General features: G+C 67.7%; 50 protein-coding genes (2 of these 50 only partly in view). 30 read left to right on the top strand and 20 right to left on the bottom strand.

Translation table 11 applies throughout. The annotated features are described in order from the left end of the window. The 5 genes from F618_RS0105440 to F618_RS0105420 form a co-directional block, all read left to right on the top strand. A protein-coding gene (locus F618_RS0105440) for a zinc-binding alcohol dehydrogenase (RefSeq protein ID WP_019567983.1) crosses the window boundary here: on the top strand, positions 1–655 show its 3' portion. It extends 356 nt beyond the left edge of the window; 655 of the gene's 1011 nt are visible here — the last part of the coding sequence; its start codon lies off the left edge, out of view; the stop codon is at positions 653–655. Positions 656–694: 39 nt separating this feature from the next. Beyond that, entirely contained in the window at positions 695–1093 is a 399-nt protein-coding gene (locus F618_RS0105435; RefSeq protein WP_019567982.1) for a 6-carboxytetrahydropterin synthase, read from the top strand. 5 nt (positions 1094–1098) lie between these two features. Beyond that, positions 1099–2151 carry a glycosyltransferase family 4 protein gene (locus tag F618_RS0105430; protein WP_019567981.1) on the top strand — a complete coding sequence of 351 codons (1053 nt, stop codon included), beginning with the start codon at positions 1099–1101 and terminating at the stop codon, positions 2149–2151. Then, positions 2148–2951, top strand: a complete 804-nt coding sequence (locus F618_RS0105425) for a hypothetical protein (RefSeq protein WP_019567980.1) — start codon at positions 2148–2150, stop codon at positions 2949–2951. Before F618_RS0105430 ends, F618_RS0105425 begins: the two co-directional genes overlap by 4 nt. A gap of 220 nt (positions 2952–3171) precedes the next feature. Continuing rightward, a complete protein-coding gene (locus F618_RS0105420) occupies positions 3172–3831 on the top strand; it encodes a hypothetical protein (protein ID WP_018951039.1) in 660 nt (219 codons plus the stop codon). 106 nt (positions 3832–3937) lie between these two features. Here F618_RS0105420 and F618_RS0105415 read toward each other — a convergent pair whose 3' ends face one another. After that, on the bottom strand, positions 3938–5338 hold the full coding sequence (locus F618_RS0105415) for a sigma-54-dependent Fis family transcriptional regulator (RefSeq protein ID WP_019567979.1): 1401 nt from the start codon (positions 5336–5338) through the stop codon (positions 3938–3940). A 420-nt stretch (positions 5339–5758) separates the two neighbouring features. On the opposite strand from F618_RS0105415, the gene F618_RS0105410 reads away from it, so the two are divergent. From F618_RS0105410 to F618_RS0105365, 10 genes are all read left to right on the top strand, one after another. Continuing rightward, a complete protein-coding gene (locus F618_RS0105410; protein WP_026331160.1) occupies positions 5759–6967 on the top strand; it encodes an efflux RND transporter periplasmic adaptor subunit in 1209 nt (402 codons plus the stop codon). Positions 6968–7097: 130 nt separating this feature from the next. Continuing rightward, the gene (locus F618_RS0105405; protein WP_019567977.1) at positions 7098–11417 is read left to right on the top strand and encodes an efflux RND transporter permease subunit; all 4320 of its coding nucleotides are present in this window, start codon (positions 7098–7100) and stop codon (positions 11415–11417) included. A gap of 31 nt (positions 11418–11448) precedes the next feature. Beyond that, positions 11449–12159 (top strand): sulfur globule family protein, encoded by a 711-nt coding sequence (locus F618_RS0105400; RefSeq protein ID WP_018176020.1) that lies wholly within the window; start codon positions 11449–11451, stop codon positions 12157–12159. A 596-nt stretch (positions 12160–12755) separates the two neighbouring features. Next, positions 12756–13187, top strand: a complete 432-nt coding sequence (locus tag F618_RS0105395) for a sulfur globule family protein (protein ID WP_019567976.1) — start codon at positions 12756–12758, stop codon at positions 13185–13187. A gap of 111 nt (positions 13188–13298) precedes the next feature. Beyond that, on the top strand, positions 13299–13943 hold the full coding sequence (locus F618_RS0105390) for an AAA family ATPase (protein ID WP_018144420.1): 645 nt from the start codon (positions 13299–13301) through the stop codon (positions 13941–13943). 51 nt (positions 13944–13994) lie between these two features. Then, the gene (locus F618_RS0105385; RefSeq protein WP_019567975.1) at positions 13995–14582 is read left to right on the top strand and encodes a DUF302 domain-containing protein; all 588 of its coding nucleotides are present in this window, start codon (positions 13995–13997) and stop codon (positions 14580–14582) included. A gap of 44 nt (positions 14583–14626) precedes the next feature. Further along, positions 14627–15148: a hypothetical protein gene (locus tag F618_RS0105380; protein ID WP_018144418.1), complete on the top strand. Its 522-nt coding sequence runs from the start codon at positions 14627–14629 to the stop codon at positions 15146–15148. Between the two features lie 27 nt (positions 15149–15175). Then, on the top strand, positions 15176–16741 hold the full coding sequence (locus tag F618_RS0105375) for a dynamin family protein (protein ID WP_018937887.1): 1566 nt from the start codon (positions 15176–15178) through the stop codon (positions 16739–16741). Between the two features lie 100 nt (positions 16742–16841). Beyond that, a complete protein-coding gene (locus F618_RS16145) occupies positions 16842–16988 on the top strand; it encodes a hypothetical protein (RefSeq protein WP_018144416.1) in 147 nt (48 codons plus the stop codon). Positions 16989–17094: 106 nt separating this feature from the next. After that, entirely contained in the window at positions 17095–17565 is a 471-nt protein-coding gene (locus F618_RS0105365; protein ID WP_018144415.1) for a DsrE/DsrF/DrsH-like family protein, read from the top strand. A gap of 108 nt (positions 17566–17673) precedes the next feature. Here the strand turns inward: F618_RS0105365 and F618_RS0105360 are convergent, their stop codons facing one another. From F618_RS0105360 to hisI, 5 genes are all read right to left on the bottom strand, one after another. Further along, positions 17674–19476, bottom strand: a complete 1803-nt coding sequence (locus F618_RS0105360; RefSeq protein ID WP_019567974.1) for a long-chain fatty acid--CoA ligase — start codon at positions 19474–19476, stop codon at positions 17674–17676. A 98-nt stretch (positions 19477–19574) separates the two neighbouring features. Continuing rightward, the gene (locus F618_RS0105355; protein ID WP_019567973.1) at positions 19575–20648 is read right to left on the bottom strand and encodes a nickel/cobalt transporter; all 1074 of its coding nucleotides are present in this window, start codon (positions 20646–20648) and stop codon (positions 19575–19577) included. 69 nt (positions 20649–20717) lie between these two features. Next, a complete protein-coding gene (locus tag F618_RS0105350) occupies positions 20718–21365 on the bottom strand; it encodes a DUF1007 family protein (protein WP_018176013.1) in 648 nt (215 codons plus the stop codon). A 5-nt stretch (positions 21366–21370) separates the two neighbouring features. Beyond that, a complete protein-coding gene (gene cysS / locus F618_RS0105345; protein ID WP_019567972.1) occupies positions 21371–22780 on the bottom strand; it encodes a cysteine--tRNA ligase in 1410 nt (469 codons plus the stop codon). Further along, on the bottom strand, positions 22777–23217 hold the full coding sequence (gene hisI, locus F618_RS0105340; RefSeq protein ID WP_019567971.1) for a phosphoribosyl-AMP cyclohydrolase: 441 nt from the start codon (positions 23215–23217) through the stop codon (positions 22777–22779). The genes cysS and hisI overlap by 4 nt, the downstream gene beginning before the upstream one ends. 241 nt (positions 23218–23458) lie before the next feature. Here hisI and F618_RS0105335 point away from each other — a divergent pair, with 241 nt between their 5' ends. From F618_RS0105335 to F618_RS0105315, 5 genes are all read left to right on the top strand, one after another. Further along, positions 23459–25546 (top strand): PAS domain S-box protein, encoded by a 2088-nt coding sequence (locus F618_RS0105335; protein WP_018176010.1) that lies wholly within the window; start codon positions 23459–23461, stop codon positions 25544–25546. Then, the gene (locus tag F618_RS0105330; protein WP_018176009.1) at positions 25543–25977 is read left to right on the top strand and encodes a response regulator; all 435 of its coding nucleotides are present in this window, start codon (positions 25543–25545) and stop codon (positions 25975–25977) included. The genes F618_RS0105335 and F618_RS0105330 overlap by 4 nt, the downstream gene beginning before the upstream one ends. Positions 25978–26007: 30 nt before the next feature. Beyond that, a complete protein-coding gene (locus tag F618_RS0105325; protein WP_019567970.1) occupies positions 26008–29913 on the top strand; it encodes an EAL domain-containing protein in 3906 nt (1301 codons plus the stop codon). 97 nt (positions 29914–30010) lie between these two features. Continuing rightward, the gene (locus F618_RS0105320) at positions 30011–30991 is read left to right on the top strand and encodes a M14 family metallopeptidase (protein WP_018144406.1); all 981 of its coding nucleotides are present in this window, start codon (positions 30011–30013) and stop codon (positions 30989–30991) included. 18 nt (positions 30992–31009) lie between these two features. Beyond that, positions 31010–31798 carry a sulfite exporter TauE/SafE family protein gene (locus tag F618_RS0105315; RefSeq protein WP_019567969.1) on the top strand — a complete coding sequence of 263 codons (789 nt, stop codon included), beginning with the start codon at positions 31010–31012 and terminating at the stop codon, positions 31796–31798. A 126-nt stretch (positions 31799–31924) separates the two neighbouring features. Here the strand turns inward: F618_RS0105315 and F618_RS15930 are convergent, their stop codons facing one another. The 4 genes from F618_RS15930 to motA all read right to left on the bottom strand — a co-directional run bounded on the left by F618_RS15930 (position 31925) and on the right by motA (position 35062). After that, entirely contained in the window at positions 31925–32071 is a 147-nt protein-coding gene (locus F618_RS15930) for a hypothetical protein (protein ID WP_155997984.1), read from the bottom strand. 157 nt (positions 32072–32228) lie between these two features. Continuing rightward, entirely contained in the window at positions 32229–33257 is a 1029-nt protein-coding gene (locus tag F618_RS0105305) for a GTP-binding protein (RefSeq protein ID WP_026331159.1), read from the bottom strand. A 1-nt stretch (position 33258) separates the two neighbouring features. Continuing rightward, complete coding sequence (gene motB, locus F618_RS0105300; protein WP_019567966.1) at positions 33259–34191, bottom strand: flagellar motor protein MotB; 933 nt, start codon at positions 34189–34191, stop codon at positions 33259–33261. A gap of 19 nt (positions 34192–34210) precedes the next feature. After that, on the bottom strand, positions 34211–35062 hold the full coding sequence (motA, locus tag F618_RS0105295) for a flagellar motor stator protein MotA (RefSeq protein ID WP_026280609.1): 852 nt from the start codon (positions 35060–35062) through the stop codon (positions 34211–34213). Positions 35063–35172: 110 nt separating this feature from the next. Between motA and F618_RS0105290 the strand changes: the two genes are divergently transcribed. Together F618_RS0105290 and F618_RS0105285 are read left to right on the top strand one after the other, a co-directional pair. Further along, a complete protein-coding gene (locus tag F618_RS0105290; protein ID WP_019567965.1) occupies positions 35173–36552 on the top strand; it encodes an HDOD domain-containing protein in 1380 nt (459 codons plus the stop codon). Between the two features lie 181 nt (positions 36553–36733). After that, positions 36734–38299, top strand: coding sequence for a PAS domain-containing methyl-accepting chemotaxis protein (locus F618_RS0105285; RefSeq protein ID WP_019567964.1), 1566 nt, complete (start codon positions 36734–36736; stop codon positions 38297–38299). 268 nt (positions 38300–38567) lie between these two features. Here F618_RS0105285 and ispG read toward each other — a convergent pair whose 3' ends face one another. From ispG to F618_RS0105265, 3 genes are all read right to left on the bottom strand, one after another. Further along, complete coding sequence (gene ispG, locus F618_RS0105280; RefSeq protein ID WP_026331158.1) at positions 38568–39794, bottom strand: flavodoxin-dependent (E)-4-hydroxy-3-methylbut-2-enyl-diphosphate synthase; 1227 nt, start codon at positions 39792–39794, stop codon at positions 38568–38570. Between the two features lie 364 nt (positions 39795–40158). Beyond that, positions 40159–41295 carry a hypothetical protein gene (locus F618_RS0105270; RefSeq protein WP_019567962.1) on the bottom strand — a complete coding sequence of 379 codons (1137 nt, stop codon included), beginning with the start codon at positions 41293–41295 and terminating at the stop codon, positions 40159–40161. Between the two features lie 54 nt (positions 41296–41349). After that, positions 41350–42204, bottom strand: coding sequence for a hypothetical protein (locus F618_RS0105265; RefSeq protein WP_026331157.1), 855 nt, complete (start codon positions 42202–42204; stop codon positions 41350–41352). A 172-nt stretch (positions 42205–42376) separates the two neighbouring features. Between F618_RS0105265 and F618_RS0105260 the strand changes: the two genes are divergently transcribed. Then, the gene (locus F618_RS0105260) at positions 42377–43012 is read left to right on the top strand and encodes a TIGR02281 family clan AA aspartic protease (protein ID WP_019567960.1); all 636 of its coding nucleotides are present in this window, start codon (positions 42377–42379) and stop codon (positions 43010–43012) included. Positions 43013–43055: 43 nt separating this feature from the next. Next, positions 43056–44387 (top strand): MFS transporter, encoded by a 1332-nt coding sequence (locus F618_RS0105255; protein WP_019567959.1) that lies wholly within the window; start codon positions 43056–43058, stop codon positions 44385–44387. A 284-nt stretch (positions 44388–44671) separates the two neighbouring features. On the opposite strand, the gene F618_RS0105250 is transcribed toward F618_RS0105255, so the two are convergent. The 4 genes from F618_RS0105250 to F618_RS0105235 form a co-directional block, all read right to left on the bottom strand. Beyond that, on the bottom strand, positions 44672–44977 hold the full coding sequence (locus F618_RS0105250) for a type II toxin-antitoxin system RelE/ParE family toxin (protein ID WP_019567958.1): 306 nt from the start codon (positions 44975–44977) through the stop codon (positions 44672–44674). Positions 44978–44986: 9 nt separating this feature from the next. After that, positions 44987–45172, bottom strand: a complete 186-nt coding sequence (locus F618_RS0105245) for an addiction module protein (protein WP_026331155.1) — start codon at positions 45170–45172, stop codon at positions 44987–44989. 363 nt (positions 45173–45535) lie between these two features. Further along, positions 45536–48724: an efflux RND transporter permease subunit gene (locus F618_RS0105240; protein ID WP_018937868.1), complete on the bottom strand. Its 3189-nt coding sequence runs from the start codon at positions 48722–48724 to the stop codon at positions 45536–45538. Beyond that, entirely contained in the window at positions 48721–49977 is a 1257-nt protein-coding gene (locus tag F618_RS0105235; protein WP_019567956.1) for an efflux RND transporter periplasmic adaptor subunit, read from the bottom strand. The genes F618_RS0105240 and F618_RS0105235 overlap by 4 nt, the downstream gene beginning before the upstream one ends. 185 nt (positions 49978–50162) lie before the next feature. Here F618_RS0105235 and F618_RS0105230 point away from each other — a divergent pair, with 185 nt between their 5' ends. After that, on the top strand, positions 50163–50717 hold the full coding sequence (locus tag F618_RS0105230; protein ID WP_019567955.1) for a copper chaperone PCu(A)C: 555 nt from the start codon (positions 50163–50165) through the stop codon (positions 50715–50717). A 41-nt stretch (positions 50718–50758) separates the two neighbouring features. On the opposite strand, the gene F618_RS0105225 is transcribed toward F618_RS0105230, so the two are convergent. Next, the gene (locus F618_RS0105225; protein WP_019567954.1) at positions 50759–51616 is read right to left on the bottom strand and encodes a peptidylprolyl isomerase; all 858 of its coding nucleotides are present in this window, start codon (positions 51614–51616) and stop codon (positions 50759–50761) included. Then, entirely contained in the window at positions 51616–51912 is a 297-nt protein-coding gene (locus tag F618_RS0105220) for a YciI family protein (protein WP_019567953.1), read from the bottom strand. Before F618_RS0105220 ends, F618_RS0105225 begins: the two co-directional genes overlap by 1 nt. Positions 51913–52324: 412 nt before the next feature. Between F618_RS0105220 and F618_RS0105215 the strand changes: the two genes are divergently transcribed. Genes F618_RS0105215 through scpB form a run of 5 tightly spaced genes read left to right on the top strand, consistent with a single transcriptional unit; the run spans position 52325 to position 57242 of the window. Beyond that, positions 52325–52939: an L-threonylcarbamoyladenylate synthase gene (locus tag F618_RS0105215; protein WP_018649823.1), complete on the top strand. Its 615-nt coding sequence runs from the start codon at positions 52325–52327 to the stop codon at positions 52937–52939. Positions 52940–52989: 50 nt separating this feature from the next. Beyond that, the gene (locus F618_RS0105210) at positions 52990–54357 is read left to right on the top strand and encodes a DUF945 family protein (protein WP_019567952.1); all 1368 of its coding nucleotides are present in this window, start codon (positions 52990–52992) and stop codon (positions 54355–54357) included. A gap of 57 nt (positions 54358–54414) precedes the next feature. After that, positions 54415–55635, top strand: coding sequence for a tryptophan--tRNA ligase (locus tag F618_RS0105205; protein ID WP_018951017.1), 1221 nt, complete (start codon positions 54415–54417; stop codon positions 55633–55635). Positions 55636–55650: 15 nt separating this feature from the next. Then, positions 55651–56520 (top strand): ScpA family protein, encoded by an 870-nt coding sequence (locus F618_RS0105200; protein WP_018951016.1) that lies wholly within the window; start codon positions 55651–55653, stop codon positions 56518–56520. Beyond that, on the top strand, positions 56517–57242 hold the full coding sequence (gene scpB / locus F618_RS0105195) for an SMC-Scp complex subunit ScpB (RefSeq protein ID WP_019567951.1): 726 nt from the start codon (positions 56517–56519) through the stop codon (positions 57240–57242). Before F618_RS0105200 ends, scpB begins: the two co-directional genes overlap by 4 nt. Positions 57243–57244: 2 nt before the next feature. Here the strand turns inward: scpB and F618_RS0105190 are convergent, their stop codons facing one another. Further along, a protein-coding gene (locus tag F618_RS0105190) for an FKBP-type peptidyl-prolyl cis-trans isomerase (protein ID WP_019562886.1) crosses the window boundary here: on the bottom strand, positions 57245–57671 show its 3' portion. 314 nt of this gene lie beyond the right edge of the window; only the last 427 of its 741 coding nucleotides appear in the window; its start codon lies off the right edge, out of view; it ends in the stop codon at positions 57245–57247.

The following is a 57671-nucleotide window of genomic DNA, read 5'->3' as shown; positions in this document are numbered from 1 at the left end:
GGTGGTCCCGATCCCGGATACGGTGCCCGCGGAGCGCGCGGTGCTGGCGGCCAACATGGAGACGGCGATCAACGCAGTCTGGGATGCGCACCCCGGTCCGGGGGATCGCATCGCCGTGATCGGGGCGGGGGTGGTCGGGCTGCTGGTGGCCTGGCTGCTGCGCGCGATCCCCGGCACCGAGGTGACGTTGATCGACCCCAACCCCCAGCGCGAGGCTGTGGCGGCCCGGCTGGGGTTGAGCCTTTGCACCCCGGACGCGGCGCAAGCGAATCCGGACTTCCAGGGCCTGGACGGGGTCGTGCATGCCAGCGGCAACCCGGCCGGGCTGGAGCAGGCGCTGGCGCTCGCCGGGGTCGAGGCCCGGGTGGTGGAGATGAGCTGGTACGGCGATCAGCCGGTGCCGGCGCCGCTGGGCGAGGCCTTTCACTCGCGGCGGCTGACGTTGCGCAGCTCGCAGGTCGGACGCATCCCGCCGGAGCGCGCGGCGCGCTGGGACTATCGCCGCCGCCTGGCGCTGGCGCTGTCGCTGCTGACCGATCCGGCGCTGGATGCCCTGATCAGTGGCGAGGATGCGTTCGCGGACCTGCCGACGGCAATGCAGCGTGTCTCCGGGCCCGAGGCCGAACGCACGCTCTGCCACCGGATTCGTTACTGACCCCTTTTCCGTTCAATTCGACCTGCGGGGAACTGCCCGATGTACAGCCTGAACGTCCGTGATCATTTCATGATCGCCCACAGCTTTTCCGGCGAGACCTTTGGCCCGGCCCAGAAGCTCCACGGCGCGACCTACGTGGTCGACGTCACCTTCCGCCGCAAGGCACTGGATGCCGACGGGCTGGTGGTGGATATCGGCCGCGCCAGCGAGGTGGTCAAGGCCCTCCTGGCCGATCTGAACTACCAGAACCTGGACGAGCGCGAGGAGTTTCGCGGCCAGAACACCACCACCGAGTTCCTCGCCCATGCGTTGCATCAGCGCGTGGCGCGCGCCATCCATGCCGGTGAGCTGGGCGAATCGGCCCGCGAGCTGGACGCGGTGTGCGTGACGCTGAACGAGTCGCACGTGGCCTGGGCCAGCTACGAGGCGGCACCCTGAGCCGAATGCGTGAGCTCGGCCTGGTGGTGCCGGGGTCGCTGGAGCAGCGCACCGGCGGGTATCGCTACGCTGCGCGCATGGTCGCGGGCTTGAGGGCGCGCGGCTGGACGGTGACGGTGCGCGAGCTGGAGGGGGCATTCCCCGGGCCGAACCCGGCGGCCGAGTCGGCCCTGGACGCCGCGCTTGCGGGCTTTCCCGATAGGCGGGCCGTGCTGCTGGATGGCCTGGCGGCGGGTGCCTTTCCCAGGGTGCTGGCCCGCCACGCCGAGCGCCTGCGTCTGATCTATCTGCTGCATCACCCGCTGGGTCTGGAGACCGGGCTGGAACCGGCGCGGGCCGATGACCTGCTGGCGCGTGAACGCGCCGCCGTGGGTCAGGTAGAGGGCGTGCTGGCCACCAGTGCCTTCACCGCCGGGCAGGTGGCCACCTGGGGGGTGTCTTCCGGGCGGCTCCAGGCGATACCGCCGGGGATCGAACCGCGGCCGCAGGCGTTGGGGCCCGGTCCCGGCGAGCGGCCGCTGCTGCTCTGTGTGGGCTCGGTCGTGCCGCGCAAGGGCCAGCTGGAACTGGTGCAGGCCCTGGCGTGCATACGGACCACGGACTGGCGGGCGGTCTTGGTGGGTTCGCGGGTGCGGGACGCGGCCTATGTGCAGCGGGTGGAGGCGGCAATCACCGAGGCCGGGCTTGGAGACCGGATCGAGTGGGCCGGCGAATGCGATGATGCGGCGCTGGAGGGCTGGTACGGGCGGGCCTCGCTGTTTGTCCTTCCCAGCGCTTACGAGGGCTTCGGCATGGCCTATACCGAGGCAATGGCGCGCGGCCTGCCGGTGATCGGTACCACCGGTGGGGCGATCCCTGCGACCGTGCCGGAGGGGGCCGGCCGGCTGGTGCCGCCGGGAGATATCGGGGCGCTTGCCGAGGCCATCGACGCCTTGTTGGTCGATGCTGGAGCGCGCCACCGGATGGGACGGGTGGCGCGCGAGGCGATGGCGGAACGTTCGGACTGGGATGGTGCGGTGGCCGCACTGGAACAGACGCTGGAGGCGTGGCTGCAATGACGGAATCCTTCGACGCCGACTGGCTGGCCCTGCGCGAGGCAGCCGATCATGCCGCCCGGCCGGAGGCCCTGGTCGAATCCCTGCGTGCGCATCTGGCTGGGCGTCGTGTCGCCGCCCCCCTTGAGGTGACGGATCTGGGCAGCGGCACCGGCTCCAACCTGCGCTACCTCGCGCCGCGATTGCCGTCCCCGCAACACTGGCGGCTGGTGGATCACGATACCGGGCTGCTGGGCCGCGCCGGCGCTCCCGGCGCCGGGATCGAGCTCGAGCGGTGGGTGAGCGACCTGGCCGACGATCCGGCTGCGGCCCTCGCGAGCGGATCATCGCTGGTGACCGGTTCGGCGCTGCTGGATCTGGTTTCGGAGGACTGGCTGGACCGGTTGCTTGTGGCCTGCGCCGAACAGGGTGCCGCGGTGTTGTTCGCACTGAGTTATGACGGGCGGATTCGCTGGTCGCAGCCGCATGCCCTGGATGCCGCGTTGGAGGACGCGGTCAATCGGCACCAGCGCTCGGACAAGGGGTTCGGCGCGGCCCTGGGGCCGACCGCCGCGCCGGCCTGTGCGGCGCGGCTCGAGGGGCTGGGGTACGGGGTGCAAACCTGCGCCAGTGACTGGCGGATTGACGCGCATCGGGCGGGGCTGGGTGCGGCCCTGATCGACGGCTGGGTGGCCGCGGCCAGCGCGATCGACCCGGGCCGGGCGGCGGAGCTGCGTGCTTGGGGCAAGGCGCGCGCCGTGGCGCTCGCCCGCGGCGAGGTCGAGCTGACCGTCGGGCATCAGGATGTGCTCGGTTTGCGCTGACCCACGCCGCCCGGGTGTTTTAATCAGCATCCCCTTACAAGGGAGAATTGGCGCCGATGTGCTGTCCATTATCCTGTTCGCTCTGGAAGGCGTTTCGGTGCAGGATAGAAATAGGTAATGGAATGAACGCTTGACGGAGACCCCGGAGCAGCGCTGATGAATGCATTCATCCGTGTTGCCCGAGTCGCTCCGCCAATGGAAAAACCGGAAAAGGTGAGGCATGGAACAGGCAGACAACAAGCAGAGAAGTTTCGTTAATCGCTACTGGATCCTGATCGTGATCGTGCTGTGGCTGATCGCCTGGTCGGCGCGCGATGTACTGGCCCCCAGCGCCGATGCGGTGCCGGAGGACACGGATGTCGAGGCCGTTGCGGTCGCCGAGGATGCCCCGGCCCCAGCGGACGAAACAGCGCCGCGTGAGGGGCGTTTGTCGGAGGGCGACATGGACCCGATGACGGGCGAGGCCTACGAGCGTGAGGACGAGGGCAGCGCACAGCGCCCGATCCCGGACCCGCAGGAACAGGCGCAGCTCCGGGCGACCGGCGAGCCGATGAGCGAAGAAGAGGTCGCGCGGCAGGTGCAGGAGGCGTTGGAGGCCGGGCGTGTCGCCTACTGGCGGGGCGGACCCGAGGAGGCGGTCGAGGTGCTGCGCACGGCACTGGAAGACATTCCGGCCACCTCGGCGCAGCGTGCCGACCTCTACGGCGAGCTGGGCAACGCCCTGTATGCCGCTGACGATGCCGCGGGTGCGATGCGGGCCTGGGACAGCGCCCTGGGGCTGTTGCCGACGAGCGAGCGGCGTTCGATGATCGAGCGCCTGGCGCCGGTGTATGACCGCCACCACCGCGATGGCGCCCGCCACCTGCGACAGTACCGCTAGGTCTTTTCGCGCTGCCGGAAGGCGCGGGCAGGGCAACCGAAAAGGCCCCGGGGTGTACACCTCCGGGGCCTTTTCTTGTGGGGGCGGTCGTCTGCCAGCCGCAGGTTCAGACTAGCTGGTAGCGGTGCAGCTTGCGCCACAGGGTGCTGCGATCCATGCCCAGGGCGCGGGCGGTCTGTGAGCGGTTTCCGGCATGGGCGACCAGTGCCTCGCGCAGGCGCCGGGCCTCCGGATGCTCGCTGGGCTGGCCGTCGCGGGTCGGGTGGCCCGCCCGGTCGTTCGGTTGGTCGTCGGGAACGTGGGCCGGGTCATGGCGGTTGGTGCGCGGCGCATGGATCGTGTCCGCCGCATCGGCATCCATCCGGATCGGCTGGGGCAGGGGAAAGTCGTCCACCTGACCGTTGCGGGCGTGCAGGGTCAGACACTCGAAGACGTTCTCCAGCTCGCGGAAGTTGCCCGGCCAGGGGTGCTCCTGCAGCCGTTCCTTCAGATGCGGCGCGATGCGGATGCCGTGGTGCACCTCGTAGGCCTGCAGGGTGGCTTCCAGATCCCGGGGACGCTCGCGCAGCGGCGGGATTTCCACCGTGGCGACCGCGAGGCGGTAGAACAGGTCAGTGCGGAACGCGCCGGCCTCGACGCGGCTGCGCAGGTTCTGATTGGACGCGGAAAGGATGCGCACATCCACTTGCCGGGTGGTGTTCTCGCCGACGCGTTCAAAGGCGCCATCCTGGACCGCGCGCAGCAGCTTGGCCTGCAGGCGCGGGCTCATCTCGCCGATCTCGTCGAGGAACAAGGTGCCGCCGTCGGCCGCCTCGAAGCGCCCGACCCGGTCGTTGACCGCCCCGGAGAAGGCCCCGCGGGCGTGGCCGAACAGTTCGGATTCCAGCAGCTCCTCGGGGATCGCCGCGCAGTTGATCTCGACGAACGGGGCACGGATGCGGCGGCTGGACTGGTGGATGGCCCGGGCCAGGCGCGTCTTGCCGGTGCCGGATTCGCCCATGAGCATCACGCGCACGTCGCTGGCGGCCACGCGCCGTGCGAACTGCAGCGTGGGCCGGCAGCTGGCGTCGTGGGAATGGAAGTGGCTGTCCTCGAGCCCGTCCTGTCCGTCCTCGCTGACGGTTTCCACCGCGGTTGTTCGCCGGCGCTGCGGTTGCAGGGTGATCAGACGCAGCGCGCGCTGGTCATCGTTCAGGCGCAGTGGCTGGCTGATCACCTCCAGCGGGAGGGTCTCGTCGTCCAGTTCCGCCATTAGCGAGAAGTGCAGGGCGTGCGGCGTGCTGTTGGCGTCGGCATCGTGCTCGCCGGCGGCAATGGCGGCCTCTTGCAGGTGTTGTTCGAGATTCAGTGGTCCGAGGTTCGCCAGGGTGAGGCGGGCATCGGAGGGGATTTGCAGCGTCTGGTGAAAGGCCGGGTTGGCGAACAGGACACGGCCCCGGGTATCGCTGATGAGGTGTGGGTCCCGACTGTGTCGGATGCAGATCTCGGCCAGTTCGGTTGTGGTCATCCCGCCTCCTTTTCTTGTTGGAGGGGTCGGCGGAAGCGGTGCGGTGTTGCAACATCCGAGGGCACCTGCAACACCCCCGGTATGGCCCGTTTCGCCAATCCCTGTCTCGGTTATAGCGCGAAACGGGGGTGTTGCAACAGTCATTGTTTGAATATCAGTAAATCCTAATTAAATGATTGTTTTATAAGAAAGTCGCTATATTGGCATGTACGTTGCTTGTAGTTCGGCATGAGTTCTTCTACAACTATGGGCAATGGATATCCGCCTCGGTCGTCAGTCGGCAGAACGCCCCCGCCAAGCGGGCTTCGTTGCCGCGCGCCCCAGTGCGGCCATCCCCCGATCCGAGGCCCGGTGCCCGTGTGGGCAGCACGGCTCGACACCTTCTCCCATCGCGGCGTTCGACGCGAGGTACTGACGATCATGTTTGCGCGAGTTTCCCGACGCCTCCTGGCCCGCACCCTCCTGGGTACCGCACTGGCCCTGCCGCTGTTCGGCATCTCGGCGGCCCACGCCGCTGGTCCGATCCTCACGGTGGAGCCGGATCAGGCGGCCACCCAGACCGTTAGTGGCACCGTGGTCCCCTATCGTGAAGTCACCCTGACCGCGCAATCCGCGGGGCGCGTGGTGGATGTGGCGGGCGCCGAGGGCGACCGCTTCGAACAGGGGGCGGTGCTGGCGGCGATCAGCGACGACCGGCTGCGCGCCCAGCGCCAGGCGGCCGAGGCCGAGATGCGCACCGCCGAGGCCGCGATCCGCGAGGCCCAGATGCAGTACGGCCGCGAGATGGTCTCGCCGCAGTCGCGCAGCATTGGCCAGATGCCGGGCATGGGCGTGCCGTCGATGTTCGACCAGATGTTCACCCAGCCGATGGGCCAGGTCATGGGCATGGGCGATCCCGCGCTGGATCGCCGTACGGATCTCTATTCCCGCTACATCGGCGTGGATCAGGCGCAGGCGCGCTGGGAGCAGGCCCGGGCCCGGGTCACCGAACTGGACGCGGCCATCCGCGACACCCGGTCCGAGGCGCCCTTCGATGGCCTGGTGATGCACAAGCACGTCGAAGAGGGCGATACCGTCCAGCCCGGCCAGCCGCTGGTGAGCTTCGGCCATGTCGAATTCCTGCGCGTCGAAGCGCAGGTGCCGGTGCGGCTGGTGAGCGGCCTGCAGGAAGACGACTACGTGCAGGTGCGGCTGGATACCGGTGACGAAGTGGAGGCCCGGGTCGCCCGGATCTTCCCCCTGGCTGACCCGCAGCGCCACACCGTCACGGTCAAGTTCGACCTGCCGCAGGGCGTGCGCGGTGGGCCGGGCATGCATGCGGCGGTGCATTTGCCGCAGGGCGAGCTTTCCAGTAACCGGGTCGTGATCCCGCGTTCGGCGTTGATCCCGGGCGGTGCCTTGCCGCGCGTGGCCGTGCTGGATGGCGAGGGCCACGTCCGCGTGCGCATGGTGCGCCTGGGTGGCGGACGCGGCGACCAGGTGGTGGTGACCTCCGGGCTGGAGCCGGGCATGCAGATCCTGGCCCGACCGGGCGCGGGTGTGCGTTCCGGCCAGCCCGTGGGGCGCGGTTCCCCGGATTCGGGCGTCGGACGCCGCGACGGTGTCACGGACCCCTGGAGCCGTATGTAGGGCTCCATACCCGGCTGCAGGCCGGGACTATCAGCGCCGGTTGCTGCCCCCTGGCAGGTGCACCGGTGGCGACGCGCCGGCCGAACCGGTGCTCGGGACGCCAGACTGACAACAGGACTGTTCAAGCTCGATGGCCGAAGACGACAAACAATCCGAGACCGGTTTCCGGCAGAAACACGGTGACCCCGGCATTGCCGGGCGCATGGCGGCGGCCTTTATTCATTCGCCGCTGTCGTCGCTGCTGCTGATCGCCAGTATCGCGATCGGCATTCTCGGCCTGATGGTGACGCCGCGCCAGGAGGACCCGCAGATCTCCGTGCCGATGGTGGACATCATGGTGTCCTACCCCGGCGTGCCGTCCGAGCAGGTGGCGAGCCTCGCGGCACGGCCGCTGGAGCGGCTCATGAGCGAGTTGTCCGGGGTGGACAACGTCTACTCCGTGTCGCATCGCGGCGAGGCGATGGTGACCGTGCAGTTCGACGTTGGCGAGGAGATGGAGTCGTCCATCGTCAAGGTGCACGACAAGCTGATCGCCAATCGGGACCTGATGCCGCCCGGCGTCAGCGAACCCATGGTCAAGGCCAAGGGTGCGGACGACGTGCCGGTGGTCAACCTGACCTTCTGGTCCCATGAGGTGGACGATGCCCTGTTGCGCCAGATTGCGCTGGATGCGCAGCAGCAGCTGAACGAGGTCCCCGACACCAACCAGAGCTTCGTGGTCAGTGGGCGCGAGGAGCGCCTGCGCATCGAGGTGTTGCCGGAACGCCTCGCGGGCTATGACGTCAGCCTGGACGAGATCGCCCAGGCCGTGCAGTCGGCGAATGTCGAGGGCGCGGCTGGACGCATCGAGAGCGGGGGGCTGAGTACCGCGGTGTACACCGGGCGTTTCTTCACCGGTGCGGCCGATCTCGAGCAACTCCTGGTTGCGGTCAGTGACGGCCAGCCGGTCTATCTGCGCGATGTGGCCGAGGTAACGTACGGCCCGGGCGAGCTGGAGCGGTTCGTGCGCCACTACTCCGGTCCGGCAGCACCCCAACCGGATGCGGCACCGGAAGGCGCCGCGGCGGTCACGCTGGCCATTGCCAAGAAGCCCGGCAGCAACGGGGTGACCGTTGCCAACGACGTGCTCGAGCGCCTGGAGCGCCTGAAGGGCAGCGTGATCCCGGACAACGTCGAGGTGGCGGTTTCACGCAACTACGGCAAGTCTGCCAACGAGAAGGTCAACGAGCTGCTCTTCAAGCTGTTCATCGCCACCTTCGCAGTGACCATCCTGGTGGGCCTGTTCCTGGGGGTTCGTGCCGCGGTCGTGGTGCTGATCGTGATCCCGGTGGTGATCCTGTTCACTGTGTTCAGCGCGTGGCTGCTGGGCTACACCATCGATCGCGTCAGCCTGTTTGCGCTGATCTTCTCCATCGGCATCCTGGTCGATGACGCCATCGTGGTGGTGGAAAACATCTACCGACGCTGGCTGATGAAGCGCGGCATCGATACCGAGACCACGGTGGATGCGGTGCGCGAGGTCGGCAACCCGACCATCCTGGCCACCTTCACGGTCATCGCGGCCCTGCTGCCGATGGGTTTCGTCTCCGGGATGATGGGCCCGTACATGCAGCCGATCCCGGTGCTGGGGTCCGTGGCCATGCTGTTCTCGTTGGTGGCGGCGTTTGTATTCACCCCGTGGCTCACCCAGCGCCTGCGTCCGAGCATGGCGTATCTGGAAAAGGCCACCGACAAGGAACATCGCCAGGCGGAAAAGCTGGGGCGGTTCTACCGCACGGTAATCCCGGGGCTGGCCGACAACCGGGTGCGCGGCTACGCCTTTTTGATCGCCGTCATCGTGATCTTCTTCCTGATGGTCAGCCTGTTCATGACCACGGACGTCCGCGTGAAGATGCTGCCCCTGGATAACAAGCCCGAGTTCCAGGTGATGGTGAACTTCCCCGAGGGCACGGCCCTGACCGAGACCGCGACGCTGAGCCACGACATGGCCAGCGCCCTGCGCGAGATGGACGAGGTGGTGGCTCTGCAGTCCTACGTCGGGACCGCGTCGCCGTTCAATTTCAACGGCCTGGTGCGGCACTACTACCTGCGCAACGAACCCTGGCAGGGGGACATCCAGGTGCAGCTGGTGGACAAGGGCGACCGCAGCCGGACCTCGCACGATATTGCCACCGAGGCGCGCGAACGCCTGACCCCGCTGGCCGAGGCGGCCGGCGCGCGCATCCAGGTGGTCGAGATGCCGCCGGGTCCGCCGGTGCTGCAGTCGATTGTCGCCGAGATCTACGGCCCTGATGCTGCCACCCGCCGCGCTGTAGCCCGCGATCTCGAGGGCATGTTCGCCGGTGCCGAGCACGTGGCCGATGTGGACAGCTTCCTGCAGGCGCCACACAACGTCTGGCACTTCGATGTGGATCGCGACAAGGCGCTGCGCCGCGGTGTGACCGTGGACACCATCAATCGAACCCTGGAGACCGCGATCGGCGGGCGGATCCTGGGCGATGTAAAGGCGCAGTCGCTGGTCGAGCCGCATTTGATCGAGATGCGTCTGCCGATGGCAACGCGCAATGACATCCGGCAGCTGGAGATGCTGCCGATCTCCACCCGGCAGGGCGGGTCGATCCCGCTGGCCGAGCTGGGCGAATTCGTCCAGCGCCCGCAGGACGAGCCGATCTACCACAAGAACCTGCGTCCGGTGGAGTACGTGACCGGCGAGGTGGTCGGGCGTCTGGCCGCGCCGGTGTACGGCATGCTGGAGGTCCAGGAACAGCTGGAGGACTACCGTCTTCCGGATGGCAGTCAGGTGCAGCCGCACTGGCTGGGGCCGCCGCCCAATGATGGCTCGACCGCCTTCGAATGGGCCGGCGAGTGGACGGTGACGTACGTGACCTTCCGCGACATGGGGATCGCCTTCGCGATCGCGCTGATCCTGATCTACATGCTGGTGGTCTGGGAGTTCGGCAACTTCGTGTTGCCGGGCATCATCATGGCCCCGATCCCGCTGACCCTGATCGGCATTATTCCCGGCCACTGGCTGATGAACGCCGAATTCACCGCGACCTCAATGATCGGCTTTATCGCGCTCGCGGGGATTATTGTCCGCAACTCGATCCTGCTGGTGGACTTCGGTCGCCAGGCGGTGGACGAGGGCCACGACGTGCGCGACGCGATGATCCTGGCCTGCCAGGCGCGTACCCGTCCGATCATCATCACCGCGCTGGCTCTGCTGGCCGGCTCCAGCGTGATCCTGTTCGATCCGATCTTCCAGGGCATGGCGATCTCGCTGATGTTCGGCACGGTGGTGGCCACCCTGCTGACCCTGGTGGTGATCCCGCTGGGCTGTATCTCCGGCCGCCGTGCCTTCTGCCCGACCAGCCTGGACGAGGACGGTGCGGCCACGGCGGGCTGTGGCAATGGCAATGGCAATGGCAATGGCCATGCTGTGCATGCCGGTGTGACGGCCAGCCCGACCCAGGGTGCGTCTCCGGGGGCATCCGGCGAGGGGAATGACCTGTTCGGCCCGCGCGAGGGCGGGCCGGTCACCCAGGTCGTGCAATACGCGGGGCTTTATCTCAAGTGCCTGGTCGTGGCTTTCATCGAGGGCCTGCGCGACCTGGCGCTCGCCCTGGGGCGCCTGATTCGGTCTTTCATTGAACGCCGCCGCAATGGCGATGGCGGCCCCCCGCCGCCCAGCGGCGGATCGGGCGGTCCCTCCGCCGGGCCTGGCGGGCCGACGGGCGGTGCCCCGGGGAGCGGTGGCGCGTCGGGCCCGGGTTCCGGCGGGGCTGCGGCGACTCCGCAGTCCCGTTCGGAAAACCCGTCGGCGGACTCGAAGCCGTCAGGCCCTGTTGCGCAGGCACCTGAGGCGACCGGCACCCCAGAGCGAGCGGCTTCCACCCCCGCCACCGGGAATGCCGGAGCCCAGGACGCCGGTGCCGTGCCGTCCAGCCGCGCTCAGGCTGAGAAGCCCGACGCTGGGACTGCGAAACAGGCGGCCACCTCCAGGACCACGTCCCGCGCCGGGGTAGGCGAGACGACCGCATCGACTACCCCGGTCGGGTCGCGTGCCGGGAAAGCCGGCTCCACGCGGGGTGCTGGCGATACCGCGGGGACCAAGGCTACGAAGAAGTCGCCAGCGGGCACCTCGGTAAGCGCGAAGGGCAAGTCCACCGCAGCCGCGAGAAAGACCCCCGGCGACACGTCCGTGTCCGGTGACGCCACGCAAGGACGCGCAAGCAGCACCAGCAAGGGCACCGGAACCCGGAAAACGGGCAGCGCGAGCGCGAACAAGCGCGCGTCGACGGCATCCAACAAGAAGGCCGGCGGGACAAGCAAGACCGGCACCACGAGCAGCAAGACCGGCCGCAAGGACAGCGGCAGCACCCCCAAGGGGAGCGGCAAGTCGGGTACACCCGGCAAGGGCCGCACCCGACGTGGGATTCGACTCAAGTGAACATGCAAGCAAGACCTCGAGGAGGTTCGCAATGAAGAAGCGTTTCAATTCCCGAATGATTGGTACCACGCTGGCCAGTGCCGCCGTGGCATCCGTGCTGGCCCTGGGCGTCGCCCAGGCCCAGGAACAGGGCCAGGGTCAGGGCTACGGCCAGGGTCCGGCGATGGGCCAGCAGGGCCCGGTGCCCGGCCCCTACGGGCATGCCCCGTACGGCTCCGGCATGGGCGCACACCCCGGTGGCGGGATGATGCAGCAGCGTGAAGGCTCCGGTGACTTCAGCTTCGGCATGTCCGGGCGCAGTCAGGGTCATGGCTACGGGCGCGGCCACGGTGATGGGTACGGCCAGGGCTATGGTCGCGGCCATCAGGGCTATGGTCCGGGATACGGCCCGGGGTATGGCCCCGGTTACGGCCCCGGTCCGCAGCAGGGTGGCTTCGGCCATCCGGGCATGATGCAGCCGGGCTATGGCATGCAGCAGCGTCAGGGCTACGGCCAGATGCAGCAGTTCGATCCGGACAACCTGCCGGAAGACATGCCAGAAGAGATGCGTGAGCGCATCCAGGCCCAGCACGCCGAGCGCCAGGAGCGCATGGAAGAGATGGAAGCCATGCGCGAAGCGCGTCAAAAGGCGATGGAAGCCGGACGTGCGGCGTACGAGGAAGAGATGGAGCGCCAGCGTGAGCGCCGCATGGAGATGATGCAGGAGCGTCGTGAATCCATGCAGGAAGAAGGCGAGTACTGATCTTCGGATCGGGGATCGCATGCCGACGGGCGCTGGTGCCCGTCGGAGTGGAAGCCAGACGGAGGCAGTTCGCCATGCAGGGCAGGCAGTCCGGTCAACCGAAACGCAGGCGGGTCAGAAACGCCCCGATACTCGGGGTATTGCTGGCCACGGGGTTTCTGTTGCCGGCCGCCGACCTGGCGGCGAGTGATCGCCACAACCCCTGGGCCTCTGGTACGCCGGAGGTGCAGCGGTCGGCCCCGGAACGCCCGCGCGGGCGTTTTCCGGACCGCGATTACGACCCGTCACGGCGGGGCGAATCGCGGGATGCGCCAGGCCCGCCGCAGCACGCTCCGGCGTACCGCGGCTACGGGCCGCAACACCCGTACGGCACACCGGGTGCTCCGTCGTTCCACACCCCTGGCGGGATGCCGGGGGGCTATCCATACGGGTATCCGGGGCAGTCCGGTTACCCGGGCATGGGCGGGCCGTCTTCGGTCTTCCCCTGGGGGATGGGCGGTTTCCCGTTCCCCTGACCAGTAAGGCGTGCATTCGGGAAGCCCTCCCCGCGTACACGCATTCAAATTGAGGGCATGACTCCTTCAGGAGGTAGCACCATGAACAAGTTGGTCAAAGCAGCAGTTCTCGCCGTTTCCCTGGGTGGCCTGGCCGCCCCGATGATGGCCTCCGCCCAGTGGGGCAGCCCCGGCTACGGGTATGGCCCCGGCGCCTATGGCCCGGGCTACGGCTATGGCCCGAGCATGCCGTTCTTCGGTGGCCCCGGTTACGGCTCCGGTCGTAATTACGGCATGGGCGACATGATGGGTGACATGATGGGTGACGGTAACTTTGACTTCTCCGCCAGCGGTCGTGGCCGCGGCCACGGCTACGGTCATGGCTATGGGGATGGCTACGGCCGGGGTTATGGTCAGGGTTACGGCCATCCGGGTTATGGCTACGGCCCGGGCTACGGCTACGGTCCGGGCTACGGCCCGCGGGGCTATGGCCCGCAGGGTCAGATGCCGCAGCAGCAGGGCCAGGGCAACTAAGCCCGTCGCTGTTCGGGCCTGCCCGGTGTCGGGCAGGCCCCTTTTTTTCGGAGCCGTGCGGATTGGTGGGTTGCGCGTAGCCGCCAATCCGCAATGCTCGAAGGAGACGCCATGCAGACCGTCGTCGCCAATCTGAAAGGTGGTACCGGCAAGAGTACCGTGGCCTTTAACCTGGCCCTGTGGTTGCTGGAGGGGCGTCGTCGCGCCCTGACCGTGGATCTGGATCCGCAGCGAACCCTCAGCGATGTGCTGGAGGTGCGCCACGAGGAAGGCTACGAACCCGCGCTGGACGGGGTCAGTGATCTCGATGCGGTCCGCTCCCGCGCGGGCGATTACGACGAGGTGCTGATCGATGTCGGTGCGTCGGACATGGCCTCCCTGATGACAGCGGTGGAGGGTGCCGACCGTGTGCTGATCCCGGTGCCGCCCAGCCAGGCGGACGTCTGGTCGACTTATCGCTTCGTTCAGCGCATTCAGGAGCAACGGGGGTCGCGTGATCGTCCCGAGATTCTGGCATTCATCAATCGTGCCGATACGCACCAGGCCGTGCGCGAGACCGACGAGACGCACGAGGCGCTGCAGCAGATCGAGGGGGTCCGCTTGCTGAAGCCGCGGCTGAAGCAGCGCATGGCCTTTCGCCGTTCCTTCAGCGAAGGGCTCTCGGTGCGCGAACTGGAGCCCCGCGGCAAGGCCGCCGCCGAGCTGGATGCCCTGGCTGTAGCCCTGTTCGGGCGCAACCGCCGCAAGAAACAATAATGTGTCGCGTCCGGTGATCACCGGACGGCGGGCACCGAGCAGGAGAGCTTCATGCGCTTCATACGCAATGCGTTGGTCGTGATCGGATTGCTGGCACTGATTGGGGTGGGGTATGCCATTTTTGCTTTCGAGCCCTACCTCGGTCAGGTCCGCTCGCTGGATTCCCAGGCGCCCAAGGTCTATTCGCAGATGGCCCGCACGGTGCTGGAGACCGGCGACGCCGCGGAGGCCATGGTCTACAAGCGCAAGGTGGACGCGGGCCTGGCGGTCGACGAGGTCGAGGATATTCTGCGCCTGGTGGCCAACGAGCTGAATATCCGCAACGTCGGCGAATTGCCGATGGGGGAGGAGGTACGAAGCGTTACCGGGGAGGACTTTCCGTTCCTGAAGATCTATATGTTCTGTGATGTGGCGATTGCCGCGCAGATGGTTCGCCACAGCCCGGCGATGGCTGCGTATCTGCCGTGCCGGATCGTGCTGCAGGAAGATGCCGAGGGCAATCTGTGGCTGATGACGCTGGATCTGGAGCCGATGATCCACGGAGGGCGGCCGCTGCCCGGGGATCTGCGCGAGCAGGCCATTTTTGTGAAGGAATCACTGGAGGAAATCATCGACCGCGCCGCCGTCGGCGCCTTCTGACGGGGGTAGCGAACCCGATTCCATGCATCGACCAAGGGCGTTCAATGAGTGACGAGAGTAACAGTGATTTCAACAGGGTCCGCGACGAGGCGGACAAGGCGGATGCCCGCTCCCGGCGTGTGGAGCTGATTGTGTACGCCGCCTTGCTGGCCTTCGTGGTCTTGGCCATCTACGGGTTCTGGCTGATCACCAGCCTGACGCGGGATGTCAGCCAGCTGACCCAGGAGATCGCCCAGATGACCCAGGTGGTCGATCGCGACATGTCCACCATCGCCGGGCACATGGCCTCGATGGACCACCAGATGACGGACATCAACAACACCATGCGGGTAATGAACGAGGAAGTGGCGGTGATCGCGGGCAATACGCGCTCGATGGATGCCAATATCGGCTCGATGACGCGCGATACCAGCGTGATGGCGGGCGCGATCACGGGCATGCAACAGGACATGTGGAGTCTGAATCGCAATGTGGGGGCGCCCATGGGTATGATGAACATGTTCAACCCATTCACCGATCAGAGCGGTCCGGTCCGGGGTTCGCCGGGGCCGTATTACCCGCGCTGATCACGCGTTTCGACTGACGGAGTCCGCATGTTCAATCGTCCTGGCCCTCGGGTACGCAAGCAGCTCAAGCTGCTCAGCGACCGCCTTGCCGAAGAGAATCCGGTCCTGAAGGGGGTGGTCGACCCCTTCCGTGATCTGGACCGGGTCGGCTATGCGGCCGGTCTGCTGGATCCCACCGAAGACTCCTACGCCTTCACCATCTCCTGGTGGCCGATGATCGCCATGCTGGGGACGTTCTCGGCCGGCAAGTCCACCTTCATCAACGAATACGTGGGCACCACCGTGCAGCGCAGCGGTTCGCAGGCGGTAGACGACAAGTTCACCGTGATCAGCTACGGCGGAAGCGAGCACGTGCAGGAGCTGCCGGGGCTCGCGCTGGACGGCGATCCGCGTTTCCCGTTCTATCGCGTATCCGACGAGATCGAGCGCATCACCGACGGTGGCGGGCGTACGGTGGATCATTTCCTCGCGATGAAGACCGCGCGCGCGGAGCATCTGCGCGGGCGCATCATCATCGACTCTCCCGGGTTCGATGCCGACGAGCAGCGCGCGACAATCCTGCAGCTGACCGACCACATCATCGATCTGTCCGACCTGGTACTGGTGTTCTTCGATGCCCGCCACCCGGAACCGGGCGCGATGCGCGACACCCTGGAGCACCTGGTCAATCGCGTCGCCGAACGCAATGATTTCACCAAACTGGTGTTTATCCTTAACCAGATCGACACCACCTGGCGCGAGGACAACCTGGAAGAGGTTGTTTCCGCCTGGCAGCGCGCCGTGGTGCGTCAGGGCAATGCCACCGGGCGCTTCTATTGCCTGTACAACGAGAGTGCGGCGGTCGAGATCGGCGATCCTCAGGTGCGCGAGCGCTACGAGGAAAAATCCCGGCGCGACCGTCAGGAGATCCACGCCAAGATCCAGGAGATCAGTTCCTCGCGTTCCTACCGGATCCTTGGCTCGCTGCAGGCGATCGCCGAATCCATCGAGATGGACGTCATGCCGGCGCTGCAACGTGCGCTCGCACGCTGGCGCCGCCGTGTCATGCAGTTCGACGCCGGGATGTTCGCGGTGGTCGCGGTGATCCTGGGCCTGATTGGCTACCAGTGGACTGGTGGTGTGGCCCCGTGGACCGATGGCAGCGTCTGGCAGTCCATGGGCGAGCGCCCGTTGCTGACGGTCTTTGGCATCGTGGTGCTGGCCATCGTGCTCGGCGGGATTCACTTCTTCAATCGCCGCTGGCTGGCGCGCCGCATCGCGCGGACGCTGCCGACCGAGACCCCCGCCGGTAACTGGCGCGCGGCCTTCGAGAAGAACACGCGTCCCTGGCGCCCGATGATGGGACGAGCACCGCTGGGTCTGGGACGGCGGATGATCGGCCGCCTGCATCAGCTGCGCGACCGCGCCGAGGCCTACATCCAGCGCCTGAACAACCAGTTTGTGGATGCCAGCCCGGTCTCGCGCCAGGGCGGGCGGGCCTCGGCCAGCGATGTCTACAACCCGAAGGAGCCGGAAGCCCCGGTCCCTGACCCGACGCCGGGCACGGATGCGCCCCGCGATTACGCCGAGCCGGAGGCGCCGGAGAGGCGCTAGGGGCAGGGGCGCATGACCCCTTCTCCTGCGCCGGCTCGCAGCAAGCAGCACGACCAGCGGGTGCGATTACCGGCCGCTAATGTTGTGCAGGAGGAGAACGATGACCATACTGGCGTGGCTTATGTTCGCGCTGGCCATGATCCTGGTGCCCATCTCGGTATGGGCCAGCATGGCAGCGCTGGGGGTTTGTGCCGGGTGTGCACTGATCCGCGACTGGCGCAGGGGGCGTCAGGCGTCGGAGCAGTAGGCTCTCCCGCCCCGACACCCACGGGCTTTTAACCAACTGGGGACGGATCGTGCGCAGGGGGCTGTGGCGGATCCGATTCCTGTTACCACTGGAGGAGAAAGTAGAAATGAGTGATCAAAAGAAGATGGCCATCATTGCCACGAAGGGTAGCCTGGACTGGGGTTATCCGCCCTTCATCCTCGCCTCCACGGCGGCCGCTCTGGGCTACGACTGCGAGGTGTTCTTTACCTTCTACGGCCTGCAGCTGCTGCGCAAGAAGCTGGACCTGCAGGTGACCTCGCTGGGCAATCCGGGCATGCCGATGCCGATGCCGATGCCGGTGCTTCTGCAGGCCCTGCCGGGCATGCAGAAGATGATGACCGTGATGATGAAGAAAAAGATGGCGGCGAAGGGCGTCTCCGATCTGGGCGACCTGCGCGAGCTGTGCCTGGAGGCCGAGGTACGCATGATTGCCTGCCAGATGACGGTGGACCTGTTCGACATGGACACCAGCGAATTCATCGACGGCGTGGAATACGCCGGGGCCGCCGCGTTCTTCGAGTTCGCCGGCGAGTCCGATATCTGCCTGTTCATCTGAGCCGGCAGCGCGCCTGGCGCGCCCCTCAAGGCCCCGCGGCATTGCGCTGCGGGGCCTTTTTCGTTTTTGGGTGCCTTCGTGCGCTTCGTGGCGACCGACAGAAAAAGATCAGTCGTGGCCGGCGTACATGGCCTCGATGGCTTTGGCGTAGTGCTTGGTAATGACCGGGCGCTTGAGCTTCATGGTCGGGGTCAGCATGCCGTTGTCCACTGACCAGGGTTCGTGCACCACGTGGACGTGGCGGATCCTGGCGTAGCCGGGAAAGTCGCGTAGCTGGTACTGCATGCGCTGGAGCAGGGCGCGCTCGGTAGCACGCGACAGGCGTCCGGCGGCACTGGGGTCGAGGTCGTGGTCCTCGGCGAAGGTCGCCCAGGCCTCGGGTTCGGGGACCACCAGGGCGCTCAGGAAGGAGTGGCCGTCGCCGACCACCATGACCTGATCGAACAGGGCATCCAGGGCGATGGCCATCTCCATGTCCGCCGGTGGGACCTTCTCGCCATTGGTCAGTACGAGGATATCCTTCAGGCGTCCGGTGATGAAGATGCGGCCATCGTCGTCGATTCGTGCCTGATCCCCGCTGTGCAGCCAGTGATCCTGGTCGATCGTGGAGGCGGTGGCCTCTTCGTTCTTCCAGTAGCCAAGCATGACGCTGCTGGAACGGGTAAGCAGCTCGTCCATTTCGCCGATCTTTACTTCGACCCCCGGAAGGGGCTTGCCGATGGAGGCGGGCAGGTTGTCGTCCGGGGTGTTGACGCTGACCACCGGGCTGGATTCGGTCATGCCGTAGCCATGCAGTACCGGGAGGCCGAGGCCGATGAAGAAGCGGGCAATCGGTGGCGGCAGCGGCGCGCCGCCGCACACGGCGAAGCGCAGCTTGCCGCCCAGGCGATTCAGCACCTTGCGTGCCACGATTCGCTCCAGCAGGGGCCACAGCAACAAGCCCGGGGACCAGGATGCACGGCCCTGCCGGTATTCGAAGCGGCGCCAGCCAATGGCCACCGTGGCCTTGAACAGGCCACGGCCGATCGCGGATTTCTCCTTCAGGCCGGCCTGGATACGGCCATGCACACGTTCGTAGATGCGCGGGACCGAGATCAGCACGGTGGGCTGCACGGACATCAGATCCTCGCCCAGGCCCTGGATAGAGCGCGCGAAGGCGACCTCGGCGCCAATCAGCATGGGCATGTAATAGCCGCCGGTGCGTTCCAGCATGTGGGACAAGGGCAGGAACGAGAGGAAGCGGTCGGTATCCGACAGCGGTCCGGCGGTGGAAGAGGCCTGGGCGTTGTCGAGAATATTGCGATGCGACAGCATCACGCCTTTGGGTCGCCCCGTGGTGCCGGAGGTGAACACGATGGTCGCCAGGCCCTGGGGGTCCAGGTCCGGGCGATGCACGTGGTCGGGGTCGCCGCGCTCCAGCCAGCGGTCGAGGTCCATCACCCGCGAGTCATCGGGCTCGCCCTCGGTTTGGCCCAGGCAGACAATGCGCTTGAGCGAGGGCATGTTTTCGAAGTGTTCGGACAGGCGCCGGTTGTGCATGCTCTCGCCCAGCAAGAGCAGGCGGGCCTGAGTCTGGCCAATGATGTAGGCGACGTTGTCGGGGCGGTCGTCGGTGTACAGCGGCACGGTAATCAGCCCCAGTTCGCTGGCGGCCTGGTCGAGGGCGACCCACTCGCGCGAGTTGCCGAGCATCAGCGCAACGCGTTCCCCGGGCTTGAAACCTTCGCGCGCCAGCGCGGCTTGCCAGCGATCCACCATCGCGGCCATTTCGCCCCAGGTGGTCTGCTTCCAGGTCTGGTCGTCGGCGCTGAAGTGGCGATAGGCCGGGGCATCCCGACTCATGGAGACCCGGGTGCGGAACAGCGCCGGCAGGGTGGGGGCCTGTTCCGGGGTGATGGTGGTCGACGACATGAGGGCCTCGCGCGCTAGGGTCCGATGACCCGGACGTTAGAGGAGGCGTCCATCCGGGGCAAGCGGGGCCCCGTGGACAACCTGTCGAGGGATCAAACCTAGCGAATCCCCAGCGGGTGGGCAACGGGCTGGTAGGCGATGGCGCCGAGGACCAGGCTGAGACCGATCAGGGCGATCACGCCGCCCCCGGCGAGGCCCAGGGACGGCCCAATGTAGGTGAGCCGGCCCATGCGCGTCGGGCCCAGCCAGCGACGGGTCCAGTCACGCGCGGAGACGGCGAGGGTCGCCAGCACCGAGACCGTCGCCGCCGTGCCCAGTGACATCGCCAGCACGGCGGCCACGCCAGCCCAGGCCAGGCCCAGGGCGGTGGAGACCGCCATGATCAGCACCGCGCCGGAACAGGGGCGAATGCCGACGGCCAGCACCGTGCCCCACCAGGTACCACGCTGGTTGGGATCCACGTGGTGCGGGGTGCCGCAGCCGCAGTGCGCGTCGTGTTCGTGCGCATGATTGTGATCGTGATCGTGGGCTTGAGCGCGGTGGGCGCGATGCAGCCGCCACGCATGGCGCAGGGCACGAACCATCAGCCACAGCCCGAGCACCGCGACCAGGGCGAAGCTGGCGATCTCCAGGGTGCGTACCTGACCCAGGGTGTCGCGGGCCAGCCAGCCGAACAGGCCGATCAACACACCGACCAGGGCGATGGCGGTGACGCCCTGCGCCAGCGCGGAGGCGGTGGATAGCAGGATGCCGCGCCGCAGGTTCTGCGGCTGGGTCAGCAGGTAGGCGCTGATCACCGCCTTGCCGTGGCCGGGGCCGGCGGCGTGGAAGATCCCGTAGAGCAGGCTGACCAGGATGAGCGCCCCGGCGGTTTGTGTGGTCGGACCGTCGCGCAGGGCGTGCAGGCCCTCGGTCAGGCTGCGGTGCAACTGCCGCTGGGTCTGCAGCATCCAGCCGGTCAGGCGTTCCAGGTGGCTCGGGGGCTCAACCAGTGGGGTTGGCGCCTGATTGCCGCTGGCGGGCGCGTCGCGTTCGGCGGGCGCCCCGGTGGGGGCGCCCAGCGGGTGGCCGGTCTCGGCCTGCACGAGTCCGGAGCCGCCAAACAGCAGGGCCAGCAACAGAAGTAGCAGGTTGAGGGAAGGGCGTCGGAACAGGTCTTGGTCGGTGCGCATGGCGTTACTGTATAACACTCAGTCTGCGGTGTGGTGTGCGTGGCGTCCGATCGCGCGGCAGCACCAGGCTCAGTCGCATTCCAGCGTGGCGGTTTCCGCGAAGTGACGGCCCAGGTCGTTGACCGGGCTGCGGTCCGAACGTTCCAGGGTGGCGGCGTAGCGGATCAGCTGCGGGTCCGGTCGGGGCTCGGTGACGGCGACCTCGCAACCGGGTCGATTCTCCACGAAGACGATGTCGTCCGGATCGTGCCGGATCTCGATCCAGTATTCCGGGTCGAAGACGCGGTAGGTGAAGGCGTCACCGGCGGTGATGTCGTGTTCGTCCAGCGGCAGCTCGAAACGCAGGTGCAGGCGCCGGTCCTCCAGGGTCAGGCGCGCGTTGCGGGCCTGCGGCACGTCCAGGCGCTCGTCGCCCAGGTTCAGTTCGGTGAAGTAGTCATAGGCAGCCAGGTTTCCGAGCATGCGTTCGGCGGCGTGTTCCAGCGCCGCATCGATGCCGGTGGCACCGTCGAGGTCCCGGGTCAGGTCTTCCAGCAGCATGTGGCTGTAGGTCGGGTCGATGCGCCAGGATTGCTCCATGCTCGCCAGGTTGCCGGCATCGTCGAAGACCAGCCCCATGCGCAGGTCGATCCACGCATGCGGGTGGGCGAGCGCGCCGGCCGGCAGGAGCAGACCCAGAACCAGCGTCAATCGCATGAGCCAGGGGCGCAGATGCATCGGCTTCAGGTGGCGCGCTGCCAGCGCGTGCCATCCGGCGTGTCTTCCAGCTCGATGCCGCGCGCGACGAGTTCGTCGCGGATGGCATCCGCCTTGGCGAAGTCGCGGTCCTGGCGCGCGGCCTTGCGTGCGGCGATGCGCTCCTCCACCCAGGCGGCCAGGTCATTGTCCCCGGCGTCGCCCTGAAACCACGTGGCTGGGTCCTGTTGCAGCAGACCCAGCAGGGCGGCGCCCGCCAGCAGTTCACCCTTGCGGCGGGCCCGTTCGGCATCGTCGGATGCTGTTGCCAGGGCGTCGCTCATGCGGTGCAGCGCGGTGATCGCGGCGGGGGTGTTCAGGTCATCCAGCAACGCCGCGAACACTGCCGTGTCGGAGGCAGCAATGTCGTCGGCCTCGATGTCGGCCACATCGCGCAGTACGCGGTACAGGCCATTCAGGCTGTTGCGCGACTGGGTCAGGGTCTCTTCGGAGAAGTTCAGCGGGGCACGGTAGTGGCGCGACAGCAGTGCCAGGCGCAGGACCTCGCCGGGGTAGTGCTGCAGCAGGTCGTGCAGCAGCCGGAAGTTGCCCAGCGACTTGGACATCTTCTCGCCGTCGATGGTCAGGTGCCCGTTGTGTACCCAGTAACGGGCGTAGTGGGTACCGTGCTCGTGGCAGCCTTCGGCCGCGCAGCCCTGGGCGATCTCGTTTTCGTGGTGCGGGAAGACCAGGTCGTGGCCGCCGCCGTGGATGTCGATCATCGGGCCCAGGTGGCTGCGGATCATTGCCGTGCATTCCAGGTGCCAGCCGGGGCGGCCCGTGCCCCAGGGGCTCTCCCAGCCGGGCTCGCCCGCCGCGGCCGGCTTCCACAGCACGAAGTCGCCGGGGTGGCGCTTGTAGTCGGCGACCTCGACCCGGGCGCCGGCCTGCATGTCCGCCAGCGAGCGCCCGGACAGGGCGCCGTAGTCCGGGTAGGAGGTCACGTCGAACAGCACGTGGTCGTCGGCCACGTAGGCATGGCCGCGTTCGATCAGGCGTTCGATCAGCTCGATCATCGGCTGGATGTGTTCGGTCGCGCGCGGCTCGAGGGTCGGCTTGAGCGTGCCGAGTTCGGCGATGTCCTCGTGGAAGGCCCGGGTGAAGCGTTCGGTCAGCGCGGCGATGGGCTCGCCGTTGTCGGCGGCGGCCTTGTTGATCTTGTCGTCGACGTCGGTGATGTTGCGGGCGTAGACCACGTGATCCGGGCCGTAGAGCTCGCGCAACACGCGGAACAGCACGTCGAACACGACCACCGGCCGGCCGTTGCCGATGTGCACGCGGTTGTACACGGTGGGGCCGCAGACGTAGAGCGTCACCCGCTCCGGGTCCTGGGGCACGAACGGCTCGTCGCGCCCGCCCAGGGTGTTGTGCAGTCTGAGGGTCCGGGCCGCGCTCATTGCCCGGTGTCCTTGCCGTACAGCGTCTCGGGGGCGATCTCGGGATCGCTGGTCACCACGACGGTGTCCTGTCCGACCTGGAGGTAGAAGCAGCTGCGCCGCCCCGTGTGGCAGGCGGGGCCGGTCTGGTCGACCTTCAGCAGCAGGGTGTCGCCGTCGCAGTCCAGGTGCAGCGAATGCAGCTGCTGCACCTGCCCGGACTGCTCGCCCTTGCGCCACAACGCCTGGCGCGAGCGCGAGTAGTAGCAGACGCGTCCCGTCGCCAGGGTCTCGTCCAGGGCCTCGCGGTTCATCCACGCCAGCATCAGGACCTCGCCGGTGTCGTGCTGCTGGGCAATAGCGGGGATCAGCCCGCCGGCATTGAGCTTCAGGCGATCCAGGACCACTGGGGTCGGGTGGCGCTCGCCACGGGGCTCGCCTTCGAGTTGCTTGAACATCGCTGCGTCCGCTTGCGGGAGCGGCGAAGAATACCATTTTCGAACCGCGCTCCGAAGCCCGCAATCCGGCCCCGCCAGACCTGGGTTGCGCTTGGGCCACGGGTGGTCGATGCTCGAGACAGGACAGCTGGCGGGCAGGGAATGCCGGCCGCGTCTCCATGGCGGTCGGAGGAATGGCATGGCGGGAGGCAACAAGGGTAGCTGGAGACCCAGCGCGGGGCGCACCGCGTTACTCGTCGCCGTGCTGTATCTGGTTGTCGGGCTGCTCTGGATCGCCCTGTCCGACCGGGCCCTGCTGCTGATGGTCGACGATCTGGAGCTGCTGGGGCAGTTGCAGACCCTCAAGGGCTGGGGCTACGTGGTGGTCACGGCCATCCTCCTGTTCCTGCTGGTGTATTTTCCCCTCAAGGCCCGTGACCGCGCATCGCGCGAGGCGCGCCGGCTTACCGGGATTGTTGAACGTTCCCCGGTGGTTGCCATCGAGTGGGCTACCACCCCCGGCTGGCCGGTCACCTTTGTCTCCCCGAATATCGAGCGCTGGGGCATCGCCCGCGATGCCCTGCTGCGCGGCGAGGTGCACTATGCCGACCTGATCCACCCCGATGATATCGACCGCATCGTGACCGAGGTCGCCGCGCACATCGAGCGCGGCCCGGACCGTTACACCCAGTTGTATCGCCTGCGGGACGGACCGGGCGGCTGGGTCTGGCTGGAAGACCGGACCTGGCTGACCCGTGACGAGTCCGGACAGGTGATCCGTATCAATGGCCTGCTGGTGGACGTGACCGAACGCCGGCGCGCCGAGCAGGACCTGCGTGATTCCGAGACCCGCTTCCGTGCGATCTTCGACAACGTGCAGGAGGCGATCCTGCTGCAAGACCTGGATACCGAGGCCCTGATCGGAATCAACGCTGCGGCCGAGAAGATGTACGGCTACAGCCGAGCCGAGTTGCTGGCCTGCAACGTGGCCGATCTTAGCGCGGACGAGACCGGATTCGACGTTCAGCGCCAGAAGGCCCTGATGGAGCGCGCCCGGCGTGGCGAACAGCTGGTGTTCGAATGGCGCGCCCGGCACCGTGACGGCCACGGGTTCTGGGTGGAGGCCAACCTGCAGGTCACCGAGATCGCCGGAGAGAAGCTGCTGCTGGTGACGCTGCGCAATATCGAGGCGCGCAAGCAGGCGGAGGCCGCCCTGGCACGCCAGGTGGATCGCCTGAGCCAGGCCGAGCGCCACGCCGGCCTGGGCAGCTGGGAGTACCTGCTGGATAACCGCGAGTTGTGGTGGTCCGATCGGTTGTATGCGCTGCTGGGCTGTGATTCCCACTACGGCAAGCCGACGCTGGAGTCGTTTGCCCGCAATTTCTTCGACCTCGAGTCCGCGGACGGGGCGAGCTTCTCCGCGGCGATGGAGACCCTGATCGCCGGCGGCCGGCCCGGGCCCCAGCGGTTGCTCCTGAAGGCCCGGCCCGAGGCGCGCGAGGAGGCCTGGTTCAGTCTCACCATGGAGGCGCCGATCGAGCGCGCCGACGGCCTGCATTACGTACAGGGCACGGTGCTGGAGGTGACCGAGCTCAAGCGCAACGAACTGGAACTGCGCAATCTGAATGCCACGCTCGAACAGCGGGTGGCGGAACGCACGGCGGCCCTGCAGGCGCTCAACCAGGAACTGGAATCGTTTTCCTATGCCGTCTCCCACGACCTGAAGGCACCACTGCGCGGAATCGAGGGCTACAGCCAGTTGCTGGAGGCGGACTACGGCGAGCAGCTGGAGGGTGAGGGTCGCGTCTTCCTCAGCAATATCCGCAATGGCGTGGCGCAGATGAACGAACTGATTTCGGATCTTCTGGCCTACTCGCGCATGGAGCGTCGGCCGCTGGAGGAGCGCACCGTCCGCGTGCGCGCGCTGGTGGAGGAGGTGCTGGAGTCGGTGGATCCGGGACTGCGTGAGCGCGCCGAGGTGAGTATCGAGATCGACCCCGATCTCTGCTTTGTCAGCGACCCGGATGGCGTCGCCCTGATCCTGCGCAACCTGCTGGAGAACGCGTTCAAGTTCAGTGCCGAGCGCGAGGCCCCGCAGGTAACGGTGCAGGCCGAATCCCGCAGCGCTACACTCGGGATCACGGTGCGGGATAACGGGATCGGTTTTGACATGGCGTTTCGGGATCGTATCTTCGATATCTTCCAGCGCCTGAACCGTGCCGAGGCCTATCCGGGGACCGGCGTCGGCCTGGCCCTGGTGCGCCGTGCAGTCCACCGGCTGCGCGGCGAGATCCGCGCCGACGGCACGCCGGGCGAGGGGGCCGCCTTCCACGTGGAGTTCCCGCGATGAGCCACGCCGGACGTCAGCCCTCCATCCTGGTGGTGGAGGACAACCCGGTGGATATCGATCTGATGCAGCGCGCCTTCAAGCGGAGAAACCTCTCCAACCCGCTGGAGACCGCGCGCGATGGGGTGGAGGCGCTGGAGTTTCTCGATCGCTGGGAGCGCGGCGAACTCGCGCCGCCGGCGGTGATCCTGCTGGATATCAAGCTGCCCAAGGTGGACGGACTGGAGGTGCTTCGGCGTATCCGTGCGCACGAACGCTTCCGGCGCATTCCGGTGGTGATGCTGACCTCCTCCAGCGAGGACCGTGACATCGCCACTGCCTATGACTGCGGCGCCAACTCCTACATTGTCAAACCGGTGGATTTCGCCCAGTTCGTGCAGGTCGCCGAGCAGGTCGAGCTCTACTGGTGCCTGCTTAACCACCCGCCGGTCTGAAGCCGCGGCCCCCTTGCAACCCGAGACCCCATGCGAATCCTGCTCGTAGAAGATCACTCGGCAGATGCCGATCTGCAGCGCCGCGTCCTGGAACGCCAGGTGCCGGGCGCGGCCGTGTCCGCGGCGGGTTCCCTGGCCGAGGCGCGCGCGGCGCTGACCGGGGCGGATGGCTTCGACTGTGTGGTGGTGGATCTGCGCCTGCCGGATGGCAGCGGTCTCGACTTGATCAGCGAGCTGCACGCCGCGGGACGCGGCGAGGCCGTGCTGGTGCTCACAGGGCACGGCGAACAGGAAACCGTGGTGGCGGCATTTCGCGCGGGTGCCGATGACTATCTGACCAAGGCCGATGGCTACCTGGAGCGCCTTCCGGGGCGGGTGGTGGATGCGTGTGCCCGGCGCGAGCTGCGCGTGAGCGAGGCGCGCGAGCCGCTGCGGGTGCTGTATGTCGAACACAGCGAATTCGATGTGGGTCTGACCTGCCGTGCTCTGGCGCGCGCGGCCCCGCATGTACAGGTGGAGGCGGTGCACACGGCGGAAGATGCCCTGGCGGTCCTGCCGGAAAGTGCCACCGGGGATCTGGATTTCGACCTGTTGCTGGTGGACTACCGGTTGCCCGGAATCGACGGGCTGGAGTTGGCGCGCATCGTGCGCGAGGACCGCAGGCTGGATCTGCCGACCATCCTGGTGACCGGCCAGGGCACCGAGGACCTCGCTGCGCGCTCGTTGCGTATGGGCGTGGAGGACTACGCGGTCAAGCAAGACGGGTATCTGAATACCCTGCCGCTGCTGCTGGACCAGGTGTTTGCGCGCGCGCGGCTGCGCCGGGAACGTACGGCGCTGGCAACCTCCGAGCGGCGCTACCGCGAGGTGATCGAGCGCGCCGGCGATATCGTCTTCGAGACCGATGCTGCCGGTTGCTGGCGTTTCCTTAATCCGGCCTGGACGGCCATCACCGGCCATTCGGTGGAATTGTCGATCGGCGAGGAGATGCTGTCGTTCATGCCGCTGGAGGATCGCGGTGTGGCGGCGCGACTGCTGACGCGCGCCGCGGAGGCCGACGACGGCCGGCTGGGGGCCGAGATTCGTCTGCGCGCGGCCGATGGCTCGCTGTGCTGGCTGGAGCTGCGCGGCCAGGTCAATCTGGATGCCGCGGGCCAGGCCACGGGCCTGTCCGGGAGTCTGGTGGACGTGACCCGGCGGGTGCTGGACCAGCGCGTTCAGGAGGTGCGCGGGAACGTACTGGCACGCCTGGCCACGGGGGAGCGCGATCCGCGCCTGCTGGAGGATGTGGTCAAGGGCCTGGAGTCGCTGGCCCCCGACCTGCACGGTTGCATCATGCTGCTGGATGCCGACAGTCAGGAACTCCACGGCGTGGCGGCTCCACGGCTTCCGGACCCGCTGCGCAGTGCGACCCGCCGAATCCGCGCTGCTCAGGGGATGGCCTCCTGCGGCGAGGCCGCGTGGAGTGGCGAACCGATGATCATCGAGGACTGCGGGACGCACCCGAACTGGGCTGGGTTCTTCGATCTCGTACGTGGGGCGGGCTTTGGCGCCTGCTGGTCGTTCCCCTTCCGGGATGCCGACGGTGGCGTGCTGGGCACCCTGGGTATTTATCTCGGCGCGTCACGCGGACCCTACCCCGGCGAACGGGTGCTGATCGACGAGTTCACCCAGATCGCGGGGCTGGCGGCGCAGAAGCTGCGGGTCTCGCAGGCCCTGGGCGAGCGCGAGCGCGCGTTGCGGACCGCCGCCGAGCTCACCGTGGAACTGTTGCGCGAGGACAACCCCGCCAGCGTGATCCACCGGCTGCTGGCCGAGCTGGGACAGGAGGCCGGCGCCGACCGGGCCTATGTGCTGGTGGCCGAGCTGGACCACGCGGTGCGCGAGGCCCTGGATATCCACCGCTACTACTGGGTGCGCACGGATACCGAGGAGACCATCCGCCCGCCCCCGCTGCGCAACCTGAGTCTGGAATCGGTCCTGCCGCGCTGGCACGAGATCCTGCAGGGCGGCGGCGCGGTGGATGTGCTGACCCGCGAGCTGCCGGATGAGGAACGCGAGATCCTGGAGGCCTCGCAGAGCCAGGCCGTGCTGCTGGTGCCCCTATATGTGGAGGGCGAGTACCGCGGGTTTCTCGCCCTGGACCGGGTGCAGCGCGCGCAGCGCTGGACCGATGCGGACCAGAGCCTGGCGCGCATTGTGGCCTCGAGCCTGGGGGCGGCACTGGAGCGGCGTCAGGCCTTGTTGGGACTGCGGCGCATGGCGGCGGTCTTCGAGAGTACCCGGGACGGCATCATCATCACTGATCTGACCCCGCGAATCGTCGCGGTCAACCCGGCCTTTGTCGACATCACCGGTTTTTCCGAGGCCGAGGCGATGGGGCGCAACCCGAGTTTCCTGCAGTCCGGACGGCACGATGCCGAGTTCTTCAAGCGCATGTGGGACGGGCTCCAGCGCGAGGGACACTGGCAGGGCGAGATCTGGAACCGGCGGCGCAATGGCGAGGTGGCCCCGCAGTGGCTCAGCCTCAATACCGTCTATGACGAGCAGGGCCAGGCCCTGCATTACGCCGGCGTACTGACCGACATGTCGGAGCTGCGCCGGTCGGAGGATGAACTGCAGTACTTGGCGCAACACGATGCCCTGACCGATCTGCCCAATCGCAGTCAGCTGCAGGTGATGCTGGGGCAGGCGCTGGAGCGTGCCCGCATGCATGGGTACCGGATTGCGGTGCTGAATCTCGATCTGGACCGGTTCAAGAACGTGAACGATTCCATGGGGCACCCGGCGGGCGATCAGGTGCTGGTGGAGGTCGCGCGGCGTCTGCGCGGGGTGCTGGGGCCAACCCATGTGCTGGGTCGGCTGGGCGGCGATGAATTCCTGATTGTGGCGGAGAACCCGGACAGCGACGACGAGATCGCGCGCTGCGCCCGCAGTTTGCTGGCAAGCTTCGAGCGCCCCTTTACGCTGGAGGACGGGCGTTCGGTCTATCTGAATGGCAGCATCGGCATCAGTCTCTACCCCGATCATGGCGACACCGTGACCGCGCTGATCCAGCACGCGGATGCGGCGATGTACCAGGCCAAGGCATCCGGGCGCCAGACCTGGAGTGTCTATACCCAGGCCCTGACACGCGCGGCCGACGAGCGCCTGGAGCTGGAGAACCGACTGCGCCAGGCCCTGCAGGACGACAACGGCGAGTTGCGGCTGCATTTCCAGCCACAGGTGCGGCTGGAGGACGGGCAACCCTTCGGCATGGAGGCGCTGCTGCGCTGGCAGCCGGCACAGGGGGAGATGATCCCGCCGGATCGCTTTATCCCGATCGCCGAGGACACCGGGTTGATCGTTGCGCTGGGCGAGTGGGTATTGCGCGAGGCCTGCGACGCCGGGCGCCGATTGCTGGACCGCGGCGCCGGAGATTTCGGTCTGGCGGTCAATCTGTCCCCGGTGCAGCTGCAGCGCAGCGACTTCGTCAATCGCGTGGCGGAGATCCTGGCGCTGACCGGCTTCCCGGCCGCCCAGCTGGAACTGGAGATCACCGAGACCGCGATCATGCAGCAGGGCGATCAGGCGATTGCACGGTTGGTGGCGCTGAAGGCGCTGGGGGTGAAGCTGGCCATCGACGACTTCGGGACCGGGTATTCCTCGCTGGCGGCCTTGAGGACCTATCCGCTGGATGTCCTGAAGATCGACCGCAGTTTCGTGGATGGTGTTGCCAGCGAGAGCGCCGACCGCGAGATCGCCGCCACCATCATCGCGATGGGCCGCAACCTGAATATGCAGGTGATCGCCGAAGGCGTGGAGACGGCGGAGCAGGCGGCCTTCCTGCAGGAGCGCGGCTGTGCCCTGGGTCAGGGGTATCTCTACAGTCGGCCGCTGGAGATCGAGGCGCTGGATGCCTGGATGACGAAGCATGCCGGCCTGCCGACACCCTGAGGGGCCCCGCTGGTCAGTGTCGTCAGGCATGCCCGCATGGCATCCCCTGGGCCGCTCCGGTAGCCTTTAGGCCCGTCTCTTGCCCGGAGCTGCCCCGATGTCCGATCCGTCCCGTCCCACTGCCTTGCGTTCGATCACCTTTCACGGCCTGGAGCCGGGGCCGCGTCTGATCGTGCTGGGGGCGGTGCACGGCAACGAGACCTGTGGCACCCAGGCCACCGAACGCCTGCACGCGGAGCTGGAGTCGGGGCAGCGGCGTTTGCTGCGCGGACAACTGACGCTGGTGCCGCGCACCAACCCGCTGGCCTATCAGCTGGAAAGTCGCATGGGCGAGCGCAACCTGAACCGCAATCTGCGCGTGACCGACGACCCGCAGGACTTCGAGGACCGCATCGCCAACGTGCTGTGCCCGCTGCTGGCGGCACATGATGTGCTGCTGGATCTGCACTCGTTCCACACCGGTGGGCAGCCGTTCATCATGCTCGGCCCGCGCGATAATGACGGCGAGCTGGAAGGCTTCACGCACGCGGCCGAGGAACAAGCGCTGGCGGCCTGCCTGGGGCCGCAGCGCATGGTCGAGGGCTGGCTGGATACCTACGCCCGCGGGGTCGCGCGCCGGATGAAGAACCCGAACGCCAGCCAGCGCGCGCAGATGCTCAGTACCGACCCGAGCTACGGCATCGGCACCACCGAGTACATGCGCTCGCAGGGCGGCTACGGCGTGACCCTGGAATGCGGCCAGCATGACGACCCGCAGGCGCCGGAGGTGGCGTACAACGCGATCCGCAACACCCTCGCGCATCTGGACATGCTGGAGGCCCCGGCCACCGCGGGCCAGGCCAGTCCGGAGGTGCTGCGTCTGGTCGAGGTGATCGACCGCGACCACCCGGATGACCGCTTTGCGCGGGAGTGGAAGAGCTTCGATCCGCTGGCGGCCGGCGAGCTGATCGGTACGCGTGCCGACGGCACCGAGGTGCGTGCCCCGGAGCCGGGCTTCATCGTGTTTCCCAACCCCAATTCCTTGCCGGGCAACGAGTGGTTCTACCGCGCCGAGTTCAGTGACCGCAAGGTCGTCTGAGCCGGGATACCGCGCGGCATGGACTTTGCGCCCTCCGGCGTTGCGTTGCTGCTCCTCGCCGCCGGGTTCTTCGCCGGCCTGCTGAATGCGGTGGCCGGTGGCGGCAGTTTCCTGACCTTGCCGGCGCTGATGAGCGTTGGCGTGCCGCCGGTGGCCGCGAATGCCACCGGGACCGCAGCGTTGCTGCCCGGGTATCTGGCCAGCGTGCTGGCGGATCGGCGGCAGTTACGCGGGGCGTGGCAGGAGCTGGGCCGGGGGTTGGCCTGGGGCCTGCTGCTGGCGGGGGTGCTGGGCGGGGCCCTGGGGGCCTCCGTGCTGCTGCTGACCGGGGATGCCCGGTTCCGCGCGTTGATCCCCTGGCTGTTGCTGCTGGCCACGGTGCTGTTTGCGCTGGGCCCTTGGTTACAGCATCAGGCCGCGCGGGCGCATTCGGGGCCGCTGCGGGTGTTGGGGGCCGGGCTGGGCTGCGCTTACGGCGGCTATTTCAACGGTGGCGTCGGCATCCTGCTGCTGGCCATCCTGCGTGGCCAGGGGATCACGGATCTCGCACGGGCCAATGCGGTGAAGAACCTGCTCTCCTCGGTGCTGACCCTGATGGCGGTGGGGGTCTACATCGCGGGCGGGCAGGTGGTCGCGACCGGGCTGCTGGCTGTCGGGGCCGGTGCGATCCTGGGCGCGCGGCTCGGTATCGCCCTGGTGCGCCGCGTGCCGGAGGCCGGCTATCGGCATGCCGTCACCCTGATCGGGGCGGTGATTACCCTCTTGTTTTTCCTCGATCCCGCCTGGCTCGCGTCGCCTGACGTGTAGGCTGCGTCGAGCGAAGCGAAACGCATCGGTCGGCGTGACGTCTTTCCGTGTACCCGTGCGTCCGGATGCGTTTCGCGGGGCTCAACGCAGCCTGCGAAGCGTCTGCCATTGGCGTTGAGGGCCCGGTCAGGGGTTCGGGGTGCGTGCGGCGTCGAGTGTCCGGGCGAGGGCGTCCAGGGCGGCGGTATCGGATTCCGGCAGGATGGCCTCGATGCGGGGGTGCCGTGGCGTGTCCGGGGCGTCCATCGGCTCGAGCCCTTCGTGGCCGCCCACGGTTGATGCGGCGTCAGCCCTGGTCGGTCTTGTAGGATGTGTTGAGCGAAGCGAAACGCATCGTTCGGGGTGGCGTCTTTTGCTGTAGCGTGCGTTCTGATGCGTTTCGCGGGGCTCAACGCATCCTACGAGGCGTCGATTGGCACCGGGTGGTGGGTTAGGTGTTCGGGGTGTGTGCGGCTTCGAATGCCTTGGCGAGGGCGTCCAGGGCGGTGGTATCGGATTCCGGCAGGATGGCCTCGATGCGGGGGCGCAGTAAGGGGTCTGGCGGGTCCATGGCCTCCAGCCCGCCGTGACCGGCGACCCGGTTGATGCGTTGCCAGCCCTGGTCGGTCTCCACCAGCCCTTTCAGCCGGTCGCCGGTAAATCCGTCGACCAGGCCTGCGAGCGTTGCGTGGTCGACGACCTGCCCCTCGGGCATCAGCCAGCTGCGACCGATGTAGCCATCGCCACGGGTGTCAATGGTGACCCATTCATCTGCCGCGGGAGCGGCATGGTCGTGGTCATGGTCATGGTCCGTGGACTCGGTCGCGGCGTCGAGGAAGGCGCGGGCCTCGGGGAACAGGGCACCGCCGCGCTCCAGCCGGGGCCGGTCCAGCCATTCGCGCTCGATGCGGGCCTGAGTCGTCTCGACCACCAGGGGGCGCGGCGAGGGCATCGCGGCGACGTAGGCATGCAGCGTCTCGCGGTCATCCTCGCTGTAGAGATCGGCCTTGTTGGCCAGGAGCACGTCGGCCAGAGCGATCTGATCCTGCCAGGTCGGGTGCTCGCGATGGCGGGGCGAGGCCAGGTGGCGGGCATCCATCAGGGTGACGGTGGCGCGCAGGTCCAGTACGCCGGCGTAGGGCGGCTCGGTCAGGGTGCGGATAATCTGCGCCGGGTGGCCGAGGCCCGTGGGTTCGATCAGGATGCGGTCGGGGCGCTGGCTGCGGATCAGTCGGTTGAGCCCGACGGTGAACATCTGCGCGGAGACGCAGCACAGGCAGCCGCCGGGGATCTCCTCCAGCGCCACGCCGGTATCGGCCAGCAGGCCGCCGTCCACCCCGATCTCGCCGAACTCGTTGACCAGCACGGCCCAGTGTTCGCCCTCCGGGCGCTGCGCGAGCAGGTGGCGGATGGCGGTGGTTTTGCCGACGCCCAGAAATCCGGTGATCAGGTTGAGCGGGATGTCCTGGTGCCGCTGCATGCTATCCGGCCCCATTTCCGGAGGGTTGCGGGCTGTCGCGGAGCGTTTCCGGGGCGGTCCCTTCGCTTTCCAGGCTGCGGTACATCGCCTCTTCCGCTTCCTGATTCAGCACAATCAGGGTGATCCGCCGGTTGATCGCGGCCTCCGGATCGTCGCGGTTGAAGGGCACGCTGGCGGCCAGCCCCACCACGCGGGCGATCTGGTCGGGCTCGGTGCCGCCGGCGATCAGGGCGCGGCGGGCGGCGTTGGCGCGATCGGCCGAGAGCTCCCAGTTGGAGTAGTCCGGGCGTAGCAGCGGGCGGGCGTCGGTGTGGCCGGTGATCGAGACGCGGTTGGGGACCTGATTGATCAGGCCGGCCAGCTCGCGCAGGATCGCGTCGGCGTGCTCCAGCGGACGCGCGCTGGCGCTGGCGAACATCGGCCGGTTCTCGCGATCGATGATCTGTATGCGCAGGCCTTCGGGTGTGATATCCAGCAGCAGCTGGTCCTTGAAGGGCTCCAGCGCCTGGCTCTGATCCAGGGCCTCCTCCAGTGCCTCCTGCAGGGTCTCCAGGGCCTCGCGATCGCGGGCCTCGGCCAGCTCGTCGAGGGTGTCTTCATCGATCCCTGTCGGGGCCTCCAAGGCGTCCGGGTCCTGGATGAGTTCCGGCATGCCCTCGAAGTCGATGATCGATGGGTCCACGCCGGTTCCGTCACCGGGCGCCTGGCCCGGCGCGGGAGCTTCGCCCACGAATGCGGAGGGGTTCTGGAAGTACTCGGATATGCCGGCGCGCTGGTCGTCATCCAGCGCAACGAGCAGCCACATCACCAGGAAGAAGCCCATCATCGCGAGCGTGAAGTCGGCGAAAGCGATCTTCCACGCGCCGCCGTGGTGGCCGCCCTGGACCACCTTCTTCTTGACGATGATCGGCTGGGTCTTGTCCTCGACTCCCATGGTAGTGATCCGGAGGCCGTCAGGCCCCCTTCACGTACTCTTCCAGTTCGGAGAAGCTCGGGCGCATCGCGCTTTCCATGGTCTTGCGGCCGAACTCCACCGCGACCTGAGGGCTGTAGCCCTGGACATTGGCGAGGATGCAGGCCTTGATGCACTGCAGGAACTTGGCCTCCTCCTGGGCACGGGACTCGAGGGCGGTCGAGGTTGGCCCGGCAAAGCCGTAGGCCAGAAGAATCCCGAGGAACGAGCCGACCAGGGCAGCCGCCACGCTTGAGCCGATCTCCGCGATGGAGCCGTCGAGTTTGCCCATTGTCATCACGATGCCGAGGACCGCCGCCACGATACCGAAGCCGGGGAGGGCCTCGGCCACGCGGTGAACCGCGTGGGCCGGTTGGTGTGATTCCTCGTGGTGGGTCTCGAGGTCCAGGTCCATCAGGGCATCGAGTTCATGCGGGTTCATGCTGCCGGAGATGATCAGGCGCATGTAGTCGGTGATGAACTCCATCGCGTGGTGATCCTGCAGGATCCGGGGATGGGCCTTGAAGACCTCGCTTTCTTCCGGCTCCTCGATGTCGGCTTCCACCGCCATCAGGCCCTCTTTGCGGGCCTTGGTGAACAGCTTGTACATCATGGCCAGCAGGTCGAGATAGTCGTCCGACTTGTACTTGCTGCCCTTCATCAGGCTGGGGATGGACTTGAAGACGGTGATGACGACTCGGGGCGGGTTGGCGATCAGGAATGCCCCGAGCGCCGCACCCCCGATGATCCAGTACTCGTAGGGCTGCCACATGACCCGGAGGTCGCCACCATGAAAGTAGTATCCACCGAAGACTGACGAGAAAACAATGACGATACCCAGGAAATACTTCACGGACCGCGACCCCACATTGCTTAAGCACCATGCCGGACAGGCCATCCGCCCGCATGCGTTGCTATAGTTGACGGGCTTTACGATAACGACTCCCCTGCGCGAGGTACAGCATGTCCCTGGACAAGGACGCGCCCTACATGGAAGAGGCCGCGCGCCTGGCGGCGCTGGAATGGCCGATTCTGGAAGCCAGCGATGCGGTGTTTGCGGACCCGGATGCCCTGGTGAATCGGTCCCTGCGCGAACTGGCGCGCTACGCCGAGCGCGATCCCGGCCTGAGTCTGCGCCTGGTGCGGCGGGCCAACGCCTCGCGTCGCGGTCTGCGCCAGGAGGTGCACGCGGTGGGCGACGCGATTTCCATGCTGGGATTGCAGAACGTGCATCGGGAGGCGGCCGAGGCCCCGCGCGTCAAGGATGTGGTCACAAGACCCCAGGCCTATCGCGAGCTGGCGGCGCAGTCGCGGCTGGCGGCAATGATCGCAGGCGAGATCGCGCACAAGCGCCACGACACCGAGCCGGGCGAGGTGGCCCTGGCAGCCCTGCTGAACCAGCTGGGCCTCCTGGCGTTGCTGGTCGAGGGCGAGCCGCGCCTGGATCGGCTGCTGGAGATGCTGGAGCTCAGCGCCCTGCCGGACGAGGCCAGTTACGCCGCGCTGGGGTATGCGACGGACGACCTGTCACGTGCCATGGCGGAGCAGATGGCCCTGCCGGAACTGGTACAGGGCACGCTGCGTGCGGTCAACGCGGCCCATCACCGGGCCTATGAGGTCATGGTCGCGAGCGCCGTGGCCTGGCAGGTCTTCCGCGGCATGGACACCGCGCGCGGCGATCGCGACCTTGGACTGCTGGCCGGTCTGATGGGGCTGACGGACAAGGAAGCCGCGGACCGCGTGGGCGCGGTCATCGAGCGCTTCAACGAGGATGTCGCCGTGTATCAGCGGCCGCCGCTGGACCCGCAGACCCCCGGTCGCGTCTGGCTGGGCGAGCGCTATCGTCCGCGTCTGGCCCTGATGCCGCGGGCCGACCTCCTGGAGACCGGGCTGCGCGCCCTCGAACAGGAAACGAATCGCGAGGCCCGGATACGCCGGATGCTGCGAGTGATGCAGTTCGGCGTGGGGTTGAACCGGGTGGTATTCGCCCGTCTGTCCCGCGATGGCGAGAGTCTGCGCGCCGAGCACCTGGTCGGGACCCTGCACGAACCGGAGTTCAGCCACTTCGTGATCAACCGGTCCGCGCTCGGACCGCTGGGCCGGGTACTGGAGGAGGACACCGCCCAGTGGTGGGATCGCCGCCGCATCCATGACGAGATGCCCGCGGCTGTCCGCCGCCTGACCGGCGGGGTGGACTGTCTGGTCGCCCGGCTGTGCGACGGTGACCGCGTGCTGGGCATGGTCTATGCCGACCGGCGCGCGCGTGATCTGGACCTGACCCCGGTGGCCTTCGAGGGGGTTCGCCGCGTGCTGGCGGCGGCCGCGCGTCCTGTCGGCTCCTGAGGGGAACACTGAGCGCTTCGCCGGGCCGGGTCGGTGGCTCAAGTCTTTCTCGGGGTGGTCGATACATGTACAGGGTCGTATATAGGCGATCATAATCCGCAGCATTCGAGAGGGGTTGGCCACGGCGTATGGCTGATCCCACGGGCCCGGAGCCCGTGGAACAAACAAAAGGACGCACTACATGCGCAAGAACCTCCCCGTCACCCAGACGGAGTATTCGATCGACCAGCACGGCGAGCTGATCTCCGCCACCGACGAGAAAGGGCGCATCCGGTACGCCAACAATGACTTCGTCGAGGTCAGTGGATTCGACTGCGAGGAACTGGAAGGTACGGCGCACAACATCGTGCGCCACCCGGATATGCCGGAGGCCGCCTACGCGAACATGTGGGAGACCCTGAAGGCCGACCAGGCCTGGATGGGTATCGTCAAGAACCGGCGCAAGAACGGTGACCACTACTGGGTGGACGCCTTTGTGACGCCGTCCTACGAGAATGGGCGCAAGACGGGCTACGAGTCGGTTCGGGCGATCCCCGAACGCGAACACGTTTCCCGTGCGGAGAAGGTGTATGCCGCGATCAACCGGGGCCGGAGTTTCGCGCGGCGCTGGTACCACGGTCTCACCTGCCGTCTTGCCGGGACCTGGATGGTCGGTTTCCTGCTGGCGCTGGCGGTCGTGTTCCTTGCGCCCTCGCCACTGGCCCAGGCGGGCCTCCTGGTACTGATCTTTGCCGCCGGCGGTATCGCGTCGCTGGCGTTCACCTCCGGCGTGCGCCAGGCGGTTACACGCGCCCGGGAACAGTTCGACAACCCGGTGATGGAGGCGATCTACACTGGGCGCCGCGATGACAGTGCGTCACTCGAGCTGGTGCAGCATTTCGGCGAGGCGAAGCTGCGCACCGTGCTGGGACGGATCGAGGACAAGGCCGACGCGGTGAACGACGACGCCCACGCCATGGCCAGCAGCGTGGACCAGACCGCCTCCGGCGTGGAGCGCCAGCAGAACGAGATCGACCAGGTCGCCACGGCCATGAACGAGATGACCTCGACCATCCAGGAGATGGCGAGCAACTCCGCGCGGGCTGCCGAGGCCGCCAACAACGCCGAGAAGGAGACCGGCGCCGGGCAGGATGTCGTGAACGACACGGTGTCCGTGATCAACCGCATGGCGGCGGAGGTCGAGTCCACCGCGGAGAAGCTGGGCAAGCTGGAAGCCAGCACGGAGGAGATCGACAAGATCCTGAGCGTGATCCGCGAGATCGCGGAACAGACCAACCTGCTGGCGCTGAACGCGGCCATCGAGGCCGCCCGCGCCGGCGAGCACGGGCGCGGCTTCGCGGTGGTGGCGGACGAGGTGCGCTCGCTGTCGCAACGCACGGATGAATCCACCGTGACCATCCGCAACATGATCGAGACCCTGCAGTCCGGTGCGCGCGAGGCGATGTCCGCGATGCGCGCCAGTCAGGAGCAGGCCGCCGACGGCGTGGAAAAGGCCCAGGCGGCGGGCGACTCGCTGACCACCATCCGCGAGGCGGTCGCCCAGATCACCGAGATGAACACCCAGATCGCCACGGCCGTGGAGGAACAAAGCGCGGTCTCCGAGGAGATCAACCGCAACGTGACGTCCATCCGCGACGTTGCCACCGAGACCGGCTCCGTCTCCGCCCATGCCCGCGACGCCAGCGCCCGCATGCAGGCCGAGGCGGCCGAACTCAAGGCCCTGATCCAGCGCTTCGAAGGGAAGTAGCGCGCTACGAGCGCCCTTGTGAGGGGACACGAACCGCCCGCCTAGGTCCGGGCGCGGGTAGGGTTTTCACCACGAAGCACACGAAGGCACGAAGTAGTTCAGGGGTGATCGACAGGAAGACGCGAAGACTGGAAGAGGGATTGGGTTAAACCGTAAAGGGTGTAGAGGGGGCGCTAGCCAATACCCCACACCTCAATAACCCTTCCCATCTTCCAACCTTCCTGTAATGCGCTTTTGACCTGGCTTTTCTTCGTGTTGCGCGTGAGCGCTACGCGGTCTGGCCGTAGCGGCGTTCGATGTAGGCCTCGACGCGGGCCTGGAATTCCTCGGCGATGCGCTCGCCCTTGAGCGTCACGGTCTTCTCGCCGTCCTCGTAGACCGGGGCCACCGGCTGCTCGCCCGTGCCGGGCAGGGAGATGCCGATGTTGGCGTGCTTGCTCTCACCGGGGCCATTGACCACGCAGCCCATCACTGCGACGGTCATCTCCTCCACGCCCGGATACTGCTGCTTCCAGGTCGGCATCTGGTGGCGGATGTAGGTCTGGATGTCCTGCGCCAGGTGCTGGAAGTACTCGCTGGAGGTGCGCCCGCAGCCGGGGCAGGCCACCACCGACGGCAGGAAGCTGCGCAGCCCCATGCTCTGCAGGATCTCCTGTGCGACCAGCACCTCCTGGGTGCGGTCGCCGCCGGGTTCGGGAGTCAGCGAGATGCGGATGGTGTCGCCGATGCCCTGCTGCAGCAGTACGGACAGCGCGGCGGTGGAGGCGACGATGCCCTTGGCGCCCATGCCGGCCTCGGTAAGCCCCAGGTGCAGCGGGTAGTCGCAGCGCGCGGCCAGGTCCTGATAGACCGAGATCAGCGGCTGCACGCCGCTGACCTTGGCCGACAGGATGATGCGGTCATGCGGCAGGCCGATACGTTCGGCCTCGGCCGCGCTCTCCAGCGCCGAGGTGATCAGGGCCTCCTGCATCACCGCTTCCGGTGACAGGGGGTCGGCGCGCTCGTTGTTCGCGTCCATCATCCGTGCGAGCAGGGCCTGGTCGAGGCTGCCCCAGTTCACGCCGATGCGCACCGGCTTGTCGTACTCGCAGGCGGTCTCGATCATGGCCGCGTACTGGCTGTCGCGCTTCGAGCCGCGCCCGACGTTGCCCGGGTTGATGCGCAGCTTGGCCAGCGCCTGCGCGCACTCCGGGTATTGAGTCAGCAGCTTGTGGCCGTTGAAGTGGAAGTCCCCGACCAGCGGCACGTCCAGTCCCATCGCATCCAGGCGTTCGCGGATCTCCGGTACGGCCTTCGCCGCGGCCTCGGAGTTCACCGTGATGCGCACGACCTCGGAGCCGGCGCGCGCGAGTTCCGCCACCTGCACGGCGGTGCGCAGGGCGTCCGCGGTGTCGGTATTGGTCATCGATTGCACCATCACTGGGTGGTCGCCGCCGACGGTGACGTTGCCGACGCGGACGGGGACGGTCTTGTGGCGCTTGGGAATCGTATTCATCAGTAGGCGCGGGCGCGAGGTAACGGTGTGCGGAGTGTAACGCAGCACTGCTCGACTGCCGAGAAACTGCAGGCCCCAAGTCGTAATGTCCCCGTTGGTTGGCGCCGGGGTGTCCACGGAGGTCGCCACGCGCCTGCGGCGCTCGCGATGACGGTGCTCCTTGCCCCCGTCATTGCGAGGCCCCGCCAGGGGCCGTGGCACAAAAGCGCGAAGCGCGTTGAACGGCCGCAGGTCGGCCCGAAGGGCGAGCGCAGCGAGTAACCTCCGGGCGAAACCCCCGACGTCCGCCCCGGCCGACGCCGGGGCCACCCACGGAGATCGCCACGTCGCTGCGCTCCTCGCGATGACGGTGCTCGTTTTCCCGTCATGGCGAGGCCCCGGAGGGGCCGTGGCCATCTCCGGACGCAACCCCCGACGTTGGTCCCGGTCGGCGCCAGGGCTGGAAGGTGTTCTCGACCGACGCGCGACTGGCCGCGTGCCGGGCCTCGACGCGTTCGGCGATCGCCTGCTGCCAGGCCAGGCGGGTCTCGGCGTGCAGGGCGTCCAGGGCCTCGTGCAGGGCCTGCTCCAGGTCTTCGCGGTGGCGGGTCTCGTCGAGCCGCAGGAGCAGCCAGTCCACGCCGATGATCGTGGCCCCGGCAGCGGTGATGCCACAGCCCAGCGAGAACGGACCGCTCCAGGCGCAGACCCCGGCACCAAGGGCGCCCGCGCGCCCGGCGCGACCGAGGCTGCGCGCCAGCCCCGCCTGCGTGGCACGGGTGGCTAGCCGGGCCTGCACGGCCCGCGCGATCAACGGGGTCGCGAGCCCGGTGCCGGCAGCGGCCGTGGCCGCCAGGCCGGTGCGCTGATCGAAGCGCTCCAGGTCGATATCCAGCGCCGTGTGCAGGGCGTGGCCGCGCTCGATCTCGGCCGCTGAGCCCCCGCCGGCGCGCGGCGGCGGGTCCGGGATGCGCGCGTCCGCGAGACGCTCGGCCAACTCCAGGCGCCAGGCGTCGCGAACCTGGCGTTGTTGCTCGTCCACGCCCCATTCGATGCGGGTCGCCAGGTCCCGCAGGGCGTGATCCCACAGCGCCTCGGGCAGCAGGCGCTCGCGCAGCATCCGTGCGGGGGCATCCGGTTCGGCGTCACCCAGCCACTGGGTCCCGCGCAGCCACAGGCGCATGTATTCGGCGCCCAGCGAGTAGTACCAGTCCGCGACCTCGGGGACGCGGTCGTGCAGTTCCGCGAAACGGGCATCGAGTTCGGTATCCACGCGGCCTTGCCAGTGGTCCCGGGCCTCGGCGTCCCCCGCCTCCAGCCATTCGAGCGTGAAGCGTTCGAGACGGGTGAGGCGTTCTTGCTCGACCTGGTAGCGCTGCTCGCCGAGTTGCAGGGTCAGCGGAGCGGCCTCTTCCCAGTTACGGGGTTCGTGCTGGCTGGCCAGCCACAACAGGCTGGCGCTGGCCAGCAGGGTCAGGACCAGCCAGGTCCAGGCCGTATGCCACCCCGCCGTCATCGCCATGGCCGGGTGCCGGTTGGGGCTTGCGGGATGCACGACGGCATGGCGGGGTCCGCGCTACTCGATGACGGGGGCGTTGCGCGGGTCGCCCAGGGTGTCGTTCGTCGGGCGCAGCGGCAGCAGGCCGTTGGCCAGGAGCAGGAAGCCGAGGGCCAGGAAGGCCTGTTCCGCGAGTACCAGCAGCCAGCCGAGCAGGGCCGGCAGCGACTCCACGCCCTGCGGGAACCACTGCTGGCCCAGCCACAGGCGCAGGGCGTCCTGCGCCGCAGCCAGCTGCAACCCGGCCTCCAGCAGGTGGCTGCGCGCGGCCTCGTGATGGACCAGGAACCACACCGCCTGTTCCAGCGTGGCGCCGGTCAAGTCGGGGTAGCGGGCCTGCAGGGCCAGTACCAGCAGGACGACAATCAGTAGCAGACCGGTGACCCGCAGGGCCCCGCTCCGGGCCAGTTCGGGCGCGAACTGCGGGTGGGCATGGCCGCGCAGCAGCCGGGCGAACAGGGCCTCGCCGAGCACCAGCACAAACCCGGCGACCAGCAGGGCGGCCCAGACTTCCTGTGTCGGGATGCGCGCGAGCGTGATCAGTAGCAGGCCGCCCAGCAAGGCGCCGATGACCAGGTGGCGCAGGGCCATCAGCGGTCCGCCGCGCAGGCGGCGAGGCCATTGGCTGGTGGGCTCCAGGTAGCCGCGCAGGAATGCCGCGCGCCGGATCCGGTGGCGCCGGAAGCCGCCGTGGGCAATCAGCAGGGTCACGGCGATCCACAGCGCCACCACGCCGGCCTCCGGCAGGACCCGCAGGTTCATGTGCATCAGCCACAGCCCGATCACCAGCAGCGTCAGGGTGAAGGCATGGCGCACGGCGATGTGCCGGGTAGGAGTCGGGCTGGCTTCGGCGGACGGGGACGATGAGGACACGGTGGCTCCACGGCGATGTGCACGCCCTGATGGTAGCAGGCGGCGGGACCCGGGCCTGCAGGTCCCACGGGTTGGTGTCTCGCGGGTTGTTCCGGTTCCATTCAGGCGAATGCGCTATAACGGCGGCATGTTCCGATGGTCTGTTCACAGGTGGTGGCCTGCATCCGCCGCGATGAGTCTGGTGGCGTGGCTGGTGCTCGGCTGGCCGGCCCCGCTGGCGGCGGAGGAGTTGCGCCTGCACGCGGTGTTCGGGGACCGCGCGGTGGTGTCGCTGGGGGACGAGCGGGCGGTAGTCGCCACCGGCGAGACCGGGCCGGGCGGTGTACGGGTCCTGCGCACGCGGCCGGGGGCGGCCTGGGTGGAGATCGACGGCGAGCAGCGCGAATTGCGGGTGGAGCCGCGGCGGACGCCGGCGCGCCCGGACGCGCCCCGTGAGGGGGATGCCGAGATCCGGGTGCACCGGGACTCGCGGGGCGATCATGCGTTGACGGCAGGGCTGAATGGCGTGGCGGTGACGGTTGTGGTGGATCCGGAGGTGGATTCTGTTCTGTTGCGGGCGACCGATGCCGAACGGGCCGGGATCGACCCCGACGCCGGGCGGTCGGTGCGCATCCGCGGCGCGTACGGCACGCGGCATGGGCAGCGGGTACGCATCGGGCAGGTGCAGATCGGCTCGCTGCGCCGTGCCGGGGTCAGCGCGATTATCCTGCCGGACGCCGACCTGCCCCGTTCGCGGCTGGGCCAGAGCTTTCTCGAGCACTTCGCGCTCGAGCCCGATGGCGATGCCCTGCTGATCCGCGAGCGCTGAGCTGCGTTAGCATGAGCGCCGCGATACCTATCGGACCCCCTGCATGCCCCTGACTCGGCGTTACCCCGAGAGCGCCCCCGCCCCGCGCCGCGAGATCTTTGGCTGGGCGATGTTCGACTTCGCCAACCAGGCCTACACCCTGCTGATCATCACCGTGATCTTCGGCGATCTGTTCACGCGGGTGATCGTCGGCGACGCCCCGGATTACCGCCTGGGTAACCTGCTGTGGAGCGTGGCCCTGGCGGTCAGCTACGCGATGGTGATCGTGGCGGCCCCGTTCGCCGGGGCGATCATGGATGCCACGGCCTCGCGCAAGCGGTTCCTCGCCGCCTCGTGGGTGCTGACGATCATCACCACCGCGTTGCTGTATTTCGTCGAGCCGGGGCTGGTGTTCTTCGGCATGGCGCTGATCATCGCCTCCAACTTCGGCTACGCCATCGGCGAGTCCTTCATCGCCAGTTTCCTGCCGGACCTGGGCCCGCCGGAGAAGCTCGGCTGGATCTCGGGGCTGGGCTGGGGGCTCGGGTATATCGGCGGGCTGGTGGCGACGGCCTTTGCCCTGGGGCTTCTGGGCGAGGTGAGCGCGGAGAACTTCGAGCGCATTCGCTGGGTCGGGCCGTTCGCGGCCGCGTTCTTCCTGGTCTCGGCGCTGCCGACCTTCCTGTTCCTGAAGGAGCGCGGTACCCGTCGGCGCATGGCGCGCAACGTCCAGCTGGGACTCGGCTGGAAGCGGGTCAAGGCCTCGCTGGTCACGCTGGGCGAGCGCCGCGACCTGCGCGCCCTGTTCGTGTCCATCTTTTTCGTGATGGCCGGGATCTACATCATCATCGCCTTCACCTTCATCTACGGTGCGCAGGTGATCCAGTGGGACGAACCGACGCGCGTGATGATGTTCGTGGTGACCCAGATCACCGCGGTGATCGGTGCCGTGGGCTTCGGGTTCCTGCAGGACCGCGCGGGGCCGGTGCGCATCTATCGCATCACGCTGGTGCTTTGGGCATTGGCGGTGCTGGCGATCTTTGCCACGCCGACCATCGCCCAGTGGCTGAGCGTGCTGCTGGGACGGCCGGTGGAGGCGCAGATGGTGTTCCTCGGCGTCGGCATCCTGGCCGGGCTTTGCCTCGGCTCGGCGCAGTCCGCCGGGCGTGCGCTGGTGGCGCTGATGGTCCCGGCGCGCGAGGCCGGGCGCTGGTTCGGGTTCTGGGGGCTGGCGTCCAAGGCCGCGGCGATCTTCGGCCTGCTCGGCATCGGGCTGCTCCAGGTCTGGCTGGGCCTCGAGAACGCCATCCTGTTCTGCCTGTTCCTGTTCCTCGCCGGGCTGCTGGCATCCATTCCCATCCGCCTCGCTGACCGCCGCCGTGCCGAGCCTGCTTGACCCACCACGAAGCACACGAAGAAGGGCGATTGGACCACAGAGGACACGGAGTACACAGAGAAAATCCAAGAAGGTTTTGAACCGGGCAGGAAGCCGTCTCTGTGCCAAGAGAAATGCACTAATGCCCTGCCACTGGTCTGACTGGATCACTCACCGTCCTTCTCGCCCCAGCGTTCCGCACCTTCCCTGGCCCGCCATCACATTTCTCCGTGCCCTCTGTGGTGGAATCGCCCTTGACCTGGCCCTTCTTCGTGTCTTCGTGCGCTTCGTGGTGAAAATTCGGGCTACTCGTCTGGAATGCTCAGGCGCGTGGCGAGATGGCCGGGGGCCTGGCGGCAATCAAGGATGGCGCAGACGCGGATGATCTCGTCATCGACCCGATAGTAGATCGCGAAGGGGAAACGGCGGGAAAGCAGACGGTGGAAACCATGATGTTCCTCGTGCACGCCGGCGTACAGGAGCAGGGAGTCGATGTCGGAAAAGAGGGCATCGAGGAAGTACTCGCCCAGCCCCGGGGACCGGGAGGCGTAGAAGGCAGCCCCTCGGGCTAGGTCCTCTTCCGCCGCGTCGAGGAGTTCGATCAAGCGCAAGGCAGAGGGTTACCTGTTGCGCAGGCGTTGCTTGACGTCGCCCCAGGGATGGAATCGGGCGTCGCCGCTGGCCGCGGACGCCTGGCGCTGCTCCAGTACCTCGCGATGCCAGTCCGGGACGGGGATATCCGCGGGAGTGCGCGCCAAGTCTTCCCAGAGCTCTTCCATGGCGCGGAGCTTTTCGGTCGTGGTCATCTGGTCGAGCGCGAGGGATGCAGTCACGGCGTACTCCCTTCGAACATACAGTCCCAGTATAGCCCGACAGACCATCGCATGCCGCCGGGCCAGGGCTGTTGATTCACCACGAAGCACACGAAGACACGAAAGAGGTCAAGGGCACCGACAGGAAGACGCGAAGACCGGAAGAGGGACTGGGTTAGAGCGTCGAGGGTAGGGCAGGCACCTGGGGGTGTCTCGAGTCCCCCGCCAGGGCTCACATCCCGATCATCCTTCTTGTCTTCCAACCTTCCTGTGACCGCCCTTGACCTTGCCCTGGCCCTACTTCGTGTCTTCGTGCGCTTCGTGGTGAAAATACAGGCCCACGAGGGGCAGGGAGGACTATTCGGTGGCGTGGTGGGTGGTGGTGGCGCCGCGGTCGAAGCGGCCCTCGTAGAGGCGCAGCAGGGCGGGGATCACGAACAGTACCAGCACGGTGGCGATGGCCAGGCCGAAGACGATGGAGATCGCCATCGGGATCAGGAACTGGGCCTGGACCGAGCGTTCGAACAGCAGCGGGGTGAGGCCGGCGATGGTGGTGACCGAGGTCAGGATCACCGCGCGCAGGCGCTGGCAGGCGGCCTCGACGATCGCCTCCTGCAGGGCCAGCCCGGCCTCGCGCAGGCCCTGGTAGAAGCTCACCAGGATGATCGAGTTGTTGACCACGATCCCGGTCAGGCCGAACAGGCCGAACAGCGACAGGATGGTCAGCTCCACATTCAGGATCCAGTGTCCGAGCAGGGCGCCGAGGATGCCGAACGGGATGATCGCCATCACGATCAGTGGCCAGCCCCAGGAGCCGAACACCCAGGCCAGGGTGATGTACATCAGCCCCAGCGCCAGGATCAGGCCCGTGCGCATGTCGGCGAAGGTCTCGGCCTGGTCGGCTGCACGCCCCTCGAAGGAATACTCGATGCCGTAGCGTGCCGCGAGGTCGTCCAGCGGGCCGTCCTCCAGCGCAGCACGGATGCGCGCGGCGTTGTTCACGCTGCGGTCGACCTCGGTAGAGACCTGGATGGCCAGGCGGGTATCGGCATGGCGCAGGGTCTCGAAGCCCTGGCGCGAGCGCAGATCGACCACGCTGCCCAGCGGGGCGAATTCGCCGCTCGGCAGGCGCAGGTTCAGCCGCTCCAGGCTCTCGCTGGAATGGCGTTCGTGATCCGGCAGGCGCACGCGCACCTCGACCTCTTCCAGCCCGTCCTGGTAGAGCTGGGCGAGGTGGCCGTCGAAGGCGTCGCGCAGCTGGGCACCGACCGATTCGGTGGTCAGGCCCAGGGCGCGGCCCTCCGGCTTGACCTGGAACACCAGCTGTTCGCGGCCGAACGGGGTGTCGTCGTTGGTGGCGAAGGTGCCGGCAAAGTCGTCGAAGATATCGGCCAGTTCCAGTGCCGCATTTTTCAGCACATGCGGGTCGTCGCCGGTCAGGCGGACCTCCAGATCGCGTCCTGGCGGGCCGGTCTGGCGCTCGTCGATGCTGAAATTCTCGATGCCCGGGGCCTGGCGCACGCGCTCCTCCCAGGCCTGGATGAATTGGCGGTTGCGCACCTCGCGCTGTTCCGGCGATGCCAGTTCGACCTGGATGTTGCCGAACTGGTCGCCGCGTGGGGCGTTGCCGTCGCCGGGGTCGATCCCGCGCCCAAGCCGAGTCACCGAGGCGCGCACCAGGTCGCCGCCGAGCTCCTGTTCGGTCTCCGCCAGGGCCTCCTCGACGTGGATCAGGAAGGCCTCCACCCGCTCCGGCGGGGTGCCGGCGACGAAGTTGACGCCGGCATTGACGATGGTGCCCTCCGGCGACGGGAAGAAGGTGAAGCCGATGCGCCCGCTGGCGGCCAGGCCGATGGCCAGGATCAGAGCGCCGACGGCCAAGGCAAGAGTGGTGCCGGAATGATTGACCGAGACCGTGACCGCGCGGCGGAAGGCGCCGTTGCGGAAGCCCTCGAAGCCGTTGTCGAACCGCTCGCGCAGGCTGCCCGGGCGCGGCGGCTTGAGCCGGTGCATCACGCCCTTCAGGTGTGCAGGCAGGATCAGGAAGGCGATCAGCAAGGTGGCGACAATGACGCAGATCACCACCAGCGGGATGTCGAACAGGATGTTGCCGATGATCCCCCCGATCAGCATCAGCGGCAGGAAGGCGGCGACCGTGGTCAGCGAGGCGGCGATCACCGGGCCGACCATGCGCCGGGCCCCGTCGCGCGCGGCACGGCTGGCCGACATTCCGCGCTGGTGCAGGCTGTAGGCGTGCTCCGAGACCACGATGGCGTTGTCGACGATGATCCCCAGCGACATGATGAAGCCGAACAGCGAGATCATGTTGATCGAGCCGCCGACCACCCACAGCACAACGAAGGCGGCGGTGAACGCGATCGGGATGCCCAGTGCCACGCGCAGGGCGATGTGGCGGTTGAGGAACAGGAACAGGATTGCCAGGACGAGCAACAGGCCGCCCAGACCGTTTTTCAGCAGCAGCGTGATGCGCTCGGACAGGAGCTCCCAGAAGGCATCGGTGACCTGTAGATCAACCCCGGGCGGCAGGGCGGGGCGGGTTTCGGCCAGCCAGTCCTCCAGCACCTGCGCGGCGGCGAGGGAGTCGCCGGTCTCCGAGCGCAGCAATTGCATCTCGATCGCCCGCTGGCCGTTGGCGCGGACGCGTACCTGCCCGTCGCGATGGCGCAGGTCCAGGGTCGCGATATCGCCCAGGGTCAGGCGCCCCAGCTCGCCATCGCCGCGCAGTACCAGGCGCTCGAAGCTGACGATGTCGCGCGCTTGCTCCAGGCTGCGGATCTGGCGTGCGGTGTCGTCGCGACCCACCGAGCCGGCCGGCAGGTCCTGCGCCATGGCGCGGATCTGCTCGCCGATATCCGCGAGCGTCATGTCCAGGCGGTAGAGCGTTGCGGATGGCACCTGGATGGCCATCTCGTCCTCGGTCAGGCCGGTGAACTCGATGCGCGCGATGCCGGCATCCAGCAGTTCGCGTTCGAACTGACGCGCGAGGATGCGCAGTTGCTGCGGGTCCTCGGGGCCGGTCAGCAGCAACCGCGCCACCGGCTCGTAGCGGATGATGCGGGTGACCACCGGGGTCTCGGCGGCCTCTGGCAGGTTGCGCTGCTGGTTCACACGGTCGTTGACCTGCTCCAGCGCCAGGGTCATGTCGGTCCCGGCCTCGAACTCCATGGTGACCACGCCGATGCCCAGTGCCGAGGTGGAGGTCATGTTGCGCAGGCCGTCGACGGTGCGCAGGTCCTGCTCCAGCGGGTCGACGATGGCGCGTTCGACATCCTCCGCGCTGGCCCCCGTCCAGGGCACTTCGACGGTCACGAAGTCGAGTTCGAAGTTGGGGAAGAACTGGGTATTCAGCTTGGTCAGGGCAAAGGCCCCGGCCAGCAGCATCAGTGCAATCAGCAGGTTGGCGGCGAGGCGATGCTCCAGAAACAGCTGGATCGGGCCGCGTGGAGGCCCGTCGTGTTCCTGCGCGCCGCCACCAGGCATGGGCTGCCCGGACGCCGGCGCGCTGCCGGTCTCCGATTCGCTCATCGGCCGGAATCCTGTTCTTCAACCTCGACCCGCAGGCCATCCACGGCATTCGGCAGGCGGGTGGCGATCAGGGTGTCGCCAGCGGCGATCGCGTCGCTGCGGATCAGGGCGAGGGTGTTGCCGTCCGCGTCGATGAAGTCACCCAGACGGTCCACCTGCAGCGACTCCAGGCGGCCGTCGACCACGCGGAACACGCGGTCGCGCCCGAACAGGGACTCGAACGGAACGGCCAGGCTGTCGGGCTCCTCGGGCAGCTGCAGGCGCAGCTCGACGAATCGATTCAGCGGTAGGCGCTGGCCGCCCGAGCGAACCTCGAACACCCCGCGCATCCCGGAGTCGCCGCTGCGGGTCTCGCCCTCCAGGCGCGCGAGCTCGGTCTCGATCTCGTGGCCGCCGACCGTCGCGTGCGCGGGGAGGGATGTGCCCTCCTGCAGCAGGGCCTCGACCCGGGCGACCAGGTGCTCAGGGAGGCTGGCACGAATCTCCAGATCGTCCACGGCGTACAGCCTCAACAGCGGGTCCCCCGGCCGGGCGCGTTCGCCAGTGGCAACCTCGACGTCCACGATGCGGGCGTCGAAGGGGGCGCGGATGGTGGTGCGTTCCAGGTCGATCGCGGCCTGCGCCTCGGCGGCGCGGGCGCGCGCCAGGCGGGCCTCGGCCTGGGCCCGGCGCATCGGGGCATCGGCCACGGCCTGCTCGCGGCTGTCCACGGTGATGCTGGCCTGTTGCAGGCGTTCGCGCGCGGCATCGACGTCGGATTCGGAACCGAGATTGCGTCCGCGCAGGTCGCGGGCCCGTTCCAGGCCGCGCTCGGCGATCGCCAGCAGTTCGCGTTCGCGGCGCAGGGCCTCGCGGTCGAAGCGGGCGCGCAGTTCCTCGCTCTCGACCGCGCCTTCCAGTTCCCGGCGTTCGGCCTCGCGCTGGTCCAGCAGGAGCTGGGCCTCGCGCGGGTCGATGCGGACGAGGGCATCGCCCGACGCCACCCGCTGTCCTGCGCGCGCCGGCACGTCTTCGATCTCGCCCTCGACCGCGGCACGCAGCAGCGCATCGCGGGCGGACTGGCTGCGTCCGTTCAGGATGATGCCCGGGCGGTGGGTGCCGGGCTCGGCGGTCAGACCCTGCACCGGCCAGGTGCGTTCGCTGGCCTCCGGCGGCGGGGCCGAGGGCCCGGTCGCGCGCAGAATCATGAATCCCACCACCGCGACGGCGAGGATCAGGACAGGGAGGATGGCTCGGCGGAGGGCGCGCGGCATGGGTATCTCGGTTGTGTTCGCGGTACTGGCAAGCCGGGTGTGGCTCGTCGCTTGGAGAAGCGCGCGGGCCGGAGGTTCCCGCAGCGGGCCACATCATACCATCGCGGTTTGTGGGGGAACCCCCGCGGTTGCGGTCGGTCCCTGTTGTGCCAATATTACGGTTTGCTTAAATGAGGATAAAGGCGATGAAGGGATCCAAGCTGTTTCTTGGCGGCCTTTTGGCGGCGGGTTTGCTGGCGGGCGGCGTTGCGGCTCCGGTCCTGGCCGAGGCGCCGCAGATCTGCGAATGTCGCGATGGTCTGGAGATGGAGGGGACGCCGTGGATTCGCCTGATGCCGGGCGACATGACGGGGGGGTACTTCGTGCTCCGCAGTAGCGGCGATCAGGATTATCGGATCGTTGCGGCGGAGGCGCCCATCGCGAAGGTGGTGGAGCTACACGAGCATGCCCATGTGGATGGCGTGATGCGCATGCGCCAGGTCGACGGCCTGGAACTCCCGGCTGGCGAGACCCTGGTGCTGGAGCCGGGCGGACTGCATTTGATGTTCATCGGCCTGCACGAGCCGCTGACGGCGGGGGACTGGATCCCGGTTCTTCTGGAGTTTGCCGACGGTGAAACCATGGCGATCCATGCCCGGGTGCAGCGGAGCGAGGGTGCCGGTGAGGGTCACCCCCGCGGGCACCATATGGACGGAGACGCTCGCGACATGGGCCATGGGGCCGGGCACGACGGGCACTGAAACGGACGCGGCGTACCCGTTGGGTACACAGCGTTCCGGCCTTACTGGTTGGCGGGCCGGGTCGGGATCTCGACGTCGGCATCCTCGCGCAGCGCCTCCAGATACTCCTGGATGGCACGGCTTTCGAGGATTTCGATCAGCTCGGCGCGCACGTCTTCCAGTTCCGGGACCGGGGTATCGCGGGTTTCCTCCAGGCGGATGATGTGCCAGCCGAAGCGGCTCTCGACCGGTGCCGCGGTGGTCTCGCCCGGTTCCAGCGCCATGGCCGCCTCGCTGAATGCGGGGACCATTTGTTCCGGGGCGAACCAGCCAAGTTCGCCACCACGGGCCGCCGAGCCCGGATCGGTGGAATGGGCCTCGGCCAGTTCGGCAAAGTCCGCGTCGGCTTCCAGCTCTTCGAGCAGTTCGCGGGCGCGTTCCTCCTCTTCCACCAGGATGTGCCGCGCGCGATATTCGGTGCCGCGGATCTGTTCGATCTGGCGGTCGTACTCCGCCTCGAGGTCCGCCTGGGTGATGTCGAGCTCTGCGGTGATGCGCTCCATCAGCAGCGAAGCCAGCAGGTTGGTCTCGACCATGCGCAGGATGCGCCGGGTCTCGGCATCGGTATCCAGCCCGCGGGCGACCGCCTCCTGACGCAGTAGCTCAAGGCTGATGACTTCCTCCAGCGTGCCGTCGCTCGCGGCCGGGCCGGGATCCTCGTCCATGCCGGCGTAGGCGAACAGGTCGGCGCGGGTGATCGCTTCACCGTTGACGATAGCGACGGTATCGGCGTCCCCGGTATCCGTGGTGACGTCGTCACCGGTGAACTCCGGCGTGGCTTGGTCCTGCGTGTCGCAGGCGGCGAGCAGCCCGGCGAGCGCCAGGGCGCTCAGGGCTGTAGTCAGGATGCGCCGCTTCATCAAAACACCTGCTTGAACGGGCGTACGTCGACCGTGGTGTACACGCCGGCCGCCACGTAGGGGTCGGCGTCGGCCCACTCCCGTGCGGCCTCCAGCGAGGGGAACTCCGCGACGATCAGGCTGCCGGTGAAGCCGGCCGGGCCCGGGTCGTTGCTGTCGATGGCGGGGCAGGGGCCGGCCAGGACCAGCCGGCCGTCGTCGCGCAGGGCCTGCAGCCGGGCGACGTGTTCCGGGCGCGCGGCCAGGCGCGCATCCAGCGAATCGGGGGCATCCTCGCCCTGGATCATGTACAGCATCGGCATTCTCCTCGGTAAGGGCACCAGTCTAACGATGTCGGCGGGCGGATGCCGTTAAGGAGACGCTGATTGAATCGCGCGCTCGCGTTGGTGCCCCCTGTTTTCCGAGACAAGGCGCGTCGAGCAGCGGGTAGTGGTTCTACCCGCAAGCGGCGCAACGCAGGATCGGGGAACAGGGGGCACTAACCCCACAAACCATTCAAAGCAGGGGCTCGGCCGCTTTTGCGCGCGCACGGCGTTGCGGCTCCCTTGTGCAGAGTGACTGCACGGCAGTCACCGCGCCTTGTTCGCACGCAAAAGCGACTCGAGCGCGAGCGCGCGATTCAATCAGCGTCTCCTTAAGGGCTCGTTCTTATGGGCGCGCCGATGGATGCGCTACACTGCGCGGCCGATCACCGCACCGACTTGTCCCATGATCTCGATCCACCCCGATAATCCCCAGCCCCGGCTGATACGGCAGGTCCTGGACCAGCTGCAGGAGGGGGCCGTCATCGCCCTGCCGACGGATGCCTGCTATGCGCTGGCCTGCCTGCCGGGCGACAAGACCGGGGCGGATCGCATTCGCCGCATCCGTCAGGTGGACGAGACCCATCACCTGACGCTGTTGTGCCGCGATCTCTCGGAACTGGGCGTGTACGCGAAGGTGGACAACACCGCCTTTCGCCTGATGAAGGCCCTGACCCCGGGGGCCTACACGTTCATTCTGCCCGCCACCCGCGAGGTCCCGCGGCGGCTGCAGCACCCGAAGCGCCGTACGATCGGTATGCGCGTGCCGGCGAGCCCGATTGTCTCGGCGCTGCTGGAAGAGCTGGGGTCGCCGCTGATGTCCGCGACCCTGCAACTCCCCGGGGATGAAGTCCCGTTGAGCGAGCCCTGGGAGATCGAGGAGCGCCTGGGCAAGGTGGTGGATCTGGTGGTTGACGGCGGCGCCGGGACCCTGGAGGCCACCAGTGTGGTGGATCTGACCGGCGACGCGCCCGAGGTGATGCGGCATGGCCTGGGCGACGTGGGATTTCTGGATGAATAGCCCCGGCCGACGGCGGGGATCACGGCGCGGCACGGCCGCAGGGAGGCGCAATGCGTAAGTGGGTGGTTCTTGCGGTGGTGGTGCTGGCAGTGGCGGCCATCTGGCCGGTGGTGGTCGGCACACAGGTCGAGGGTACCGTCGCCGAGACACACGAGGCGCAGCTTGGCGAGGTGTATCTGCGTCACGAGATGCTCGAATACGAGCGCGGCTACCTGGCCGCCAGCGGTCGCAGTCGGCTGATCCTGGAGGATGCCGACGGGCGCTTCGAGATCCCCCTGGTACACGCTGTGCGCCATGGCCTGCTGGGGGCGCGCGGCGATTCCTTCGTGGATCTGGATGCCCTGGCCGCCCCGGACGACTCGCTGCTCGCCCATCTGTTGCGCTCGCTGGATCTACAGGTGCATTCGCGCTCGGGGATCGGCGGTGGTGTGACCACCCGCATTGCGTTCGACGATCTGCGCATGGACCTGATGAGCGTGCCCGAGGTGGCCGAACACGCCGCTACGGTGGGCGGTCCGCTGTGGCTGGATCTTGCGGCGGGCCAGGGGCGCTTCGCCTGGTCGTCCGAGCAGATCCTGGTGAGCCTGGACCTGCCGGAAACGAGATTGTCCGATGCCAGCTTCTCGTGGGAGGCGCGCGAGGCACGTTATGCCACGGTTTTCGAGGCCGATGCCGACGGGGTCTTCGGGCGGCTGCCGGACTACGAAGGCGGCCTGGCGGCGGCCGTGATCGAACTGCGTGAGGGCGAGGCGACCCGCCTTCACCTGGAGCGCCCCCGCCTCGACGCCTTCCAGCATACGAACAACGACCGCATGGACTCGCGCCTGCGTCTGCAGGTCGATCACGCCCGGGTGGATGATGGCGCGGGGGATGCCCTGACGCTCATGGCCCTGGACCTGCAGGCGGCGATCCTGCGCTGGGACCGTCCCAGCATGCTGCAGTTTCTGGCCGAGCTGGAAGCGGTCGACGCGCGCGGCATCGAGGGCGAGCAGCGCAATGCCCTGATCGGTTCGGCGATGATCGATGCCCTGGGCGGCATGATTGAACACCAGCCGGCGATCCAGTTGCGGGCGTCGCTGAACGACGAGCCGCCCCGGCAGGTCGCGCTGGACGCCGAGCTCGGCCTGCATGGCACGCAGCAAAGTCTGACGACCCGCCCGCTGGAGACCCTGCGGCTGGACAGCGATCTGCGACTCGGGCTGGAATGGGTGGCCGAATTCGACGCCGCGTATCCCGATATCGACCTGGACGCGCAGTTGCATGCCCTGGCTGCGGATGGCTGGGTCCGTCGCGATGCCGAGGCCGGCTACTGGCACGGCACGCTGGCGATGGCGGACGGCCGCGTGCGCATCAACGACGTGGATCGCACGGCAATGCTTCTGGCCTTGCTGTTCGCCTTCTCCGGCGGCATGTTCTGAGACGACTGACCGGGCGTGGATGCGCCCGTTTTATTCTGAGAGGAAGGGATAGATTCCGTGAGCAGTAACCAGGGTACCAACCAGCGCGTGATCTCCGGCATGCGCCCCACCGGGCGCCTGCATCTGGGCCACTACCACGGTGTGCTGAAGAACTGGATCGAGTTGCAGCACAACTACGAGTGCTTCTTCTTCGTCGCCGACTGGCATGCGCTGACCACCCATTACGAGGATCCGGGTGACCTGCAGCAGCACGTGACCGAGATGGTCATCGACTGGCTGGCGGCCGGAGTGAGCCCGGGTTCCGCTACGCTGTTCGTGCAGTCGCGTGTGCCGGAGCACGCCGAGCTGCATCTGCTGTTGTCGATGATTACCCCGCTCGGCTGGCTGGAGCGGGTACCGACCTACAAGGATCAGCAGGAGCAGCTGCGCGAGAAGGATCTGGCGACCTACGGATTCCTCGGCTATCCGGTGCTGCAGAGCGCCGACGTGCTGGCCTACCGCGCCGGCATGGTCCCGGTGGGCGAGGACCAGGTATCGCACCTGGAGGTCACGCGCGAGATCGCGCGGCGCTTCAATCACCTCTACGGCCGCGAGCCCGGCTTTGCCGAGAAGGCCGAGGCGGCCGCCGACAAGATGGGCAAGAAGGCCGCCAAGCGCTACCGCGACCTGCGCAAGCGCTTCCAGGAGCAGGGCGAGGAAGAGTCGCTGGAGGTTGCCCGGGCCATGCTCGATTCGCAGCAGAACATCTCGCTGGGGGATCGCGAGCGCCTGTTCGGGTACCTCGAGGGTGGCGGCAAGATCATCCTGCCGGAGCCGCAGCCGCGCCTGACCCCGGCCTCGAAGATGCCGGGCCTGGACGGGCGCAAGATGTCCAAGAGCTACGGCAATACCATCAGCCTGCGTACCGAGCCGGCCGAGGTGGAGAGCCTGATCCGTACCATGCCGACGGATCCCGCGCGGGTGCGGCGCACCGATCCGGGGGATCCGGAAAAGTGCCCGGTATGGGATCTGCACAAGGTCTACACCGACGCGAGCCAGCGCGAGGAGCTGTACGCCGGCTGCACCACGGCGGGCATCGGCTGCCTCGACTGCAAGCGCCCGCTGATCGAGGCGGTGCAGGCCGAGCTGGAACCCATCCAGCAACGCGCGAAGGAATACGCCGAGGATCCGGCGCTGGTGCGCTCCATCATCGTCGAGGGCTCCGAGGCCGCCCGCGAAGAGGCCCGCGAGACCCTGGAAGAGGTGCGCCGGGCCATGGGCCTGGACTACCTGCGATGAGCCAGAGTCTGAGGCATGGACCCGTACGCTGACTCGAGCGACGACCTCGAGCGCCCCGCGACCGTCGAGACCGGCGCGCACGGGGAGGTGCTTTATCGTGTGCATGGCGAGCCGGTGGCGGAGCTGCCGGCCGATCTCTATATCCCGCCCGACGCCCTGGAGGTCTTTCTCGACTCCTTCGAGGGGCCGCTGGATCTGTTGCTGTACCTGATCCGTCGCCAGAACCTCGACATCCTGTCGATCCCCATCGCCGAGATCACTCGGCAGTACATGGGCTATATCGAGGTAATGCAGGCCCTGCGCCTGGAGTTGGCGGGGGAATATCTGGTGATGGCCGCCCTGCTGGCCGAGATCAAGTCACGCATGCTCCTGCCGCGGCCGAAGGAGGCCGAGGCAGACGAGGATGCCGACCCGCGCATGGCGCTGATCCGGCAGCTGCAGGAATACGAACAATTCAAGATCGCCGCCGAACGAGTGGATGCCCTCCCGCGCATGGATCGCGATGTGTTCGCCGCTGGCGCCAGCGTCGAGGCGCTCGAGGGCCCGCCGCCGCCCGGGCCGACGCTGGACGAGCTCATGGAGGCGCTGGCGGCGGTGATGCACCGCGCCAGTCTGATGGCGCACCATCATGTCTCCACCGAGCAGCTGTCGGTGCGCGAACGCATGTCGAACATCCTCGACAGCCTGCATCCCGAACGCTTCACCGATTTTGTGACCCTGCTTCTGGCTACCGAGGGGCGCCAGGGAGTCGTGGTGTCGTTCCTGGCGGTGCTGGAGCTGACCAAGGCGGGCCTGATCGAGTGGGGCCAGAGCGAACCCTACAGCCCTATCCGGTTGCGCCGGCGTGGGGCGCCCGTGGGAGACGAAGGGGGAACGCCGGCGTGAACGAAACCACTGTATCGGGTGTGCAGGTGTCTGCCGCCGCTGTTGATGACGAACAGTTGCGGGCCGTCGAGCTGGCGGTGGAGGCCGTGCTGTTCGCGGCCGCGGAACCGGTGGGGCCGCGCGACCTGAAGGCTGCCTGCGAGGACCTTGGCGAGATCGATCAGGCCTTGCTGGAACGGGCGCTGGGTCGTCTGCAGGAACGCTATAACGATCGCGCGATCGAGTTGGTGCGCTCCGCTGGCGGGTATCGCTTCCGCGTGCGTTCGCGCTTCTCCGCGACCGTGCAGGCGGCCCAGCCCGAGCGCCCGGCGCGGCTGTCACGGGCCCTGCTGGAGACGCTGGCGATCATCGCCTATCGCCAGCCGGTCACCCGCGCCGAGATCGAGGCTGTGCGCGGGGTGGCGGTCAGCACCGGGATCATGCGCACGCTGCAGGAACGCGAGTGGGTACGGGTGGTAGGGCACAAGGAGGTGCCGGGCCGCCCCGCGCTGTACGCGACCACCCGTAGCTTCCTCGACGACCTGGGTCTGCAGCGCCTCGAAGAACTGCCGCCGCTCGATCAGATCCGCGACCTGGCGGATGTGGCCTCCGACGCGGGCCTTAGCCTGTCGCCACCGGACGCGAAAGAAGACGCCGGTCCGGGCACGAACCAGCGTCTCGATTTCGATGACGGGAATGCCGATCCGGATCCGGAGCCGGCACCCCCGACGCACTCACTCTGAGATTAGCACTGGGCCGTTTCGGCGGTTTCCGGGCAGTCGTGCTGTACCAGGCGATCGTCGTCCAGCCATTCCATGATGCCGTCGGTCACGTTATAGACGTTCGCGTAGCCAAGGCCGTCGGCCAAAGCGCGGGCGAGGGCACCGGTGCGGTTGCCCACGCGGCAGATCAGTACGACTTCCTCGTCGGGCTTGACCAGATTGGTGAACTGCTCGCCAAAGGTCGGGTTGAGCTCGCCATTCTCGTCGAAGGCGGTAATGCGATGGCTGCCCTCGATCACGCCGGTCTCCGCCCATTCGTCCGGACGGCGGATGTCGACGATGGTTGCGCCCTCGCGGATCTTCTCGGCCAGGCCTTCGTTGTCCAGCCCGCTAAACGGTGCGCGTTCGATGTCGAGGATCTCGACCTCGAAGCGCAGGGTCGCGTTGGAC

The organism is Thioalkalivibrio sp. ALMg13-2 (assembly GCF_000381185.1).
Lineage (GTDB): Bacteria > Pseudomonadota > Gammaproteobacteria > Ectothiorhodospirales > Ectothiorhodospiraceae > Thioalkalivibrio > Thioalkalivibrio versutus.
This window is presented reverse-complemented; position numbering and strand designations above follow the sequence as displayed.

What these genes read in the sequence shown, in the direction of transcription:
- cysS (WP_019567972.1), bottom strand. Translation starts at nt 22,780, where the DNA reads ATGAGCGCGGCCCGGACCCTCAGACTGCACAACACCCTGGGCGGGCGC.
- F618_RS0105405 (WP_019567977.1), top strand. Translation starts at nt 7,098, where the DNA reads ATGGCCGAAGACGACAAACAATCCGAGACCGGTTTCCGGCAGAAACAC.
- hisI (WP_019567971.1), bottom strand. Translation starts at nt 23,217, where the DNA reads ATGTTCAAGCAACTCGAAGGCGAGCCCCGTGGCGAGCGCCACCCGACC.
- F618_RS0105290 (WP_019567965.1), top strand. Translation starts at nt 35,173, where the DNA reads ATGTCCCTGGACAAGGACGCGCCCTACATGGAAGAGGCCGCGCGCCTG.
- F618_RS0105240 (WP_018937868.1), bottom strand. Translation starts at nt 48,724, where the DNA reads ATGAGCGAATCGGAGACCGGCAGCGCGCCGGCGTCCGGGCAGCCCATG.
- F618_RS0105425 (WP_019567980.1), top strand. Translation starts at nt 2,148, where the DNA reads ATGACGGAATCCTTCGACGCCGACTGGCTGGCCCTGCGCGAGGCAGCC.
- F618_RS0105245 (WP_026331155.1), bottom strand. Translation starts at nt 45,172, where the DNA reads ATGACCACGACCGAAAAGCTCCGCGCCATGGAAGAGCTCTGGGAAGAC.
- F618_RS0105220 (WP_019567953.1), bottom strand. Translation starts at nt 51,912, where the DNA reads ATGCTGTACATGATCCAGGGCGAGGATGCCCCCGATTCGCTGGATGCG.
- F618_RS0105200 (WP_018951016.1), top strand. Translation starts at nt 55,651, where the DNA reads ATGGACCCGTACGCTGACTCGAGCGACGACCTCGAGCGCCCCGCGACC.
- F618_RS0105410 (WP_026331160.1), top strand. Translation starts at nt 5,759, where the DNA reads ATGTTTGCGCGAGTTTCCCGACGCCTCCTGGCCCGCACCCTCCTGGGT.
- F618_RS0105420 (WP_018951039.1), top strand. Translation starts at nt 3,172, where the DNA reads ATGGAACAGGCAGACAACAAGCAGAGAAGTTTCGTTAATCGCTACTGG.
- F618_RS0105305 (WP_026331159.1), bottom strand. Translation starts at nt 33,257, where the DNA reads ATGCAGCGGCACCAGGACATCCCGCTCAACCTGATCACCGGATTTCTG.
- F618_RS0105270 (WP_019567962.1), bottom strand. Translation starts at nt 41,295, where the DNA reads ATGGCGATGACGGCGGGGTGGCATACGGCCTGGACCTGGCTGGTCCTG.
- F618_RS0105365 (WP_018144415.1), top strand. Translation starts at nt 17,095, where the DNA reads ATGAGTGATCAAAAGAAGATGGCCATCATTGCCACGAAGGGTAGCCTG.
- F618_RS0105215 (WP_018649823.1), top strand. Translation starts at nt 52,325, where the DNA reads ATGATCTCGATCCACCCCGATAATCCCCAGCCCCGGCTGATACGGCAG.
- F618_RS0105395 (WP_019567976.1), top strand. Translation starts at nt 12,756, where the DNA reads ATGAACAAGTTGGTCAAAGCAGCAGTTCTCGCCGTTTCCCTGGGTGGC.
- motB (WP_019567966.1), bottom strand. Translation starts at nt 34,191, where the DNA reads ATGGGAGTCGAGGACAAGACCCAGCCGATCATCGTCAAGAAGAAGGTG.
- F618_RS16145 (WP_018144416.1), top strand. Translation starts at nt 16,842, where the DNA reads ATGACCATACTGGCGTGGCTTATGTTCGCGCTGGCCATGATCCTGGTG.
- F618_RS0105210 (WP_019567952.1), top strand. Translation starts at nt 52,990, where the DNA reads ATGCGTAAGTGGGTGGTTCTTGCGGTGGTGGTGCTGGCAGTGGCGGCC.
- F618_RS0105320 (WP_018144406.1), top strand. Translation starts at nt 30,011, where the DNA reads ATGTCCGATCCGTCCCGTCCCACTGCCTTGCGTTCGATCACCTTTCAC.
- F618_RS0105430 (WP_019567981.1), top strand. Translation starts at nt 1,099, where the DNA reads ATGCGTGAGCTCGGCCTGGTGGTGCCGGGGTCGCTGGAGCAGCGCACC.
- F618_RS0105230 (WP_019567955.1), top strand. Translation starts at nt 50,163, where the DNA reads ATGAAGGGATCCAAGCTGTTTCTTGGCGGCCTTTTGGCGGCGGGTTTG.
- F618_RS0105285 (WP_019567964.1), top strand. Translation starts at nt 36,734, where the DNA reads ATGCGCAAGAACCTCCCCGTCACCCAGACGGAGTATTCGATCGACCAG.
- F618_RS0105400 (WP_018176020.1), top strand. Translation starts at nt 11,449, where the DNA reads ATGAAGAAGCGTTTCAATTCCCGAATGATTGGTACCACGCTGGCCAGT.
- F618_RS0105350 (WP_018176013.1), bottom strand. Translation starts at nt 21,365, where the DNA reads ATGCATCTGCGCCCCTGGCTCATGCGATTGACGCTGGTTCTGGGTCTG.
- F618_RS0105315 (WP_019567969.1), top strand. Translation starts at nt 31,010, where the DNA reads ATGGACTTTGCGCCCTCCGGCGTTGCGTTGCTGCTCCTCGCCGCCGGG.
- F618_RS0105330 (WP_018176009.1), top strand. Translation starts at nt 25,543, where the DNA reads ATGAGCCACGCCGGACGTCAGCCCTCCATCCTGGTGGTGGAGGACAAC.
- F618_RS0105390 (WP_018144420.1), top strand. Translation starts at nt 13,299, where the DNA reads ATGCAGACCGTCGTCGCCAATCTGAAAGGTGGTACCGGCAAGAGTACC.
- F618_RS0105360 (WP_019567974.1), bottom strand. Translation starts at nt 19,476, where the DNA reads ATGTCGTCGACCACCATCACCCCGGAACAGGCCCCCACCCTGCCGGCG.
- F618_RS0105255 (WP_019567959.1), top strand. Translation starts at nt 43,056, where the DNA reads ATGCCCCTGACTCGGCGTTACCCCGAGAGCGCCCCCGCCCCGCGCCGC.
- F618_RS0105380 (WP_018144418.1), top strand. Translation starts at nt 14,627, where the DNA reads ATGAGTGACGAGAGTAACAGTGATTTCAACAGGGTCCGCGACGAGGCG.
- ispG (WP_026331158.1), bottom strand. Translation starts at nt 39,794, where the DNA reads ATGAATACGATTCCCAAGCGCCACAAGACCGTCCCCGTCCGCGTCGGC.
- F618_RS0105355 (WP_019567973.1), bottom strand. Translation starts at nt 20,648, where the DNA reads ATGCGCACCGACCAAGACCTGTTCCGACGCCCTTCCCTCAACCTGCTA.
- F618_RS0105225 (WP_019567954.1), bottom strand. Translation starts at nt 51,616, where the DNA reads ATGAAGCGGCGCATCCTGACTACAGCCCTGAGCGCCCTGGCGCTCGCC.
- F618_RS0105415 (WP_019567979.1), bottom strand. Translation starts at nt 5,338, where the DNA reads ATGACCACAACCGAACTGGCCGAGATCTGCATCCGACACAGTCGGGAC.
- F618_RS0105435 (WP_019567982.1), top strand. Translation starts at nt 695, where the DNA reads ATGTACAGCCTGAACGTCCGTGATCATTTCATGATCGCCCACAGCTTT.
- F618_RS0105325 (WP_019567970.1), top strand. Translation starts at nt 26,008, where the DNA reads ATGCGAATCCTGCTCGTAGAAGATCACTCGGCAGATGCCGATCTGCAG.
- F618_RS0105260 (WP_019567960.1), top strand. Translation starts at nt 42,377, where the DNA reads ATGAGTCTGGTGGCGTGGCTGGTGCTCGGCTGGCCGGCCCCGCTGGCG.
- F618_RS0105375 (WP_018937887.1), top strand. Translation starts at nt 15,176, where the DNA reads ATGTTCAATCGTCCTGGCCCTCGGGTACGCAAGCAGCTCAAGCTGCTC.
- F618_RS0105235 (WP_019567956.1), bottom strand. Translation starts at nt 49,977, where the DNA reads ATGCCGCGCGCCCTCCGCCGAGCCATCCTCCCTGTCCTGATCCTCGCC.
- F618_RS0105385 (WP_019567975.1), top strand. Translation starts at nt 13,995, where the DNA reads ATGCGCTTCATACGCAATGCGTTGGTCGTGATCGGATTGCTGGCACTG.